Origin of the sequence: Planktothrix serta PCC 8927 (assembly GCF_900010725.2) — a bacterium.
Lineage (GTDB): Bacteria > Cyanobacteriota > Cyanobacteriia > Cyanobacteriales > Microcoleaceae > Planktothrix > Planktothrix serta.
This window is the reverse complement of the sequence record NZ_LR734850.1, coordinates 1-57,671: the sequence shown is the minus strand read 5'-3', so window position 1 is coordinate 57,671 and position 57,671 is coordinate 1. Positions and strand designations below refer to the sequence as shown.

The 57,671-nt window shown below is 38.5% G+C and carries 48 protein-coding genes (1 of these 48 running past the window's edge); 32 read left to right on the top strand and 16 right to left on the bottom strand.

The window, feature by feature from the left end; genetic code table 11:
- The 5 genes from PL8927_RS07110 to PL8927_RS07090 all read left to right on the top strand — a co-directional run.
- Positions 1-956, top strand: partial view of a glycosyltransferase gene (locus tag PL8927_RS07110; RefSeq protein ID WP_083619038.1) — the 3' portion only. 214 nt of this gene lie to the left of the window's left edge; the window shows 956 of its 1,170 coding nt (coding positions 215-1,170); its start codon lies beyond the left edge, outside the window; it ends in the stop codon at positions 954-956.
- A 245-nt stretch (positions 957-1,201) separates the two neighbouring features.
- On the top strand, positions 1,202-1,432 hold the full coding sequence (locus PL8927_RS28410) for a transposase (protein ID WP_083619036.1): 231 nt from the start codon (positions 1,202-1,204) through the stop codon (positions 1,430-1,432).
- Positions 1,433-1,545: 113 nt separating this feature from the next.
- Positions 1,546-2,868 carry an nSTAND1 domain-containing NTPase gene (locus PL8927_RS07100; RefSeq protein ID WP_083619034.1) on the top strand — a complete coding sequence of 441 codons (1,323 nt, stop codon included), beginning with the start codon at positions 1,546-1,548 and terminating at the stop codon, positions 2,866-2,868.
- Between the two features lie 15 nt (positions 2,869-2,883).
- A complete protein-coding gene (locus tag PL8927_RS07095) occupies positions 2,884-4,596 on the top strand; it encodes a protein kinase domain-containing protein (protein WP_083619031.1) in 1,713 nt (570 codons plus the stop codon).
- Positions 4,593-5,099 (top strand): hypothetical protein, encoded by a 507-nt coding sequence (locus PL8927_RS07090; RefSeq protein ID WP_083619029.1) that lies wholly within the window; start codon positions 4,593-4,595, stop codon positions 5,097-5,099. The genes PL8927_RS07095 and PL8927_RS07090 overlap by 4 nt, the downstream gene beginning before the upstream one ends.
- 473 nt (positions 5,100-5,572) lie before the next feature.
- Here PL8927_RS07090 and PL8927_RS07085 read toward each other — a convergent pair whose 3' ends face one another.
- From PL8927_RS07085 to PL8927_RS07075, 3 genes are all read right to left on the bottom strand, one after another.
- Positions 5,573-7,477, bottom strand: a complete 1,905-nt coding sequence (locus tag PL8927_RS07085) for a GUN4 domain-containing protein (protein WP_083619028.1) — start codon at positions 7,475-7,477, stop codon at positions 5,573-5,575.
- A gap of 296 nt (positions 7,478-7,773) precedes the next feature.
- Positions 7,774-9,651 carry a calcium-binding protein gene (locus PL8927_RS07080; RefSeq protein ID WP_083619026.1) on the bottom strand — a complete coding sequence of 626 codons (1,878 nt, stop codon included), beginning with the start codon at positions 9,649-9,651 and terminating at the stop codon, positions 7,774-7,776.
- 260 nt (positions 9,652-9,911) lie between these two features.
- Complete coding sequence (locus tag PL8927_RS07075) at positions 9,912-10,568, bottom strand: calcium-binding protein (protein ID WP_083619025.1); 657 nt, start codon at positions 10,566-10,568, stop codon at positions 9,912-9,914.
- A 109-nt stretch (positions 10,569-10,677) separates the two neighbouring features.
- On the opposite strand from PL8927_RS07075, the gene PL8927_RS07070 reads away from it, so the two are divergent.
- Positions 10,678-11,196 (top strand): GNAT family N-acetyltransferase, encoded by a 519-nt coding sequence (locus PL8927_RS07070; RefSeq protein ID WP_083619023.1) that lies wholly within the window; start codon positions 10,678-10,680, stop codon positions 11,194-11,196.
- Between the two features lie 329 nt (positions 11,197-11,525).
- Here the strand turns inward: PL8927_RS07070 and PL8927_RS07065 are convergent, their stop codons facing one another.
- Positions 11,526-11,972 (bottom strand): hypothetical protein, encoded by a 447-nt coding sequence (locus PL8927_RS07065; protein ID WP_083619021.1) that lies wholly within the window; start codon positions 11,970-11,972, stop codon positions 11,526-11,528.
- A gap of 202 nt (positions 11,973-12,174) precedes the next feature.
- On the opposite strand from PL8927_RS07065, the gene PL8927_RS07060 reads away from it, so the two are divergent.
- Together PL8927_RS07060 and PL8927_RS07055 are read left to right on the top strand one after the other, a co-directional pair.
- On the top strand, positions 12,175-12,648 hold the full coding sequence (locus tag PL8927_RS07060; RefSeq protein WP_083619020.1) for a photosystem I reaction center protein subunit XI: 474 nt from the start codon (positions 12,175-12,177) through the stop codon (positions 12,646-12,648).
- 80 nt (positions 12,649-12,728) lie between these two features.
- Positions 12,729-12,845, top strand: coding sequence for a photosystem I reaction center subunit VIII (locus tag PL8927_RS07055; protein ID WP_083619018.1), 117 nt, complete (start codon positions 12,729-12,731; stop codon positions 12,843-12,845).
- Between the two features lie 151 nt (positions 12,846-12,996).
- On the opposite strand, the gene PL8927_RS07050 is transcribed toward PL8927_RS07055, so the two are convergent.
- Positions 12,997-14,340, bottom strand: coding sequence for a peptidylprolyl isomerase (locus PL8927_RS07050; RefSeq protein WP_083619016.1), 1,344 nt, complete (start codon positions 14,338-14,340; stop codon positions 12,997-12,999).
- 201 nt (positions 14,341-14,541) lie between these two features.
- On the opposite strand from PL8927_RS07050, the gene PL8927_RS07045 reads away from it, so the two are divergent.
- Complete coding sequence (locus tag PL8927_RS07045; RefSeq protein ID WP_083619014.1) at positions 14,542-15,090, top strand: peroxiredoxin; 549 nt, start codon at positions 14,542-14,544, stop codon at positions 15,088-15,090.
- A gap of 128 nt (positions 15,091-15,218) precedes the next feature.
- On the opposite strand, the gene cysK is transcribed toward PL8927_RS07045, so the two are convergent.
- Entirely contained in the window at positions 15,219-16,154 is a 936-nt protein-coding gene (gene cysK, locus PL8927_RS07040) for a cysteine synthase A (RefSeq protein WP_083619012.1), read from the bottom strand.
- Between the two features lie 60 nt (positions 16,155-16,214).
- A complete protein-coding gene (locus tag PL8927_RS07035; RefSeq protein ID WP_083619009.1) occupies positions 16,215-16,652 on the bottom strand; it encodes an RrF2 family transcriptional regulator in 438 nt (145 codons plus the stop codon).
- Between the two features lie 313 nt (positions 16,653-16,965).
- On the opposite strand from PL8927_RS07035, the gene PL8927_RS07030 reads away from it, so the two are divergent.
- The 7 genes from PL8927_RS07030 (at position 16,966) to PL8927_RS07000 (ending at position 24,637) form a co-directional block, all read left to right on the top strand.
- Positions 16,966-17,718, top strand: coding sequence for a TIGR04255 family protein (locus PL8927_RS07030; RefSeq protein WP_083619008.1), 753 nt, complete (start codon positions 16,966-16,968; stop codon positions 17,716-17,718).
- Complete coding sequence (locus tag PL8927_RS07025) at positions 17,715-18,449, top strand: hypothetical protein (protein ID WP_083619006.1); 735 nt, start codon at positions 17,715-17,717, stop codon at positions 18,447-18,449. Before PL8927_RS07030 ends, PL8927_RS07025 begins: the two co-directional genes overlap by 4 nt.
- Positions 18,450-18,470: 21 nt before the next feature.
- Positions 18,471-19,001 carry a hypothetical protein gene (locus tag PL8927_RS07020; protein WP_083619005.1) on the top strand — a complete coding sequence of 177 codons (531 nt, stop codon included), beginning with the start codon at positions 18,471-18,473 and terminating at the stop codon, positions 18,999-19,001.
- 67 nt (positions 19,002-19,068) lie between these two features.
- Complete coding sequence (locus PL8927_RS07015) at positions 19,069-21,204, top strand: SpoIIE family protein phosphatase (RefSeq protein ID WP_083619003.1); 2,136 nt, start codon at positions 19,069-19,071, stop codon at positions 21,202-21,204.
- 157 nt (positions 21,205-21,361) lie between these two features.
- The gene (locus PL8927_RS07010) at positions 21,362-23,476 is read left to right on the top strand and encodes a SpoIIE family protein phosphatase (RefSeq protein WP_083619001.1); all 2,115 of its coding nucleotides are present in this window, start codon (positions 21,362-21,364) and stop codon (positions 23,474-23,476) included.
- Between the two features lie 174 nt (positions 23,477-23,650).
- Positions 23,651-24,244, top strand: coding sequence for a DUF6272 family protein (locus PL8927_RS07005; RefSeq protein WP_083618999.1), 594 nt, complete (start codon positions 23,651-23,653; stop codon positions 24,242-24,244).
- Positions 24,245-24,283: 39 nt separating this feature from the next.
- On the top strand, positions 24,284-24,637 hold the full coding sequence (locus PL8927_RS07000) for a slr1659 superfamily regulator (protein ID WP_083618997.1): 354 nt from the start codon (positions 24,284-24,286) through the stop codon (positions 24,635-24,637).
- A gap of 102 nt (positions 24,638-24,739) precedes the next feature.
- On the opposite strand, the gene PL8927_RS06995 is transcribed toward PL8927_RS07000, so the two are convergent.
- Positions 24,740-25,357, bottom strand: a complete 618-nt coding sequence (locus tag PL8927_RS06995) for a LysE family translocator (protein WP_083618995.1) — start codon at positions 25,355-25,357, stop codon at positions 24,740-24,742.
- 207 nt (positions 25,358-25,564) lie between these two features.
- Here PL8927_RS06995 and PL8927_RS06990 point away from each other — a divergent pair, with 207 nt between their 5' ends.
- Both PL8927_RS06990 and PL8927_RS06985 read left to right on the top strand, forming a co-directional pair.
- Positions 25,565-26,302: an HAD-IIB family hydrolase gene (locus PL8927_RS06990; RefSeq protein ID WP_083618993.1), complete on the top strand. Its 738-nt coding sequence runs from the start codon at positions 25,565-25,567 to the stop codon at positions 26,300-26,302.
- Between the two features lie 36 nt (positions 26,303-26,338).
- Positions 26,339-27,289 carry an NAD(P)H-dependent glycerol-3-phosphate dehydrogenase gene (locus PL8927_RS06985; protein ID WP_083619085.1) on the top strand — a complete coding sequence of 317 codons (951 nt, stop codon included), beginning with the start codon at positions 26,339-26,341 and terminating at the stop codon, positions 27,287-27,289.
- A 29-nt stretch (positions 27,290-27,318) separates the two neighbouring features.
- Here PL8927_RS06985 and PL8927_RS06980 read toward each other — a convergent pair whose 3' ends face one another.
- Together PL8927_RS06980 and PL8927_RS06975 are read right to left on the bottom strand one after the other, a co-directional pair.
- Positions 27,319-28,596 (bottom strand): response regulator, encoded by a 1,278-nt coding sequence (locus tag PL8927_RS06980; RefSeq protein ID WP_083618990.1) that lies wholly within the window; start codon positions 28,594-28,596, stop codon positions 27,319-27,321.
- A 99-nt stretch (positions 28,597-28,695) separates the two neighbouring features.
- Positions 28,696-32,625 (bottom strand): PAS domain S-box protein, encoded by a 3,930-nt coding sequence (locus tag PL8927_RS06975; RefSeq protein WP_197047340.1) that lies wholly within the window; start codon positions 32,623-32,625, stop codon positions 28,696-28,698.
- A gap of 894 nt (positions 32,626-33,519) precedes the next feature.
- On the opposite strand from PL8927_RS06975, the gene PL8927_RS06970 reads away from it, so the two are divergent.
- Both PL8927_RS06970 and PL8927_RS06965 read left to right on the top strand, forming a co-directional pair.
- Positions 33,520-34,629 carry an EcsC family protein gene (locus PL8927_RS06970; protein ID WP_083618986.1) on the top strand — a complete coding sequence of 370 codons (1,110 nt, stop codon included), beginning with the start codon at positions 33,520-33,522 and terminating at the stop codon, positions 34,627-34,629.
- Between the two features lie 137 nt (positions 34,630-34,766).
- Positions 34,767-35,684, top strand: coding sequence for a fasciclin domain-containing protein (locus PL8927_RS06965; RefSeq protein WP_083618984.1), 918 nt, complete (start codon positions 34,767-34,769; stop codon positions 35,682-35,684).
- Between the two features lie 127 nt (positions 35,685-35,811).
- On the opposite strand, the gene PL8927_RS06960 is transcribed toward PL8927_RS06965, so the two are convergent.
- Positions 35,812-36,888 carry a DUF3616 domain-containing protein gene (locus tag PL8927_RS06960; RefSeq protein WP_083618982.1) on the bottom strand — a complete coding sequence of 359 codons (1,077 nt, stop codon included), beginning with the start codon at positions 36,886-36,888 and terminating at the stop codon, positions 35,812-35,814.
- Positions 36,889-37,081: 193 nt separating this feature from the next.
- Here PL8927_RS06960 and PL8927_RS06955 point away from each other — a divergent pair, with 193 nt between their 5' ends.
- On the top strand, positions 37,082-37,360 hold the full coding sequence (locus tag PL8927_RS06955) for a GlsB/YeaQ/YmgE family stress response membrane protein (protein ID WP_083618980.1): 279 nt from the start codon (positions 37,082-37,084) through the stop codon (positions 37,358-37,360).
- Positions 37,361-37,498: 138 nt separating this feature from the next.
- Here PL8927_RS06955 and PL8927_RS06950 read toward each other — a convergent pair whose 3' ends face one another.
- Entirely contained in the window at positions 37,499-38,818 is a 1,320-nt protein-coding gene (locus PL8927_RS06950) for a hypothetical protein (protein WP_083618978.1), read from the bottom strand.
- Between the two features lie 433 nt (positions 38,819-39,251).
- On the opposite strand from PL8927_RS06950, the gene PL8927_RS06945 reads away from it, so the two are divergent.
- The 3 genes from PL8927_RS06945 (at position 39,252) to PL8927_RS06935 (ending at position 45,182) form a co-directional block, all read left to right on the top strand.
- Positions 39,252-42,347, top strand: a complete 3,096-nt coding sequence (locus PL8927_RS06945; RefSeq protein ID WP_083618977.1) for a hypothetical protein — start codon at positions 39,252-39,254, stop codon at positions 42,345-42,347.
- Positions 42,348-42,480: 133 nt separating this feature from the next.
- Complete coding sequence (locus PL8927_RS06940) at positions 42,481-44,136, top strand: alpha-amylase family glycosyl hydrolase (protein ID WP_083618975.1); 1,656 nt, start codon at positions 42,481-42,483, stop codon at positions 44,134-44,136.
- A 173-nt stretch (positions 44,137-44,309) separates the two neighbouring features.
- A complete protein-coding gene (locus tag PL8927_RS06935; RefSeq protein ID WP_083618973.1) occupies positions 44,310-45,182 on the top strand; it encodes an SDR family oxidoreductase in 873 nt (290 codons plus the stop codon).
- A gap of 112 nt (positions 45,183-45,294) precedes the next feature.
- On the opposite strand, the gene PL8927_RS06930 is transcribed toward PL8927_RS06935, so the two are convergent.
- Positions 45,295-46,776 (bottom strand): peptidoglycan-binding protein, encoded by a 1,482-nt coding sequence (locus tag PL8927_RS06930; protein WP_083618971.1) that lies wholly within the window; start codon positions 46,774-46,776, stop codon positions 45,295-45,297.
- Between the two features lie 294 nt (positions 46,777-47,070).
- Here PL8927_RS06930 and PL8927_RS06925 point away from each other — a divergent pair, with 294 nt between their 5' ends.
- From PL8927_RS06925 to PL8927_RS06915, 3 genes are all read left to right on the top strand, one after another.
- Positions 47,071-47,361 (top strand): nucleotidyltransferase family protein, encoded by a 291-nt coding sequence (locus PL8927_RS06925; protein WP_083618969.1) that lies wholly within the window; start codon positions 47,071-47,073, stop codon positions 47,359-47,361.
- Positions 47,351-47,701, top strand: coding sequence for a HepT-like ribonuclease domain-containing protein (locus tag PL8927_RS06920; protein ID WP_083618967.1), 351 nt, complete (start codon positions 47,351-47,353; stop codon positions 47,699-47,701). The genes PL8927_RS06925 and PL8927_RS06920 overlap by 11 nt, the downstream gene beginning before the upstream one ends.
- Before the next feature lie 217 nt (positions 47,702-47,918).
- Positions 47,919-49,382, top strand: a complete 1,464-nt coding sequence (locus PL8927_RS06915) for an AMIN domain-containing protein (RefSeq protein ID WP_197047339.1) — start codon at positions 47,919-47,921, stop codon at positions 49,380-49,382.
- Positions 49,383-49,621: 239 nt separating this feature from the next.
- On the opposite strand, the gene PL8927_RS06910 is transcribed toward PL8927_RS06915, so the two are convergent.
- Positions 49,622-50,140 carry a DUF3172 domain-containing protein gene (locus tag PL8927_RS06910; RefSeq protein ID WP_083618964.1) on the bottom strand — a complete coding sequence of 173 codons (519 nt, stop codon included), beginning with the start codon at positions 50,138-50,140 and terminating at the stop codon, positions 49,622-49,624.
- Between the two features lie 211 nt (positions 50,141-50,351).
- On the opposite strand from PL8927_RS06910, the gene clpS reads away from it, so the two are divergent.
- The 3 genes from clpS (at position 50,352) to PL8927_RS06895 (ending at position 51,916) form a co-directional block, all read left to right on the top strand.
- Entirely contained in the window at positions 50,352-50,633 is a 282-nt protein-coding gene (gene clpS, locus PL8927_RS06905) for an ATP-dependent Clp protease adapter ClpS (protein ID WP_083618962.1), read from the top strand.
- A gap of 26 nt (positions 50,634-50,659) precedes the next feature.
- Positions 50,660-51,550 carry a CPBP family intramembrane glutamic endopeptidase gene (locus tag PL8927_RS06900; RefSeq protein WP_083618961.1) on the top strand — a complete coding sequence of 297 codons (891 nt, stop codon included), beginning with the start codon at positions 50,660-50,662 and terminating at the stop codon, positions 51,548-51,550.
- Positions 51,551-51,619: 69 nt separating this feature from the next.
- Positions 51,620-51,916, top strand: a complete 297-nt coding sequence (locus PL8927_RS06895; protein ID WP_231505942.1) for an S-layer protein — start codon at positions 51,620-51,622, stop codon at positions 51,914-51,916.
- A 107-nt stretch (positions 51,917-52,023) separates the two neighbouring features.
- Here PL8927_RS06895 and dnaX read toward each other — a convergent pair whose 3' ends face one another.
- On the bottom strand, positions 52,024-54,495 hold the full coding sequence (gene dnaX, locus PL8927_RS06890; RefSeq protein ID WP_083618957.1) for a DNA polymerase III subunit gamma/tau: 2,472 nt from the start codon (positions 54,493-54,495) through the stop codon (positions 52,024-52,026).
- A 463-nt stretch (positions 54,496-54,958) separates the two neighbouring features.
- Here dnaX and PL8927_RS06885 point away from each other — a divergent pair, with 463 nt between their 5' ends.
- Positions 54,959-55,840: a hypothetical protein gene (locus PL8927_RS06885; protein WP_083618955.1), complete on the top strand. Its 882-nt coding sequence runs from the start codon at positions 54,959-54,961 to the stop codon at positions 55,838-55,840.
- 60 nt (positions 55,841-55,900) lie between these two features.
- On the opposite strand, the gene PL8927_RS06880 is transcribed toward PL8927_RS06885, so the two are convergent.
- A complete protein-coding gene (locus PL8927_RS06880; RefSeq protein WP_083618954.1) occupies positions 55,901-56,650 on the bottom strand; it encodes a phycocyanobilin:ferredoxin oxidoreductase in 750 nt (249 codons plus the stop codon).
- Between the two features lie 94 nt (positions 56,651-56,744).
- Here PL8927_RS06880 and tatA point away from each other — a divergent pair, with 94 nt between their 5' ends.
- Entirely contained in the window at positions 56,745-56,939 is a 195-nt protein-coding gene (gene tatA / locus PL8927_RS06875; protein WP_083618952.1) for a twin-arginine translocase TatA/TatE family subunit, read from the top strand.
- Positions 56,940-57,671 lie beyond the last annotated feature (732 nt).

Here is a 57,671-nt window from a genome sequence, read left to right as displayed (position 1 = left end):
GGTGGCTTCAAAGCTGTTTTATGACATTGAAAATGCTGCATTTAGCCCTTCAAAATCCTTCCTTAATTTTTATTTGTTCCCATGTTAACTATAGTGGAATTTGCTATTATCTCAAACGTTTATTTAAAGTTCGTTATTGGGTAATTGCTCACGGGTTAGAAGTTTGGGATTTAAAATCTATTCAATTGCAAAAAGCTCTCTATGATGCTGATAAAATTATAGCCGTTAGTAACTATACACGCGATCGCTTAATTCAAGAACAAAACCTTAATTCTAAACAAGTTATTGTTCTACCCAATACCTTTGAACCTACTCAGTTTAAAATTGCTTCTAAACCGGAATATTTACTAGAGCGTTATCACTTAACTGCTCAACAACCGATTATTTTAAGTGTGACTCGTTTAGGAAAATCAGCCCGTTATAAAGGATATGATCAAATTTTACAAGCCTTAGTCTTAATTCGTCAATTCTTCCCTAACATCCATTATATTTTAGTCGGAAAAGGAGATGATACACCTCGAATTAAAGCTTTAATTCGACAACTCGGTTTAGAAGATAATGTTACCTTAACAGGTTTTGTTTCCGATCAAGAATTGTGCGATCACTACAATTTATGTGATCTATTTGCTTTACCCAGTCAGGGAGAGGGGTTTGGAATTGTTTATTTAGAAGCATTAGCCTGTGGTAAGCCTGTTTTAGCAGGAAATCAAGATGGCGCAGTTGATCCCTTGTTAGGGGGAGAATTGGGATGTTTAGTTGAGCCAACAGATATTGAAGCGATCGCTTTAAACTTATTACAAATTTTGCAAGGAATTTACCCAAACCCTATTCTATATAAACCCCAACAATTAAGAAAAAACACAATTAAACAATTTGGAATTGAGCAATTTCAATCCAAGTTAAGAAAGCTTATTGATATTTATCCTGCTTGTGGAGTAAAGCCGATAAGTAAGTAAACAAAATTAATTATATGAAATCCTGAAATATATGCTACAGTTGGGAAAGGGAATATGTTGGTGTGAAGAATGCGATCGCCAACTAGAAAGAAAATTCAGCAGCAGTAGAAGAAAAGTTGAAACAGGAATTACAAGAAGAGGAAGGATTTTCATCCTATAAAGAAGTGCAGATATGGCTAAAAGCAGTAGCAGGAATAGAGATGAGTTAAGATAATGGTTGATTACATACAGGGTTAAGCTTAGAAATCCCGGAGAATGTTATCCTATTATTTCAACCCCCCTATAGTCCACAAGTCAACCCGATAGAAAGATTATGGAAAGAGATTAAAAAGGAATTGAAATGGGAACTCATTGAAAACCTTGACAGTTTAAGAAATCGACTGGATAAAGTTTTACAGGAGTTAACACCCCAAGCTATTAAATCCGTGACCGGATGGGATTTTATTTTAGATGCCTTATCTGTAGCATACATTTAAGGATTTCATATTACATGAATCAACTTTTAGGGGTTCAAAAACCTGAGTAACGGGTCAGAAATATTATAATAATCATAAAAGTAAAGGCTAAAAGTTAGAGTGAGAGAGAAAAAATGCTCGAAAAACCTGATTCTAAATTGGAAGCGTTCTTACAGAAAGAAGCAAAAGAGCGCAAGATTTCTCGATCTGAGTGGGAAGTCTTGGCTTTAGTTACCCAGGGCTACGATATTCCGGTGATCGCTCAACACATTGAAATTCAAGCTTCAGCAGTACGCCAGCGACTGAGCCAAGTCTATGATAAGTTTGGAATCGAAGGAAAAGGCCCGGTGAAACTGGCGAAACTGCAAAAATTACTGATGTCTGGTTACCAGCAATATCAGACTGCTTTACCTGAGACAACTTTAGATCCCAATGGTTTTAAGAATGACTGGGGTGAAGCACCTAAACTCTCTGGGTTTCATGGACGCCAACAACAATTAACTTTGCTGAAGAACTGGATATTACAACAACAATGTAGACTTTTAGCCATACAAGGTATGGGTGGGATCGGTAAAACTAGCTTAATAGTTAAACTCGGTCAAATTCTGCAAAATCAGTCTCATGGTTTATTTTGGCAATCGCTCAGAAACACGCCTTCCCTATCCGATCTACTAACAGAACTGCTAGAATTTTTTAACAAGGAAATTAATATTCCTGAGTCTATTGAAGGCAAAATATCCCTAATTATAGAACAGCTTAATTCCTTCCCCTGTCTAATTATTCTTGATGATGCTGAACAGATTCTGCAAAGTGGGTATTCAGGAAAATATATTCCTGGATATGACGACTACGGGCTATTTTTTGAAGTCGTTGGAGAAAGTCAACATCAAAGTTGTTTAGTGGTAATTAGCCAGGAAAAAATTAGAGAAATTAGTTTATCTGCTCAATTATCCTCTCAAGTTCATCAGTTAGTTCTCGAAGGTCTCAATGCTGAAGAAGTAGAGGAACTTTTACAAGAACAAGGTTTAAAAGGAACAGCAACTCACTGGCAAGAACTGGTGCAGGATTATGGCGGAAATCCCTTGGCTTTAAAGCTCTTATCTCTAATGATTATTGATGTTTTCCAGGGGGAGATTGGAGATTTTTTAAAACACCGGACTATTGTAATCAAAGAAGGGTTTAGAGAAATTTTAGATCATCAATTTAATCGCCTTTCTGATACCCAAAAACAAATTTTATTTTGTTTGGCTGAAGCGGGTAAACCCTTATCCCTAAAAGATTTACAAGAAAAATTATCTAATTTTTTAAGTTTATCTAAAATTTTGGAACCTTTGGAATCTTTATTAGGGCGATCGCTCGTTGAAAAAATACAACATCAACAGAGTAACGAAGTCCTATTTAGCTTACAACCCCTGATTCAAAAGTATATCAAACAGCATCAATTATCTTGTTTATAAATATTAAATAAATGTGTGAACTACTGTATTAACCCTGAATGTAAATCGCGTGAAAACCCTCATTCCTTGCAGTTTTGTCAATCCTGCAAAACTCCTCTATTATTGCAAGGACGTTATCGCTTGTTGAAACCCTTACGAGCCCTTGATCCTCGATATTCAACGGATATCTTTGAAATAGATGATCAAGGAAATTCAAAAGTCATGAAAGTCTTAAAATATGATGATCCCGAACTGCTTGATCTATTTTTTCGAGAAGCTTCGATTTTAAAAGATCTGGATCATCCAGGTATTCCTAGAGTTGAGAGAGGCGGATTTTTTAAGATCAAACCGACCGGAAGTTCTCGCCGAATTTACTGTTTGGTAATGGAAAAAATAGCCGGAGAAAATTTAGAAACCTGGCTGACTAACCATGCTCGCATTTCAGAAGATTTAGCTTTGAAATGGTTAAGACAAATCTGCGAAATTTTAGATATTTTACACCAAAAGAGATTTTTTCATCGAGATATTAAACCCGCTAATATTATTTGTAAACCTGATAATAGTTTGGCTTTAATTGACTTTGGAACTGCCAGAGAAATGACAGTCACTCATTTAGCAAAAGTCAATTTAAGCAATGTTACCACCGTTATTTCTGGGGGTTATTCTCCTCCAGAACAGATGAATGGACAAGCGGTGCTGCAATCAGATTTTTTTGCTTTGGGGCGTACATTTGTTCATTTACTAACCGGAATATCTCCCCTAGAACTTCCTAAAGATTCAAAAACGGGTAAACTTATTTGGCGAAACCAAGCCCCTAAAATTTCTAGTGCTTTTGCTAATTATATTGATGGGTTAATGGAACCAGAATCTTATAATAGACCCCATAATGCTAGAGAAATTTTAAAAGATTTAACCCCCTCTAACTTACGCCGTAAGCAAATTGAACGTTTTACAAATCAAGTTATTCAGTCTCCTAAATTTAAAGTGTTATTTGCAGTTTCTATCACTTTGAGCATAACGGGAAGTATCATCTTTCATTTAGCTAAACCTGCTATTGCTAATTATTATTATCAGAAAGGCGCAGAACTTCTGGAAAAAGGAAACCATGCCCAAGCCAAACCTTATTTTGATAAAGCCTTGATTTTTAATAAAAATGCTGATAAAATTTATAACAACCTGGGATTAATTTGTCGTGAAAACAACGATTTTGAATGCACTCACAAAAATTATCAAAAAGCACTAACAATTAATCCAGAAAATTATGTTTCTCGTTATAACCTAGGGGGAGTCTATGATGATTTAGGGAATTTTCAACAGGCAGAAATTCAATATAAGTTAGCAATGCAGTCGGATCAATCTGTTGGGGTTTATGCTCAGAGTGATTTAGCTCGGTTACAAATTTTAAAGGGTGATCCAGTAACAGGAATTGAATTAAGTTTAGAGGGGTTAAAGAAAACCGATAAAACCTCTGTTCAAGCTGCTTTACATAAAAATTTAGGCTGGGCTTATTGGATGAAAACTGAATATAATTCGGCTGAATTCCATTTACAACAAGCGATTAAGCTCAATGAAAAACGTGGAGATAGCCATTGTTTACTAGCTCAGGTGCTAGAAGCTAAAAATCAGAAAATGGAATCTTTACAGGAATGGAAGGCTTGTTTAAAAGCTGACTCTCAGAATAAAATAGAGGTTAAGATTTGGCAAACGATCGCCATTCAACGTTTAAGGGAGGCTAGACAAATTCTATGAAACTCAACATAGCAATAACTTTTTTAAGTTTAATTTTTATTGGATTGACAAGAAGTGAATTGATTCAAGCCACCCCAGAAAATCATTTATCTTATCCTTTAACCCAGCAGACTACTGCTCAAGAAACATCACCCATTAACTGTGGAAATCCCCAGGGTTGTATAGAAGATTCTCCCCGCAATCCAGAGGATAAAAATACTCCAACAATTGTTAATCCTGAAAATTATTCTACTTTAGAAGGTGATAGACCTGAATTTTCTTGGTATACGGTTGAAGGCGCAACAACTTATATTGTTCGTCTGGTTTATAGTGGAAGTTCAGAAGGGATAGGAGAAAGAACAATAACAGCAAAAACAGTTACACCGGATGCAAAAGGAGTGATTACAATTCCTTATCCATTTAATACAGCTTTACAGCCGGGAAGAGAATATAAACTAACTGTTGAAACCGATGTTCCTAACTCCAAAGTCGGGTTAACTGTTTTTAAAGTTAGATCCCCCTAAATCCCCCTTAAAAATGCAGGGGGTTTTCATTTTCAAAAATGCGATCGCTATCTTTAAAAAAAAATCATAAAATTTTTAGGTCAAATTCTCTATAATTTTCATCAGATAAGTGGGAAATATTAAGAATGAACAATTTTGATATTTATTAACAGCAAGTGTTATTTAATTGAGGGTTGAGCGACATTATTCCAGGTTTTTCTGGTGCGGATTCCAGATTGCTGTTGAAGTTAACCCGGCGTTAAGTAAGTAAACAAAATTAATTACATAACTAGAAAATAATTTCTCAACCCCACTCACACATCCAAGAAACCGGGTTTCTGTCTTAACCTTTGCTATTAACAAAAAGCTCAATTAAGAAACCCGGTTTCTGAACCCCCTAACAGGTAACGAAATGCGGAAATAACGAAAATTGGGTGAAACAAAACCCCAAAAACTCGACTTAATAAAGGGCTGAAATTGTTATAGGTTAAAGCTTACAGTTCTTGACGCGAGAGAAGAACCCACCACTCCAAATCCAGATCCCAACACAGAGGGAGGTGCCCCAAGGGAGCTTGCAACGAAAAGGTCAGGTCATGATATCTCATCCAAGCACCGTTCTTTCTCCATCCGACTCGATCGCCTAACAACTTTTCTGTATTATAATCTACCTTACCCCCAACTTCTAGCCAAATCTTCTTCTGGACACTGAAGCCAAAACGACCATTACTGTATTTTACCCATAACTGATCAATGGTGCGTAAATCCTTACAAGGAAAATTATTAATTGAGTTTCTATCTAACCATCCTTCCTTTGTTTTTCCTGCTACTTCTAATATTTTCTTAGCGGTTTCTCGGTCAGCTTCTTTCCACTTTCCGGCTTTCAAAAGTTGTTCTAATTGATAATAATTAACCCCTCTAGCTGACTTTAATTCAATATCAGGTTGGGGTGTTTGTTGGGTTGTCGGTAACGGTGTAAGCTTACAGTCCTTGACGCGAGATAAGAACAAACTAGCCCAGCGCTGATCATTGATAAACATCGACACACGACCCACACGCGGGAGGTGGCCAACAGGAGCTTGTAACGAAAAGGTGAGGTCATCGTAGTTCATCCAAACACCGTTTTTTCTCCATCCGATGTGATCGCCTAATTTACATTCTGTCTCCCTGTCTACTTTACTTCCGACTTCCTGCCAAATGTTCTTCTGGACACTGAAGCCAAAGCGGGACATACTATATTTTACCCATAACTGATCAATGGTGCGTAAATCTTCACAGGGGAAATTATTAATATCTTCAACCCTGAAGCATCCATCCTGTGTTCTTCCTGCTACTGCTAACATTTTTAGAGCCGTTTCTCTGTCAGCTTCTTTCCACTTTCCGGCTTTTAAAAGTTGTTCTAATTGACGATAATTAACCCCTCTAGCTGACTTTAATTCGATATTAGGTTGGGGTGTTGGTTGAGTTGTTGGTAGCGGTGGTGGTGAAAGTTTCCAGAACTGGGGTGTTGGTTGCGATGTTGGTTTAACTGTTAATTGTAAAGCGTCTAATACTTCTTGAGGCGTTTGAAAGCGTTTTTTTGTTCCCTGTTGCAGCAGTTTATCTAATACTTGACCTAAGCGATCGCTTACTTTAACCTTTAAATAATCTCGCCATACCCAGTCACTTTCACTGACATCAAATAAATCAAAGGGTTCAATATTGGTTAATAAATGAATACAAGTCACTCCTAAACTATATAAATCACTGCCAAAAGTCGGTTTTCCCATTGCTTGTTCAGGTGCCGTATATTGGGCTGAACCAATAACTGTTCCTGTCACCGCTAACGCTGTTATAGTCGCTGCTTTAGCTGCTCCAAAATCAACTAAAACTAATTTATTATCGCTCTTTCTTCTAATAATATTTTCTGGCTTTATATCTCGATGAATTACCTGTTTTTGATGAATAAACGCTAAAACAGGTAATAAATCTCCTAACAAATTAACAATTTTAGTTTCTGAAAAAGCCCCAGTTTCGGCTAATTCTTGAGCTAAATTTTGTCCTTCAATATATTCTTGAACTAAATATTGACGATGATCTTGGATAAAATGGGCGAATAATTCAGGAATTTGTTGATGTTTGCCTAATTGTTCTAATTGTATCGCTTCTTGTTTAAAAAGCTCCTCGGCTTTTTGTTGATTATTTGTGCCTTGAGCTTGGGGTAAAAATTGTTTAATCACACAATAGGGTTGAGACGGTTTATCCTCATCCACTGCTAGAAATGTTCGACCAAACCCCCCTTGACCTAATATTTTTAACGCTCGATATCGTTCTTTTAATAGTAATTTAGAGCCACATTTTTGACAAAAGTTTGTCGTTTTTGGGTTGGGTTGAAGACAATCTGGGTTAAGACATTGACTCATGGTTAAGTCTAGGGATAGATGAGGATGCTGATTTGATTATAGCAGTAAATTATATGAAATCTANAGGGAATAGGGAATAGGAGGGAATAGAAAAAAGTTATTACCCACCCGATCAAGTATTTGTAGCAAACATTAAAGGATGGAATATAATTATAAACGCTACAGATGATCCCCCTAATTCCTAGAGACGTTGGATGCAACGTCTCTATAGGGGGAATGTGTAGAAAAGATTTACAGATTTCATATTAGGCGGTGCGTGCGCTTCGCTTACGCACCCTACTATAGTGACCTAATATCTATCCTAAAATGGTAATATTGGGATCGTCTGCAATAAAGTTAGTTTCGGTGAGTTGAACTGGGGTTATTCCTTGTACTAACCCATAAAATGTTGTTCCTGATTGAATTGATGTAGATGCTATTGCTGTACTTCCATCAACTTGTACGGTGACAGCCGTTAATGTTAGTTGAGCAAAGGTTATCCCAGAAGGTAACATAATTTTATCGGTTCCGATCAGAAAATCGGTGAGTAGATCCGCTTGATTTAAGCTAGTTGCGGCGACGGACGCTCCGGGTAACACAAAGATATCAGCATCAGCCCCACCCGTGAGTTTATCTTGATCCGCATCGCCAATCAAGTAATCTGCACCTGCACCGCCATCTAAGACGTCTGCACCTTTACCCCCCCGGATAATATCATTTCCCACACCTCCTAATACGGTGTCATTGTCTAAGTTACCATTGAGTAAGTCATCTCCCTCTTGACCATCGAGGTTATCTGACCCTTTCCCGCCGCGAATGGCTGTGCGAATGGTATTGGCGGCAAGGGTTACGGTGCGATCGCCATCATTTCCGCCACCCGCTAAAATAACATCAGCCCCTAAATTGCCATTAATATTATCGACTGATGCGGTTCCCACAACGAAATCATTCCCATTCAAAGCTTGAATATACAGGTTAGCGGCCGTTGCGGGGACAAAGGCATTATCGGCGGCGTTGGTAAACAGATAGGAGGTAATTCCTTGGTCAACAAACACAGTATTCCCACCCCCAGGCGCCGGAACATCTAACCCCGGATCACTCACCGAGGCGGTTGGTGTTGTCCAGATAACATTAGAAGTTGGAGGAGGTGCGGTATTGGGAATATTGGAATTGAGAATATCTTCCCCTTTAAGATTAACAACATTTTCAATTAACCCAATTCCGGCGGTTTTTGCTGTTGTATCAGCATAAAAATCAACAATTAATAAATCTTGAGTCGCATCAATTTTGCCATCAATATCTAAGTCAATAGCCAGGTTTTTTCCTTGTCGCTCTAAACCATAACCTGTTGTACTTGGCCCCGAAAGTAACAGCGTTACACCCGGAATAGAAAGACTATCTGCTCCTCCTCCAGTATCTTGAATTTGCGTGCCGTTACCCGCCGTAAGAACAGTGTAGAAATCATCGCCGAAACCCCCTTGAAGGGTATCTTTTCCCCCGGCTCCAACTAAATTATCACTCGCACCCCCCCCAATTAAAATATTATCGCCTGCGGCTCCTGTCAGATCATTGGGAATACCCGGAGCGCCAATTATATTTTCAATCGGCCCCGTAATATTATCAGTAGCGATCGCAACAAAAGCATTATTTAAAACTTCTCCTTTTGTTGTTAAATTAGCGGTAATTCGACTAGCTCCCGCCGGAGAAATAGGGGTAACGTTTAAATAGGAAAGGGTATCATTTCCATCTCCTCCATCGAGATTATTAATTCCTAAACCGCCAACAAAAATATCATTTCCGTCTCCACCAATGGCGTTATCATCTCCCTCTCCTAAATCGATATAATCGTTTCCTGTTCCACCATCACCAATATCGTTACCTTTACCACCGAGGATAGTGTCATCTCCTAAACCCCCAATGGCGTTATCATTGCCATCTCCTAGGGTAATACTATCATTCCCATCTCCACCATTAATCAGATTATCATCTCCGGCTCCGGCATCGATGGTATCATTTCCGGCTCCACCATCGGCTTGATCAGCCCCTCCCAATAAAAGGATAGTATCGTTTCCTGCTAAATCAGATTCTTGAATTAGAATCAGGGGATTCAGAGTTTGACCATCTTTGGTAATATTTAGTGGAAATGTACCGATTTGAAGAATATCACCAAAATCTGTTCCTTGAAAAGTAGCCATATTATTGTTCCTCTCTTTTCTTGTAAAAAATGTAAAATCTAACTCAAACCTGATTACAAGATTCTCACCTGTCAAGATTATTCAGGAATAAATTTATAAAATTAATCTTGCCTATTTCAAGATGAGAAAAAAGCGAAAAAGGCAGTGTTATTGCATAGTCTGTCAATAGCAAAATCAGCATGATTTAGATTTTAAAAATTGCCGAATTTGGCATCTGAAGTTGATGCTGTCAATCGGAAAATTTAAAATGATTAGGACGTTTAATTTATGGGAATCAATTGATTGACCAAACCTCCTGGATTAACATGGGCAATAAATCCCAGCAATTGATTAGACTGGACAACAGTAATTAAAGTTCCAGGGGTTCCACCGACAACACTAGAAGTAAGAAAAATATTAGTTTGACTAAACCCATCAGTTAAACCAATTTTATCTTCGCCAACAATAAAATCTGTAATGATATCGACAGTATTAATATTACTGACCGCAGCACTAACCGGAAGAACAAAAATATCATTTCCCGAATTTCCGGTTAGCAAATCTTGTCCTACGTCACCACTTAAGACATCATTTCCCTCGCCTCCATTCAGGGTATCATTCCCCTGTCCAGCGAATAAAGTATCATTCCCGCCTTGACCATTCAGAACATCATGACCTTGTAATCCTTGCAAAGTATCATTCCCATCCATTCCCGTTAACCCATCATTACCCGATGTTCCTAATAAAAACTCGCCACTGGGTATGATTAAAGGAGAATTGATCTCCGTTATTGAGTCAAAATAGGCATCTCCCAAAATCGGATTAACGATAATAGGGGGTACAATAATCCCTTGGGTGACAGTTTCCAGACTCGGCGGGTTTAATCCCCCAATGTTAATAATCGCAGCGCCACCGTCATTAACAAAAAATGTAGACATTTTTGTGCTAAAGCAATCTTGAGAACTTTATTATCACTCTACTACACTATATTTTTTAATCGGATGGGTTGTGGTGGAAGTTATGAGCCAAACAGTGGTTAGGATGAGTATGCAGATTCGGGATGCAGTTGAGACGGACTTACCAACGATAGTAGATATTTATAATGCTGCGGTTCCGGGACGGATGGCGACAGCAGACTTGGAACCGATATCGGTAGAAAGTCGAATTTCTTGGTATCAGGAACATCAAGATCAAACTCGTCCGGTGTGGGTGATCGAGTTAGATCAGCAAATTGTAGGATGGTTGAGTTTTCAGATATTTTATAATCGTCCGGCTTATAATAGCACCGCAGAACTGAGCGTTTATATTCATCCTGACTATCAGGGTCAGGGAATTGGAAAAAAACTATTAACCGAAGCCCTGCGTCGAAGTCCTCAATTAGGATTAAAAGCTTTAGTGGCGTTAATTTTCGCCCACAATCAACCCAGTTTAAAATTATTTGAAAGCTTTGATTTTGAACACTGGGGTTATTTACCTAGAGTTGCTGATTTAGATGGCATTGAACGAGATTTAGTGATTATGGGACGTCATTTGATTCCCTCTAAAATCAGTAAATCCGAAACTTGATCCTCGACACGGGAGCAAAAAAAATATTTTTGAGTCTATAGATTTGGGATTCTACATTAATAAAGGAGCTTATCCAAGACACTGCTGATTGAAAAGATCGGCAGTTTTTTTGTTGTTTACAGGAAATCAAGATAGAAGTTGATTGAGGGAAAAGGCAATTTGGGATTCCCATTTCCCTCTATTAGCCTGACCTGACCCTGAAACTATAGCGCTACCAATTAAGGTGTTTGATAATACTAAACCTTGTAATAAGGGTTATAACCTACAGTTAAGCTGTTCCCTGTTCCCTGTTCCCTGTTCCCTAGCGCTATAGACACTCAGAGACCCTGTTAGCGACCTTGTGCAGGTAACGCGGGTGGAGTCTGAAGATTAAGATCGGTATAGGACGGTTGGGTCAGAATTGAGGTGTTATAGGGATTGATCATATCGGGAGTGCGAATAATCGGATCACTACTCACTTGGCGCAGCATGGCTTCCCGATACACTTGATTAACGAGCTTGGCATCATTGGTGAGCAAGGTTTCAGGAAAACCATTAATTCCATTGGGCCAAGGGAAACTAATCCCTAAATAAGTGGACATTTGACCCAGTAAGGATTTGTTTTTAAAGACATCTCCAGAGGTTCTGGAGGCGGCTCGCATAAAATCTTCTGCAAAGGGCTGATAGGTGGTGGGATAATCATTAAACATCGGCTCTGCTTTGACGCCAGAGGCGAACACTGTTGAGGCGATCGCCCCAAAAACAGCATAGCTGAGGTATTTCAATCGTTTACTCATGATCCTAGTTCCTTGATAACTCGGTTAAATCTTAACTTGTTTTCGCGGTCATAGCCGACGCTGGACAAGGACACATCGGGCTGAGATGTGAACTTTTTTGAAGCTTATGCTGATTTCTGTAACGAGATTGCCTATCCCTGCGTAAAATATGAGCTTAACAACTGCTACAAGTTCTTCAATTATTAGAGGAGAAAGAAACCCCATGGCAGAATTGATTAAACCCTATAACGGCGATCCCTTTGTAGGCCATTTGTCTACTCCCGTTAGCGATTCTGATTTTACCCGTGCATTTATCGGGAATTTACCCGCTTACCGTAAAGGCTTATCTCCTTTACTGCGGGGCTTGGAAGTCGGCATGGCTCATGGTTACTTTTTGGCTGGGCCTTGGATCAAGTTTGGGCCATTACGCGATCATGCTACCGCCGCTAACTTAGGGGGATTAATCAGTGCGATCGCCTTAATTCTAATTGCCACGATTTGTTTATCTGCCTACGGATTGGTTACTTTCCAAAACAGCGGTTCAGACGCAGGTGATTCTCTGCAAACTTCTGAAGGTTGGAGTCAATTTGCTGGCGGTTTCTTCGTCGGTGCAATGGGTGGGGCTTTTGTTGCCTTTTTCCTACTGGAAAACTTCACCTTAGTTGATTCGATTTTCCGAGGCTTGGTTAATAACTAAGTACGCTTTGAATTAGGCAATAACATTGTATTTCTTTGCCAACGGTAACAACTTTCTAACATCCAATAGGAGAATTTGATATGACCGGAGCATACGCAGCTTCTTTTTTACCTTGGATTTTAATTCCTGTGGTTTGCTGGTTAATGCCAATTGTAGCAATGGGTTTATTATTCATCCACATTGAAAGCGACGCCTAAATTTCCCGCTTGAGTCGCCAAAAATCTCCATCAAATAAATGGTGGAGATTTTTTTTGTTAATTTAAGAAGGATAATAACGAATAACAATTTCTGCGTAGGGTGCGTAAGCACGGCGCACGCACCAACCAACTCACCCTAACTGAGAAAACTTTAACCAATTGTTAATGCTAAATCCGTCGGGGGTGTAATCACTATTCCCGTTTGCACAACACTCGGTTGCACATTTTTAACAACACCTAAAATTCCTGAATTTGCCACTTGAATTACAGTATCATTCCCAGAGGAAGTAAAACTTAAATTAGCCAGAGGAATTGTGTCAATGATATGAATTTTATCTCCTTCTGCGACACTAAAATCCGTAATGATATCGGCTAAATTTACATCAAAAACGGTTGCAGCTTCATCCCCTCGCAACATGAAAATATCAGCCCCACCTTCTCCCGTTAAACTATCTGTTCCTAAATCCCCGATTAGAAAATCATTGCCTTCATTACCATTTAAACTATCATTACCCTGTCCACCTCGAATAAAGTCTGAACCAGCCCCTCCAAAGATGATATCATTCCCTTTATTTCCATCTAAAATATCATTCCCTTGTCCGCCAGTAATACTATCATTATCTTGTCCGCCCAGAATATAATCATTACCAGCATCTCCATTCAGAGAATCATTGCCTTGATTGCCATTAATAACATCATTTCCTGTGGAACCTGTAATCTGATCATTTCCCCCTCCCGCTAACAATCCGCGAGGATTATTTTGAGTAATATCTGGGGTCAGGGTTAACACATTATCTGCATCAAAATCACGAGGATAGGCATAGCTTAAAGGCAGTGTAGAAAGATTGATAGTATTAATAAATCCATTCAGGATATTGGCATCAGAAATGATTCCAGACACTCGACTAGGAATAATCCCATCAACAACTTCTGCATCCCAAAGTCTATCGCCTTGTTGAACTTGATTAACAACATCAAACCCTTGAGAAACCGTTCCAAAAACGGCATAATTCCCATCTAAAGAAGTAGAATTTGCTAAGTTAAAATAGAATTGTGATGAAGCGGTATCTGTTCCGGCATTAGACCGTGCCATGGCAATAGAACCGACAACATTACTTAACACCGGAGGAACGGTAATTCCTGCTTGTTGAAAGGTTTGACTATAGAGGGGTTCTGTCGCACCTTGGGGTTTAATTTCTAAGGGAATATTTCGGACTTGACCTGTGGCTGGGTCAATAAAACCGCCACTTCCTAAAGTATTGGGATCAACATTAGGATCTTGACTTTGGGGGTCGCCCCCTTGAACAACAAACGGCTGTGGTTCAAGAACAACACGGTGAAACGTGGTGTTATCATAAACATCTCGTTCGACTAAATCGACAAAATTTCCGGCCGTTATGGGCGCATTAGCACCATCAACTTGAATTGTAATCGGTAAACCATCAACTACCATAATAACGGTAGCAGAACTGTTTAATTCGGGGAGATCAGCCATAATAAAATAATGAGTTAGAGTTTCTCAAATGATCGGAAAATCAGGCGGAATTAACCTAATTTTCTCTTAATATTTTACAACAAAGAGGGTAATTAGAGTTAAAGACTGCCAAGATGCAGACCCCAAATCTCGAATTAAAGTTCCTGTTACTCCTAAGATTCTGTAAACTTATATAAAGAGTTGTGATTATCCTAAGTAATAATGTCCCGTCGTTTATTTTTGAGTTTCTTCTTGTCTCTGGGTTTAGCCGTTTTCAGCTTGACCCTAACTTCACCCGCTTGGGCGTTAGGCGGGAAACTTCCCACATTAAACCAACCCGCTCCTAATTTTACCTTACCTACCAATTCTGGGGAGGGAAAAATTTCTTTATCCGATTATCAAGGTCAATGGGTGGTTCTCTATTTTTATCCTCAAGATTTTACTTCTGGCTGTACCTTAGAAGCCCGTCGTTTTCAACAGGATTTACCCAAATATAGAGCCAAAAATACACGAATTTTAGGGGTTAGTGCCGATAATATTCAATCTCATGCTGAGTTTTGTGATTCCGAAGGGTTAAAATTTCCCCTACTTGCTGATGTCGATGGAAAGGTGAGTAAAGCTTATGGTTCTTGGCTCAATTTTATTTCGATGCGTCATACTTTTATTATTGATCCTGATGGAATTTTAAGGGAAATTTTTCTAGGGGTTAATCCTGCCCTTCATAGTCAAGAAGTATTGGCCCGTTTGGATGAATTGCAACAAACAATTTAATTAAAATCGAGAAGAATTAATTGGGGGGTTCCAGGAGGTTTTGTCTGAGTGTAAATGGGCTTGACTACTTCCCCCCAAACCCGTATTTTATCCCCCAAAAAAGAGAACAGTATTACTTTTTTCCCCTTTTAAACCTCTTGAAATAAAGGTGTACTCAAGTAACGTTCACCAAAACTCGGTTGAATCATCACAATCAGTTTGCCTTGATTTTCAGGACGTTTACCCACTTGAATTGCCGCATATAACGCCGCCCCTGTGGAAATTCCCGATAAAATTCCTTCTTCGCGAGCAATTCGACGGCCAAAAATCATCGCATCTTCATCCCGAACTTGAATCACTTCATCAATCATATCTACGTTTAATACTGGAGGAATAAACCCCGCCCCAATGCCTTGAATTTTATGGGGGCCAGGTTTACCCCCAGATAAAATCGGACTATTCGCAGGTTCAACGGCGATGGCTTGAAAATCGGGTTTACGTTGTTTGAGAACTTCCGCCACCCCGGTTAAGGTGCCTCCAGTTCCCACCCCAGAAATTAAAATATCGACACAACCATCGGTATCAGTCCAAATCTCCTCGGCGGTTGTTTTGCGGTGAATTTGGGGGTTGGCGAGATTCTGAAATTGTTGCAACATATAGGCATCCGGTAGAGAATCCACAATCTCCTGTGCCCTTCTAATACAGCCACTCATCCCTTCAATACCCGGAGTCAGTTCCAGTTCTGCCCCATAAGCCTTTAACATGGCTCGACGTTCAGAACTCATCGTCTCCGGCATGGTTAAAATTAAACGATAGCCTTTGGCGGCGGCCACCATTGCTAAGGCAATTCCGGTATTACCCGATGTCGGTTCGACTAATACGGTTTTACCCGGGGTGATCAGTCCCTCTTTTTCCGCTACATTAATCATATTCACCCCAATTCGATCTTTAACCGAGGAGGCGGGGTTCATGCCTTCTAATTTCACCACAATTTGAGCCACACACCCTTCAGACTTGGGAATTCGGTTGAGTTGGACTAAGGGAGTTTGACCGACTAATTCAGTAATGTTATGAGCGATACGCATAATTAACTCGAAGATAAAGAACAATGATACAAGGGATCTTAGGAAGTTATACCTAACTGTTCAGATGTAATACATAATATCCTTCTGTTGTCGGGCATCTCTTTGTTCACACAAGTCTTTTAAGGTGTATTTTTGTAGTACAGCATTTGCCTTATGTTCTGCTTCTTGCCAAACTTCCCAAATGATCGCACTTTCAACGGTATTCAGGCAAGAATTCTGAGTGGATGCTTCGGGTTCTAGGCCCTCTAAGCTGTTGACCACATCAAACAAAGTAATTTTTCCGGGTTCCTTGGCTAGATAATATCCGCCTTTGGAACCCCGTTGACTGCGAACAATACCACAACGCCGCAAGGTCGCCAGCAATTGTTCCAGATAGCGATCGGGAATGTTATGCTGGGCTGAAATTTGGCGCACTTGTTTCGGTTCAGGATCATGATAGTGAGTTGCCAATTCTATTAGGGCTAGAAGGGCATATTGACTTTTACAGGAGAGTTCCACGCAGAAATGATTTACAACTGTTTCACTGTTCTAGTATACCCCAGTTTTCCTATAGGGTTATAGAAGATTCTGGGCGACAGGTTTTCATCTTGTAAAAATTGGGGTTTTGCGGTGAGAATCTGTTGATTAGCTAGATATTAAGTGACTATTCCTGTAGTCGTAAGAAAGGGAATAGCCGATCTTGATCAATAGGTTTTGAGGTCATATAATATAATCAAGGGAAGATAGTCTTTACCTAAAATAAACTATTGAGTTAAATTTTAACTTGATTTATATGACAGTTTCGGCATTCAAATTATAAATAGAAATTACAATGACTGTAGTTAAATTTACTAAACCACCACTTATAGAAGTTGCTTTTGCCATTGAGCTTGAGGAAGAACAATTATCCTCAGTTCATGTAGGGCTTTACTGGCAAGAAATTAGAGATAGATTTCCCGATGCAACTGATCAAGAACCCTTTTTAGAAAATAGCAATTTTTCAGGAAAGATGCTTCCCTTGCGACGGACAGTTTTTATTTCTTCTAATAGTACCAAAATCATCCAGATACAGGAAAACTTTTTTTGCTATAACTGGAGGTATAAAAGCGAAGATGAATATCCTCATTTTGAAAAAATATTTGATGATTTTTTGTACGAATGGAATTATTTTAATAACTGGTGGTTAGACACTCAAAAAGAAAATTTAAAACTAGCAAAATATGAACTTACCTATGTCAACTTGATCAATGAAGAATTAGGATGGAAGCATCCCAATGATCATGCTAAAATCTTTACCTTTATTGGTTCTCATGCCAATTCAGTTCTAGGTTCACCGGATCTTCATGATGTTCAGCTAGTTTTTACCTTGCCTAATGATAATGGTGAATTAATAGTCCAGGTAGACCAGCGAATATCAGAGTCGGATGAAGATATCTCAAACATTCTATTTTTTAGGTTAACTACAAAAAGCTTCGATGCCAATAAAGATTATGTTAACTGGTTTAACTTAGCCCATGAATATACAATCCAAACATTTTTAAATTTAACAACTGAAACTATTCAGAAAGAATGGGGACTCCAATGACAACTACAATCATATCAAGACATTTTAATGAGATAGAAACTGGATCTCAAAATCCTAAAAAATTAAAATCATTAAAGGATTCACATTGCTCTTTTAAGTTGAATAGTGATCATCCTTTGAAAAAAAGTAATTTCCGAAACTACCATTCAGAAAAATTTTTGCATCCACAGAAAAGCATATTCAATAAAAATTTGCCTAAAATTTCATCTGAAGATAATCCAAATTTGCTAATTAGAGAATACTTCATTACCCAACCCAGTTTAAGACCTAAATTGCGAAAGTTTACTGCTAAATACATCAACTCTATTGAAACCGTTTTAGAAATTTTAAAATGGAGTAGAAAAAAAGGAGTTCAGGAAGCTTATGATAGTGCCATAGATTTATTATCTGAATGTGGTAGCATCCTGATCAAATTAGCTAATAGTGAGGCAATAGAAAAGTCTAATCAAAATCACGATCATATTGCTATACAAGAAGAATGGGAGGTTTTGATTAAAGGAATTGCTTGCGCTTGTAATATTAGTGCAGAGGAGAGATTTAACACGATTACTAAGTTAATTTTAAAACAAAAAAGTCGCCTGGTTAAAGCATCAATTATAGATGCGCTATTGATTATGCAAGATGAAATTAAGCCTGATGCTATAAAAAAACATTTAGCTTACTTTTTATCTGACAATGAAGCAGATGAGTATATTCGAGATTATGCTCAGGAAGCTTATCAAGAAATTTAATTTGGTTTAATCATCTTAGAAATGCTTCCTAATCTTGAAGAATTTGGTATTAACGCTCCTGTTTATATTCGGAAAATAGACAGTCGTAGTCGCTGGAATCCTGAAGGGTGTAGTAATGATGAAGAACGTGCTCAAAAAATTGCTGACAGTCTTTTTAAAGAAGAAGTGTATAGTCTATGGAGGGTGACTTCAAAATTGGAATTTTACGGAGTAATTGCATCTTTGAGTTCAAGAAGAAATCCCAAACATCAAGATATTGATTTTATTTGGATAATGGAAGAAGAGTTAGAAGAAGTGGGTATACAACCTGAAGCTATACCCGAAGGTGACTGTTTATTGGTTCAAAACTTGCATTTTAATGCTCAAATTGATAATATAAAAGTGCAGCAACTTTGTTTAAATCTGCTTAGAAAGGGAAGACAAGCTCAACGTTGTAAAAAGAAAACTACAAAACTGATTCTGGACTATCAAGCAAGTCAGCAGTGTAAAGCCGCAAATAGTAACTTTTTAAAATGCAGGTGCGAAGACTTACTAGAAATCAGTGTAACATAGAAGAACAGTCCTTTAAAACAAAAATAATTTTCCAGATTAATGTTGCTAATAAATTTAATGCTTTCTTATGATTTTTACTTTAAAAACTCATTCTTGGTTTCAACCTTTACGCAGAATTCGATTAAAAACAGCTTTGGTTGTTCCGTTTGTTCTACAAATTACAGCCGCCGTAGGATTAGTCGGTTATTTTTCCTTTAGGAATGGTCAACAAGCGGTTGAAAATTTAGCTCAACAGTTAATTCAAAGTGTCAGTGTTCAAATTGAAAATCATGTTTTAGAATATTTTAATAAATCCTTTCAGGTTTTGCGATTGACAGAAGATAGCGTCAAAGCTGGAACGTTAGATTTGAATGATTTTGAAGCCTTAAAACGGTATTTTTGGAATGTGGTTTTAGAAGGGGATTTAGAAAGTTATATTTTCTACGGAAACGAACAGGGAGAATTTATTGGGGTTGAACATTTAGAAACGGGTGAAATCCAACTTAAAATTCGCACCCTTGAGACTGAACCCATGCGTGAGATTTACCGTTTAGATGACCAAGGAAACCGGGCTGAATTTTTAAAACAAGCTGAATATGAACCTCGTCAACGTCCTTGGTATCAAGTGGCAAAACAAGCTCAAAAACCCACTTGGAGTTCAATTTATCCCTTCTTTTCGCGTAAAAATACAGATACAGCATTAGGAATATCAGCCGTTTTACCTGTGTTTGAACCGGACAAAAACCTACAAGGGGTTTTATGTGTTAATATCACCTTATTAAGAATTACAGAATTTTTAAAAAATCTCTATATTAGTCCCCATGGACAAAGTTTTATTATTGAACGTTCGGGTGATTTAGTTGTTAGTTCTAAAATTGAAAAACCTTTTAAAATTCACTGGGAATCAGAAGACACGGAAGTTGAACGCTTTCCAGCTAATAAAAGTGAAGATATCACAATTCGCAATACGGCTAAAGCCTTTCTGCAACGGTTTGGTAGTTTTCTGGCGATTCAAAATAGTGAACAAGTCAAATTTCAACAAAATGGCGAATGGTATTACGCTCAAATTTTACCCATTCAAGATAAACAGGGAATCAATTGGTTAGTTGTGGTTGTTGTTCCTGAATCAGATTTTATGACAGAAATTCAACGCAATACTCAACTTACCATTGTCTTCTGTTTAATCGCCTTGGGAGTAGCGACAGGAATGGGACTTTTAACCGCTCGTTGGATTACAAAACCGATTTTTAAACTGAATAAAGCTTTTGATCAAATAGCAGAAGGAGACTTAACCCAAAAAGTGAAAGTAGAGGGAATTCAAGAATTAGAAACCTTAGCCAATTCTTTTAATTGGATGGCGGGACAATTGAAAGAGTCTTTTGATACCTTAGAAGAAAAAGTAAAACAACGCACCGGACAACTGGCTGAAGCAAATCAAGAAATTAGTTCCTTAAATGTGCGACTCCAAACCGAAAATTTACGCATGAGTGCAGAACTCGATATCCTGCGAGAAATGCAGCAATTAATTCTTCCCAAACCCCAGGAATTAGCGGAAATCCCAGACTTAGATATTGTCGGCTATATGAAACCCGCCGATGAAGTCGGGGGGGATTATTATGATATTTTAACCATGAATGGAGTTGTTACGATTGGGATTGGAGATGTTACGGGTCACGGATTAGAAAGTGGAATTTTAATGGTGATGATTCAAGCCGCAGTTCGCACATTACAAGAAGTAGAAGAACATGATCCAGTCAAATTTTTAAATACTTTAAATCGGATGATTTATTATAATGTTCAACGCATGAACTCCGATAAAAACTTAACCTTAGCAATTTTAACTTATTCCCAAGGTTTATTAAGTATTAGTGGGCAACATGAGGAAATTTTGGTAGTTCGTCAAGGCGGAAATGTTGAACGAATTGATACAATTGATTTAGGTTTACCCATAGGCTTAGATGAAGATATTACTGAGTTTATTAACCATACTTTAATCTCATTAAATTATGGTGATGGAGTTGTGTTGTATACCGATGGCATTACCGAAGCCGAAAATAGCCAGAAAAAATTCTATGGAGTGGAAAAATTGTGTAACATTATTAGTCAAAACTGGCATCAGGAAGCAGAATTAATTAAAAACGCTGTGATTGAGGATGTGAACACATTTATGGGTCAACAAAAGCAATATGATGATATTACTTTATTAGTGATAAAAAAGAAATAACACCGGATTGCAACGTTGTCGCGCTTGAGTGTTCTTAATCGGGTGCTTTAGCACAACAACGGATAATTGATGAATTGTTGTTGCGCTTGAGTATTCTTAATCGGGTGCTCAAGCACAACAACGTATTATTGAGGAGTTCTCGAAGCGGGTAAAGCCTATGTCAAATCGATTTCTCCAGCAGTCAGTTAATTCCTTTTTTAGAAAGATTTCTCTCAGAAATCTTTTGATTTTTCCGTTTGTCTTGCAAATTTTTATGGCTGTTGCCTTAGTGGGGTGGCTATCGTTTGAAAATGGACAACAGGCGGTGAATGATTTAGCCCAAAAACTTCAGAATGAGGTCAGCGATCGCATTAGCCAACAGTTAGATCATTATTTAGAAGTGCCAATTCAGGTCAATGAAGTGAATCTGAATCTGATGGAATTAGGACTGCTAAATTCGCAGGATTTAGATAATATTCGGCGTCATTTTTGGAAGCAAATGAAAGTCTATCCCAATCTCAGTTATTTTAACTGGGGTACTGTTGATGGGGTGTTTTTAGGAGTGGGTCGAGAAGATGATGGCACACTGTATTTAGAATTAATGAAAGCAACAGATCAAGGTCGTTATCAACGTTATGCTTTAGATAATCACGGTAATCCGACAACAGTTATTGCCACGGAAGAATATCCTTTTCAACAAGATGAATGGTATAGTAACGCCGTCACAGCCGGTCAACCGATTTGGAGTCAAATTTATCAATGGGATGATCGCCCTGAAGTGATTTCCATTGCCTCTAGTTATCCTGTTTATAATCAACAGAAACAATTAGTAGGAGTCATGGGAATTGATTTAATTTTAACCCAAATTAGTTATTTTCTCAAACAGTTAAAAGTTAGCCCTTCTAGTAAAATTTTTATTTTGGAACGAAATGGGTTGATTGTGGCAAGTTCAAGTGATGAAAAACCCTATTTAGAAGTCAATGGAGAATCCCAACGTCTGAGTGCTTTTCAAAGTCGTGATCCGTTAATTCAAGCCTCAAGTCAATATCTGTTAAAACGGTTTAATGACCTAAGTGAAATTCGCAAAGAACAAGCTTTAAATTTTAAATGGGATGGGGAAAATATTTTTGTCCGGGTGAGTCCTTGGCAAGATCAATACGGCTTAAATTGGTTGATTGTGGTTGCCATTCCCGAATCAGATTTTATGCAAGAAATTAATGCGAATACCCAAAAAACTATTCTGTTATGTTTAGTAGCATTAGCGATCGCAACGGGGATGGGAATTTTAATTGCGCGTTGGATTACTGAGCCTATTCTTAGATTAAATCGGGCTTCTCAAAAAATCACAAGAGGGGATTTGAATCAAACGGTTAAAATTAAACAAATTATTGAACTAACCGAACTAGCTGACTCTTTTAATAAAATGGCGAATCAACTTCAGGATTCCTTTGAGACATTAGAACAAAAAGTCATGGAAAGGACAGCCGAATTAGCGGCGGCTCATGCTCAAATTTTAGCTTTAAATCAACGATTAAAAATTGATAATCGTCGGATGAGCAGTGAATTAGAATTACTCAAAAGAATGCAGCAACTCATCCTACCCAAAGCGGAAGAATTAGCTTTAATTGAAGGGTTAGAAATTGCGGTTTATATGGAACCTGCCTATGAAGTCGGAGGAGATTATTATGATGTTTTATATATGAATGAAGTTGTGACAATCGGAATTGGAGATGTCACAGGTCATGGACTAGAAAGTGGAATTTTAATGGTGATGACCCAGGCTGCTGTTCGAGTTCTCAAGGAAATTCAAGAACGTGATCCGGTTCGATTTTTAAATGTTTTGAACCGGGCTATTTATCGGAATGTTCAACGAATGAATTCGGATAAAAATCTGACCTTAGCGATTTTAAATTATAAAAAGGGTCATCTCAGCATCAGTGGTCAGCATGAGGAAATCTTAATTGTTCGTCAAGGAGGAAAAGTTGAACGAATTAATACAATGGATTTGGGATTACCCATTGGTTTAGATGAAGATATTTCTGAATTTATTAGTCAAACGTTAATTGAGTTAAATATTGGAGATATTATTGTTCTTTATACGGATGGGATTACCGAAGCTAAAAATATTCAAAAAGCCCAATATGGTTTAGAAAGACTGTGTAAAGTTGTGAGTAAAAATTGGCAACATCCGGCTGAGGATATTAAGAAAGCTGTGATTTTAGATGTTAGGACATTTATGGGAGAGCAAAAACAGTTTGATGATATTACCCTATTAATTTTAAAACAACGCTAGGAGGAGTGAGTTCAAAGGGAAGTATAGAGCAAACGGCATCTGTGCTCAATCATTTGATTATTTTGTACTGTTGGGTTAAAATTAGGTAAATTCTGTTTTTATAGGGCAGAATTTGACTAAAATCTAAAGGCTCTTATTTGATAACCCATTTGTTTTTACCCCGATAAAGTTATTATGGTGCAAATTTTTGGAGAGTTTTTACACCAATTCCCTCCCGATCATGATTCCTTAGAATTGACGTTCACTCCCACATCTCGGCCCATTAAACAACGCTGGCGCAATAATCTGTTATCGGCTCATTTTGTAGCTGATTATTTTTCAACATTTTTACCCTTAGATGCCGATAACCCTAGCCGAGAAAAACGGATTAAACAGGGGAAAGGTGGCGTTAGTTATGTCGCGAATGAATTGTTAGAAAATGCCATGAAATTCAATAATGAAAGGGTGAAGTCTAAGATTAGATTTGGCATTCACTTCATCGAAAATCCCCAAACGGTAACGGCTGCTATTTTTGCCACAAATTCAATTACCTCAGAAGGATCTGAAAAGTTTCAATTCTTCATTCAAAAATTATTAACGGAAGATCCGAATGAGTTATATATTCATCAGGTTGAACAGAGTGCAGAAGATGAAAGTAATAATTCTTCGGGTTTAGGCTTACTGACGATGATCAATGATTATCAAGCCAAACTCGGCTGGAAATTTGAATATATATCAGAGCAACCAAAAATTATTTTAGTTACAACAATGGCTCAAGTGACCGTGTAGAATTGAGTTATTTTCACAATTGGTATAGAGGTACAAAAAATGGCAATACAAGAAATTAAAGGTGAAGACCATATCGTTCAATATGATCCTGAATCGGTCACAATTTGTTTCCAAGGTGAACTAAGTTTAGGGGGGCCTGTTGAATATGAACCGATTAAAAGCTTACTAGAAAAAGTCACCGCAACGGAACCCGAAATCATGACGCTGGATTTAAGAAGTTTATCTTTTCTTAATAGCTCTGGAATTAGTTTACTGTCAAAATTTGTCATGGGATTACGAAAAAAAACACATATTAAATTAATCATTTTAGGCTCTAAAGAAGTGGCTTGGCAAGATAAATCTTTACAAAACTTAAAAAAATTCTTACCTGGTTTAGAGTTGAATGTTGAATAATTTTTATGGTTTCTAATTCTAATATTTTTGGATTTTTGGTATTTATTCTGTTAAATTAGTTGTTAAAAGAGGGAACAGGGATAAGAATTGCAAAAATAGAATTTAACCCTTTGTTGTCAGGCTGAATAATGCAGCCAAACCAAATCCCAGGATCAGAATTCCTGAAATACGGTTAATCCATTGTAGGGTATCAGCACTAATTTTATCCCGAAATAAACTGACTCCACTGACTAAGATCAGCCACCAGAATGCTGACCCTAAAAACACCCCTAAAACCAGGATTCCCGCATCCCAATAATTATTCGTACTCCCTAACCCTAATCCTGCAAAAATAGCAACAAAAGATAAAATAGTCATGGGATTAGTAACCGTTAGAAAAAAAGTTGACGCATAGGCACTCACAACTTTTCCTGATGGAGTTGCCGCTGATTCTGCGGGTTTTGCCAAGGCTGTTTTTAAGCCTAAATAACACAAAAATAATCCTCCAATTAACTTTAATCCCATTTGTTGACTCACTAAAAAATTAGAAATTAAAGTTAATCCAAATCCAGCAATAAACCCATATAAAGCATCAGCACTTGCCGCCCCTAATCCCGTAAAAAATCCCACCCAATATCCCTCAGATAAGGAACGGCGAATACATAAAATCCCAATCGGCCCCACAGGAGCCGCAATGGAAAAACCAATGATTAAACCCTTAACTAAAAAACGAATATCCATAATTAATTAATGTACTGAGGTGTTGACGTCGCTGATTCAGATAGCCCAGATAGCCCTAAAGGGCTTACTACAGTAGTGAGTCCTTCAGGACTCTTAGCTTACTACAGTAGTGAGTCCTTCAGGACTCTTAGCCCTAAAGGGCTTACTACGGTCTCCTTGTTTTATCATGATGAAATAGGTAAGCTAAAAGGAACTCCAAACAAAACCATGATTAAGAATAACACTTTAGTTTTAGCAACGGATTTAGACGGGACATTTTTAGGAGGTTCTCCACAGGAACGACAAGAATTTTATGACTATTTGGAGAGCCATCGAGATCGCTTATTACTAATTTTTGTCACGGGTCGAAGTTTAGAATTCACCCTGCGTTTATATGACGACAAAAACTTCAGAATTCCGCGACCGGATTATATCATTGGAGATGTAGGAACAACCGTTTATGAGGGAAAAACCTTAAAACCTGTGGCAGAAGTCCAAAATTGGATTGCCAACATTTGGGGAAATTCTAGCGAATTCGCTCAACAACTCTTAGTCGATGAACCGGGATTAACCTTACAACCTTTATCCCCAGAATATCGTGTTTCCTATTATTATCAACCCGATCAAAACCAGCAAAGAATTATCCAAAAAATTCAAGATGCGGGATTTCAGTGTATTACTTCGGCGGATAAATATTTAGATATTTTACCCAAAGGTGTGGCTAAAGGTTCAACGTTGCTCAAACTAATTGACTTCTTAAATTTGTCTCCCCAACAAGTGATTACATCGGGGGATTCCTTAAACGATTTACCCTTATTTGAAACCGGACTTAATAGTATTGCTGTGGGGAACTCAGAATTAAAATTAGTCGAAAAAATTCAAACCTTAAAGAATGTTTATTACAGTGATTTACCCGGAGTCTCTGGAATTTTGGACGGACTTCAATATTATGGTAAAACCTTCTAAACTTTTATTCCTTTTATGACCCAAGATTTCACCCTCATGTCTCACCCTCCTCTGTCTGATCAACCCTTAACCTTAGCAATTTTAGGTGCAGGAGCTTGGGGTTCAGCCTTAGCTCAATTAGCTTGTTATAATGGTCATACTGTTCGCTTGTGGTCACGGCATTTAGGAAATTCCTTAGAAGAAACTGTTAATTCAGTTGATGTCTTAATCTCTGCCATTTCCATGAGAGGAGTAGCCACAACAGCCCAACAGCTTCAAACCCTAAAATTACCCGATCAAATTCCGATTGTCACAGCAACAAAAGGCTTAGATCCTGATAGCACCCGCACCCCATCTCAACTCTGGGGAACATTGTTTCCTCAACATCCGATTGTGGTCTTATCGGGGCCGAATTTATCCGCCGAAATTCAACAAGGTTTACCCGCCGCTACGGTGGTAGCCAGTGAAAATTTAGAGGCGGCAAAAATAGTACAACGGGTGTTTGCTTCTAATCGATTTCGAGTCTATACCAGTTCTGATCCGATGGGAACAGAATTAGGAGGAACCTTAAAAAATGTGATTGCGATCGCGGCTGGAGTTTGTGATGGATTACACTTAGGAACAAATGCTAAATCGGCCTTACTTACCCGTGCGTTAACCGAAATTATTAGAATTGGAACCCATTTAGGAGGACAAACAGAAACCTTTTTTGGGTTATCGGGTTTAGGAGATATGTTAACCACCTGTAACAGTTCCTTAAGCCGGAATTATCGGGTCGGTTATGGATTAGCAGAAGGTAAAACCTTAGAACAAGTATTAACAGAATTAGGAAGCACCGCCGAAGGAGTTAATACCACCAATGTTTTAATTGAAATTGCCCATCGAGAACGGATTCCTGTGCCGATTTCTGGACAAGTTTATCAACTTTTAAATCAGCAAATTACTCCCCAAAAGGCAGTAGAAGCTTTAATGGAACGGGATTTAAAACCCGAATTTTATGCGGAGTAGGAAATCTGGGGTAGGAATGGAGTCAAATTTCAACATTCAAGGGCAGGAATTTCAATAATAAACTCCGTTCCTTTGCCTAATTCTGAATGAAATCTGAAGGTTCCCCCGTGTTTTTCCACAACAATTTGATAAGCAATACTTAGACCTAATCCCGTTCCTGAACCCACAGGTTTTGTCGTAAAAAAGGGTTCAAAAATTTTACGACCGATCTCTTTAGGAATTCCGATACCATTATCTTGAATCATAATTCTAACCGACGGGTTTAAGCTTTGATGGGGATTAGATGAAATACAGGTTTCAGTTTTAATCCAAATTTTAGGCTCTAGCAGAGGAGATTTTTTTTGGTGTTCGGCGATCGCATCAATGGCATTATTTAACAAACTTATAAACACTTGATTTAAGTGGCTAGGATAACAAATAATCGGCGAAATTTCCCCATACAATTTAATCACTTGAATCGGATGATCTGGATTTTGATTAATCCGACTTTGCAACATTAATAATGTATTATCAATTCCTTGATGAATATCGGCTAATTTTTTCTCCGATTCATCCAAGCGAGAAAAATTCTTTAAAGATTGAATAATATTACTAATTCGTTCTGTTCCCTGCTGCATTGATTTGAGAACTTGAGGCAGATCCTGAATAATATACTCAACCTCAAGCTCTTGCAATTTAGCCTGAATTTCGGGTTGAGACTGAGGATAAATATGTTGATATAAATGCACCACCTCTAACAAATTTTGAGTATATTCTAAAACATAATCAATATTCCCGCGAATAAACGTTACTGGATTATTAATTTCATGAGCAATTCCCGCTACAAACTGCACTAAAGTTAACATTTTTTCATGTTGAACTAATTGAACTTGAGCCTGTTTTAAATTAGATAAGGCGTGAATTAGTTGTTGATTGGTTTGTAAAATCTGTTGATTCAAATTATGAATTCTTAATCCCGACCGAACTCTCGCTAAAATTTCCTCAATTTCAATCGGTTTAGAAATAAAATCATCGGCTCCCGAATCTAACCCTTTAATTCGATCCGTACTCTGTTCTTTCGCGGTCAATAAAATAAAAAAAGCCGAAGCTAGATGGGGATCAGCTTTAATGGTTTTGCACACTTCTAAACCATCAACTTTGGGCATCATCCAATCACAAATCACCAAATTAGGATGGTGTTTCTGTGCCAAACTCAGGGCGATTTCTCCATCCTCAGCCGTATACACTTCATGTCCTTGCTCTTCCAGGGCGTGTTGCAGAATTAATTGTGTAGTAATATCATCATCTGCGACCAAAATCTGTGCCATAAATTAGAAGTAAAAATGGGATAGAGGGTTTCAATCGATTCAGGTTAGGAAGAAAGGCAAACCTCAATCTTTTTAAAGGCAATCTTGGATTTTCAACCGTTAGGAAGTTGGAGATAAATCGGTATTAATAAAGGCGATCGCCTCAGTTAATTGTTCTTCCATAACATCAACTAATTCCTGACAACCTTCTAGAGTTTGTTGACGGGCTTTTTCTTCTAAATGGAAAGCAAAACCTGGAAAATGTCGCATTCCCACATTACCACTCGAACCTTTTAAACGATGGGCGCAAGTCACCAACGTCTCATAATCTTCTGTTTGGATCGCTTCTCGAATCCTGATTAAATCCGTTTGGGCATTGTCAACAAATAGTTTTAAAAGTTTCCGTTGAAACTCAATTTTACCGCGTGAAATTGTCTGTAATCGTTTTAAATCAAAAGGCATTAGATTTTGACCCTGACTGGTATTTTCCTCTGCACTTAACTGTTGATCCTCAGAGGATGAAATCAAATCAACAGCAGATTGAGGAGATTGGGATTTCGCCCCCTCCGTCAATCCCCTTTGTTGAGTTGTCCAATGGCGCAATACGGCTTCTAATTCCTCCTGTTCAACGGGTTTGCTAATATAGTCATCCATGCCCACCGCTAAACACTTCTGGCGATCAACGGGTAAGGCATGGGCCGTTAAAGCAATCACAATCCTATGGGAGTTGGGTGTTTCACGTTCCCGACGCCGGAGTTCTTGAGTTGTGGCATACCCATCTAAAATTGGCATTTGGCAATCCATAAATACGACATCATAATCAGTCGATTCTAAGCGTTTTAAAGCCTGTTCGCCATTTTCTGCAATATCCGCTTCACAACCTAACAAACTTAACTGATTCAAAATCACTTGTTGGTTAATCGGATGATCTTCAACTAATAAAATTTTGAGGTTAAATTGGGGGGTTGTGGATAAAGATGAATTTTCGGGTAAAGATAGAGATCGATCTTTCTCTAATAGACTAGAAATTTCAGTGGCGATCGCTGTTAATAAAGCATCAAATAATCGAGACGCTCGTAACGGTTTAATCACATAGCTAGAGAAACCATTTTCTAATAATTCTTCCGCCTGAGTGAGTTGATTCATGGAAGTCATTAAAATTAACTTAGTCGCCAACAATCGGGGGTCATTTTTAATCACTTCTACAAACCGTTCACCCCGACTCAGGAGTAACTGTTGATCAAACACCGCAAAATCATAGGGTTGGCGACATCGAGCCGCAGACCGTAACCGCACCAAGGCTTGATCAGGATGGGCGGCTTCATCCGGCTGCATTCCCCAGGAACGCGCAAAGGAACGCACCGACTGGCGCACCGTGGCACTAGAATCTACAACTAACAGTTTTAAATGGGAAAGCGTTTTAGGTAAATCCGATTTTTGGGGAAGGTTAGGAAGTTCAAATTGGGCGGTAAACCAGAAGGTTGAACCTTGTCCCCATTGACTTTCAACTCCGATTTCACCCCCCATTAATTGCACCAATTGTTTACAAATAACTAACCCTAAACCGGTGCCGCCAAATTGTCGGGTTGTTGAAGCATCGAGTTGAGAAAACGCCTCAAATATTTTAGCCTGACCCTCTTGGGGAATTCCAATTCCGGTGTCTTTAACGCTAAAGTAGAGTTTAATAGTTGAACCTGAACTAGAGATTTTTTTGACCTGTAAAACAACTTCTCCATCTACTGTAAATTTGATCGAATTTCCGATTAAATTCAGAAGAATTTGTCTTAATCGACTGGGATCGCCGCGTAAATGTCGGCAGACATCCGGTTCAATTAAAACGGCTAACTCTAGTGCTTTTTCTTCGGCTTGAGTGGCTAATAAATCTAAAATAGTTTCTATACATTCATCTAAATTAAAGTCTAATTTCTCTAAAACCATTTCCTTCGCTTCTAATTTAGAAAAATCTAAAATATCATTAATAATCGTTAACAGATGATTCGCACTGGTACGAATTGCCCGCACAAAATCCAATTGTTTTGGGGTAAGATCGGTTTTAAGTAATAATCCTGCCATTCCCAGTACCCCGTTCATTGGGGTGCGAATTTCATGGCTCATATTGGCAATAAATTGAGATTTGAGGCGAACACTTTCAAGGGCGGATTCTCTGCCTTTTACTAACTCATCAATGGGATAAGTGGCAATAATAATCCCGCCTATTTCTGTTGGATCAATATGCCAAGGATGAATCGCCCAACGTATATAACCTTGGGTACCATCGGGATAGTCCATATTATCTTCTGCACAAGATAAAACTTCTCCAGCTAAAGCTTGATGATAAATATTTAGCCAATATTCTCTTAAGTTGGGAAAGATATCGAGATGGCTTAACCCAATTAAAGATTCTTCGGATAAATGATAATCTTCTAACCATTTTTGGCTATGGGCAATATACCTAAATTCTTGATCTAACATGGCAACCGCAAAGGGCGCATCGGTAATAATTTGCTGCATTTGTTTTCGTTCTCGAAGTAACGTATTTGCATATAAACGTTTGTGGGTAACATCTCGTTGCACGGAAACAAAATGAGTAATTTGTCCCTCTTGATTGGTCACGGGAGAAATACTCATTTCCACCCAATATTTTGACCCATCTTTTTGATAATTAATTAGTTCAACTTGGACGGGATTAAATTTGCTTAAACTGACTTTAATTTGAGCCAATTGATCTTGATCGGTTTCTGGCCCTTGTAAATAGCATAGACTCTGACCCATGATTTCATCGGCACTATATCCGGTTAAACGGGTAAAGGCTTGATTTACATAAATAATTTTAGGCTCTGGAACACTCAAGGGGTCAGCTTCTGTGATTACAATGGCATCATTTGCCCGACTCACAGCAGACTCAAATAATCTGAGTTTTTCTTCAATCCGTTTGCGGTCGGTAATATCAGTAGAAATGCTGCATAATCCATCGGGAATTCCTTCGCTTCCTACTAACGGAAATTTAATCGATAAAAAGGTACGATATTGATGGAGACAGATAATTTTTTCTTCTAATTTAATCGCTCTATTTTCGGCTAAAACTTGTTCTTCAATCGCATTTAACTGTTGTGCCGCTTCTGGGGTAAACAGATCAAAGTTAGTTTGACCTAAAACTTGACCACTACAACAGTTAAACACCGTTTCAAATTTGCGGTTAACGAGGGTAAAATTTCCTTGATTATCTTTGGCATAAATCACCGTTGGGGTATTTTCTAAAATAGATTGTAACTGTATTTGGCTTTGACGGAGGGCGATTTCTACTTGAGAACATTCCCGGACTGCTAATTCTAATTGCTCAATAGTATTTTGTAACTCAGCCGTGCGTTCTTGGACTCGTTTTTCCAGTTTTAATTTTGCCTGTTCTAAGGCGATTTGTGTTTGTTTTTGTTCTGTAATATCATACATGGCAACAACAGCCCCTAATTTTTCCCCCAGGAGATTAAAAAATGCCTGTCCATTGGCTAAAATAATTCGAGGTTGTCTATTTTCAGGATGAATTATCATTTCTACATTCTGAACAGTTTCTCCTTGTAAGGCTCGAAATAAAGGAATTTCATCCAAGGGCATTAAGGTTTGTCCATCGGGTCGATATAAACTATAGTATTCTGCCCAATTTTCTGTATTGATATCCGCTTCTGAGAGTCCATGAAATTCTCGACTGGCTTGGTTAAAAAAGATCAGTTTGCCTGAGCGATCACAAACTACAATTCCTTCACATAATTGATCGACTAAAGCGCTGAGAAAATCTTTTTCTTGTTGTAATTTGTCTTTGGCTTGTTGACGTTCTAAAAGCCGATCTTTTAATTGTTGATTAATATCTTGTAATTCCAGAAAATCGGGGATTTTTAAGGCAATGGGAACAATTTTAAACAACAACAATAAACCATAGGTCGATATTCCTAAGATAAAGGCTTTTATCCCCAATAAAAATAGAATTAAATGCTCGCTGATTCCTTGATTTTCAATTAAATTTACCCCTGGGTTTAAGATCAGGAATGTACTCCACAAAAAAAATGATCCTCGAAAGGGTAAATTTTTTCGATTTCTGATTAAATATACAACAGCAACAGCAAAAACTACTTGTGATATATTGCTTAGATTATCGGCTAATTTTAACAAATATATTAGCTCCGAATAACTCAACTGAAAAGTATCCATAAGTCAATTTTAAAAGGGTTTTTTTATTAAAATTATTGGGCTTAAAAACTAGAAGGTAATGAAAATTTAATCAAAAAATCAATAAGCTTACAGGTCTAGCTTCCGTAACCTTGCAGGGGATCATATCTGTTTACAATCAAAAAATATATTGATGAATAAAGCATCTATCCTAAGAATGAATTTAATCAGGTCAAACTCATCACCCTCCTAAATTTTTTCTTCCCTATTCTCTGGCAAAATCCACTTAATTTATATTGTTTGATCACCATGATCTGAAATCCTTAAATATTTGCTACTGATCATTAATCGGGATGCGGTGGCTAATAACTTTATTCTATTCCGGGTTTCCCGTTAACCTGCTCCCCGTTAACCTGCTCCCGGCTCAACTGATCCTGACCACCCGCCCGATATCCGTGTGTTTAAAGCCAAGTTTGACGGAAACAGTACATTTTGGGCCTTGCTGTTGACCAAATGCTACGGACTATTTGCTCTTTGAAGATTTTTCTGGTAATCTCTATCTATAGATAGAGGCACGATGAGAGGACAGTACCCTATATTGGTAAGCGTACTGGGTGCAATCCTTTATTCCCTCTGGTTAGTCTGGTGGAAACGGAGAGTCAAATCAATCGATTTATCGGTTGTGACTCTCTATTATTTTTTGGGGGGTATTTTTGATTATACAATACCCATAGAGGTCAATAATCAATTCAATTTTCACCGTTAATAGGCTCAATAGGCTCAACAATGGGAAACGATCATCAGGCGCAAGAACAACACCACAAGTTAGAAACAGAAGCAAACCCAGCCCAAAAAACTAACCCGTCAACAGCAAATTCAACGGAACAATGGTTAGTCGAACTGGTTGCTGTGATCACAGAATTATTTGAAAAAACGACTCTACAAACCCAACAATACTTAGTGAATGCAACAGCAACTACAGGCACAATTGTAGATGCGATCGCTAAAAATCCGATTGTAAAAACGCTCAACAAAAGTTTAGGAAAAGGGGGGTTAGAAATTCTCCTCGGTGGCGTTAATATTGAACAGGCACAACAAACCGTCCGAGAACTTCAACAACAGTATCCTCAAGAAAAACCTAACCAAATTGCTCACCGTTTAATGGTGCAAAAATCCATCCAAGCTGCCGGAATTGGGTTGGCTACAAATTTTTTGCCTCCCCTGGCGGTGGCTTTATTTGCAGTGGATTTAGTCGCCACAACTCGACTACAAGCTGAAATGACCTATGAAATTGCGGCAGCTTATGGTTTAGACCTCAATGATCCCATTCGTCGAGGGGAAGTTTTAGCTATTTTTGGCTTATCCTTTGGCAGTTCTATCGCCTTGCAAATGAGTTTAGAATGGGTAGAAATTATTCCCGGTTTAGGGCCTGTAATTGGTGCTTCTTCTAATGCGATTTTGCTCTATGGTTTAGGTTATATAGCCTGTCGATTTTATCAGACCAAACTTCATCCCTCTACAACGGCTCCCGTTACTGCTGAGATGTTTCAACAAAAAAGTCAGGAGTATTGGCAATTTGCCCAGGAACAGCAACAGGTGATGGATCAAATTTTAGCCCAAATGATTTTAGCTTCTGATCCGGAAAAATCCGGGTCTGATTTGATTCCTGAATTAGAACAATCTCATCTAAGTTCTGAGGCGGTAAAAGCGATCGCCACCTATTTAGAAACACCTATTCCTTTAGAGAATTTATTAGAAAAACTCCATCCTGATTTTGCTGCTCCTGTATTCGCTCAATGTCAGCGAATTGCTCAAATTAAGGGTGAAATTACCCCCGCAGCGCAGGTAATTCTGGATGCGATCGCCCCTAAAATTAATCGGGATAAAAACCCCTAAGATTATTCTTCCTAAAACGGCTCTATATTTAACATCAAAAAGCATATTTCAAGAGTAATATGTCCTGCGTTGGATGACAGTTTTAACTTCCGTTTATACAGTAAGGAGAGTAACAAATTTTGACGGAGTTTAAGATCATGTCATTTAATCGCTTTTATACCCATACTATAGCAATCTTAGGTGTTGCCAGCTTAGGCTTTTTAGCACAGGTTCCTGCTAAAGCCCAGATGCAATCTCCAGACTCAGGAATGCAAAATAGTCCGCAAATGCAGCAGAATATGGGTTCATCCCAGAATATTCTTTCTGTCGCTAATTCTAACGGTCAATATAACACTTTTGTTCAAGCCGTTAGATCAGCCGGATTAGAAAATATCTTGACCGGAGACGGTTCTTATACTGTTTTTGCACCGACGGATACAGCCTTTGCAGAACTCCCCACAGGCACCTTAGAAATGTTGATGCAGCCTGAAAATAAAGAGATGTTAAAACAGGTTTTATCCTATCATGTGATTCAGGGTCAAATTCCTTCTAATCAAATAGCTGATGGCAATATTGATAGTTTGACGGGTGGAATTGCAGTTCGGGTAACTACTGATCGGATTATTGTTAATAATGCCAGTGTTGTTCAACCGGATATGGAAGCAACAAATGGTGTTATTCATGGCATTAATCGGGTTTTATTACCGAACAATGTTCAGAATAATTTAAGCCAAAATTCTCAAAATTCTGAAGGAATTAGTCAATTTGATAATAGTCAACCCTCGAATCCACAAAACTTAGATTCTCCTTCGGATCGGATGAATACTAATACTAATCCGATGAATAATCCTTATCCTGTAAATCGGACAAATCAACAACAGCTTGATGTTGATTCTCAATCTGAACGAATTAATCCCCAACAACAACCCCGGAATAATTCTACAACTACCAGTCCGATGAATTCTAATCCCTCTTCTAATCCGATGAATCAAGGGGACTCTAACAACAATTCCCAACCCCCTTTAATTCAACCCAAGTCCCCCACAGATTCACAGCCCGGTTTCCCCAACCAATAAATTAATCATTGAAGATAGATTGATTCTCTTCAATGCTCTCTAAAATTGCTCACAGAAAATAAAGAATTAACCCAGTTTAAAACATAAAAACTGGGTTTTTTCCTGTCTGTTCTCTGCTATAAAAATTTTAGGGAGACAAGCGGAAAATATCGCTAAACACTTCCTGTTGAGATAAAATTCGGTTAGGATTTGGTGAATCATAAACGACTAATAAACCCGGTTGTCCTAAACTATTAAATAGTTCTAATCCTTCGGCGTGATCACTATCGAGACAAAACGGAAGATCGAATAACATCTCTAACCGATCAGAATTAAAATAAGAGAGAGTATTACTCGATTGAGTTAAAGCATTTTTCCAGCGATAGACTTTCATAATTCCATCTAAATCCATCGTTGGCCCTGCTAAAATAATTAAATCTTCCCCTTGTAAACATAACTCTCGAATTCCTAACCCCTTTAATTCAAAAAAATGTTTGCGATATTGTTTGCCATTTTCTCCAATTTTTTTCAGGGTTAAAACTCCCGGTTCTTTCTCTTCAACTTCTAATTCTAAAATAATAGCAAATCCGCGTAAAACAGGCCCCCGGAATCCTAAGAAAATTTTATTTTCATGCACCGCCAACCCTTCAATATCTAACCCATTTTCCTTAGAAGCCAGAGGTGTTGATATAAATACACCTAAATGTTCATCTGTTTTTAACGCCTCCATCAGTTGATTTCCCCCTTCAGAGGTTTGAAGCACAGCGGCTCTGAACTCTTGATTTCCTGATTCAGGAGTAGAAAAAGACTGAAATAATTGTCCATTTTTAACCGGAATTCGAGCTAAAAGATAACGATTCTGTTCCGCCTTTATTTCTGTTAAACGCTGTATATCCGAACTCACCTCTTTTCCCTTGGGTTTTTTACGTTTCAAACTATGGGAACCAACTAACCAAAGATAATGATCATAATAATCCAAACCTTCAATATCAATTTCTTCTTCTTGATTCTTTAAAGGAATAAAATTACCTAAGTCAAAATGTTGATGCTGACCAAAAACATAAGGTTCAATGGGAGAAAGTCGCTCAATACCTGTACCTTCATCAGACCCTAACCATAAACTTCCATCAGGGGTTAATGCGATCGCAGATAAATTTGTTAATAGCACATCATCGGGAGCATCAAAGCGTAAAAGAAGACGACTGAGTAAAAAACTTTGTGACATCGATTTATCCTTGAAATAAGCTGATTATCTTTAGTTTACTCAATCGGGTGAATTATTGCGAGAGTTTAGCTTGCGTCTGAAGAAAGATAGAAGTTATTCCTTTGGCTAGATGAGTTGTTTAAAAGACAATTGTTAAGATTAAAGTGTTAAATCAAAGTCTTAATAAACAGGGCTTACTTACAGGAGGAAAATCATGGGTATTCTTGCTTGGATACTTTTAGGATTAATTGCAGGTGCTATTGCTAAAGCCATTTATCCCGGCAATCAAGGCGGTGGTATTTTTGCTACCATTGGTTTAGGAATTTTAGGCGCTTTACTGGGTGGTTATTTAGGTCAACTTTTCTTTGGGAGTAGTGGAGCCGCCGCCGCTTCAGCAGGATCTTTAACTATTCCGGGTGTTTTCTTTGCTGTGTTAGGTGCAATCCTCTTAATTTTCCTGTGGGGATTAATTACTCGCAGAAGTGTTGCTTAGTGGAATAGGTATGCTTCCTAGTGTGGTATGTCATTAGTATTCTCAAAGTTAACAGGATCAAAGTTCAAAAGAGTAGGATTATCCTACTCTATTTTTTTAGGAGGGAACAGGGAACAGAAATAAAAATACTTGACCGATTTATTGAAAACCTTTAGTTTTTTTAGAGGCGGTTTTACTTTTAGGTTTAGATTTCTGAATTTGAGCTAAGGCATCCTTAAATAAATCATCTAAATGGTGGGGAACACTGGCAATTTCAGGTAAATCGGGTTCAGAGGGTTTATTAAATTCTAATAAAATTTTATCTAAATCCCGTTCTAAGGAAAAATCCGGTTGATTTAAAACTTGTTTTAATACTTCTTCTAACCCTAGAGGCACTTCCTGTTTTAACTGTTGCCAAACATAATAATTAAATTGGGGATCTTTTAAATATTTTCGTACCCCAGTTTCTAACTTAGAATAAGTTTCTGGAGTAGGAATCTTTAAAAGCTCAATGAAAGCTGCATAGTTGGGTAAAAATATTTGTCCCCAACGGGGATGGGAAAACACCGTTACTTCTTCCGCCTTTTTTATCTCATCGGGTAATTCAACTTTAGGCGTTACCATTAACGTTTTAGAATCCAAAATTTTATTAACTTCTTGTTCAGTTGCACCGGATTCTAAGGCTCCCCTTTTCATCTCTTCAGCGTCGCTTCCGGCTTCCTCTGTCAATTCGCGTAGAGATTTAGATTGATCAATTCCGGCGGCTACTAACCGTTTTTGATTAAAGTTTTCATAGAGTTCAATCAGTTGTTTATTGAGTTGATAACCGGATAAGCTGATTCGATCTTGTCCAAAAAAATTAACAAACTCCTGATGATATTCAGCCACAGAATTCCAAGATTCTTCTAATAATTCGGGTGCATCACTATATAAAAATTCTTTGTAAGTCTTCTTAAACTCACCAATAGCAACAGCTAATTTAGGTTTACCCAATTTTCCCTTAAGAATTCCCGACCCTAAAAACATCCACTGATTTTCAGTAAAGGGTGCAATTCGAGCTAATATAATTTCACCCGGTTTTAAACGACTGAGTTCAGAATCACCTCCGGCTTCATCCCAAATAACAGAATAAGCTTTTGCTGTTAACCAATTCATCAACTTAAATTGTTCGGGAAAACAATCTAATACTTCAAATAAGCCCAAAAAACTTTGATGCCAACGACTTAATAATACTCGATCTTCTGATGTTAAATCGGGAGTTTCTGCTAAAAAAATTTCTAAGGGGGTTTGCTCACCCACTTTACCATGCAGAATAAACGTATCAATCATCAAATTTTGATCTCTAATATCATGACGTTCTCGACTGGAGTGTTGAGCCGCATAAGTTTCTAAAGCAACGGCTAATTCTCCTTCCTGAGCATAGACAAAATCAACGATTTCTGCTTTCAATTTTTGAGCGTGTTTTAAGGAAAGATTCATATCAAATTCAGGGGGATAGGAAGAATAAGGGTGTGGGGTGTGGGGCTTCCGAAAGCAGAGGAGGAAATCGGGGAATTAATTATTAATCACTAACTCCTGATTTCTGACTCCTTTCCGCCATCCGATCTCAACAGTTTAATGGTCAGATCATGATTCTCATCTTAAATCAAAAGAATGGGATTGAGATTAAAATCAGAGTGATATTTCTATTAAATTCATATATTTGATTAAACTCTTTCTTAAGATAGAGGAAATTTTTATTTTTTTTAGTAGAATTACGATTTTCTAGGGTTTCATCCTTGAGGTAGATGATTTATTCACTGCTTTACCGACACAATCAAGATTGTAGCTGAAGAGATTAATAATCAGGAGGTGCTAAACATTTTTTTAGCCAATTTTTCGATAAAAACTTTGACTCAAAAAGGAATCAATTATGATTAAAACCTTAGACCTAATAAGTATCACTCCTAAAATCGTTGCTCAATTTTCCCCAGAAGGTGCTAATATCGATACAGTTGAGAAAGCTGCCTTTCTATTTAGCGGCCCTCAATTCTTTACCGCTTTAATCTCTGGGGTTGTATTGGCATTTGCTATACAACTTTTGTTAACAAACTTAGGGGTTGCTGCCGGAATTTCAAATCTAGGAAATTCTTCTGATCACGACGATCATCGATCTTCCTCCCTTGGAGGAACCCTAAAAAAAGTTGGAACCACCCTAGGAATTGCTACGGTTATTACTGTTACTTTGGCTTTATTTATTGCTGCTTTATTAGCAGTTAAATTGAGCCTTTTAACCTCACCAACCTTGGGGGCTATTGTCGGTTTAGTAATTTGGGCTACCTATTTTTCCCTCTTAGTTTGGATGAGTTCAAGTACCGTTGGTTCGATGATTGGTTCTGTTTTCAATACCACTTCATCGGGAATTCAAAGCTTATTGGGAATGGCAACCGCAGCCCTAGGAGGAGCCGCCGCCAGTAAACAAGTAGTCGCCACCGCAGAAGCCGCCGCCAGTGCGGTACGCCGAGAACTCACAGGGGGAATTGATCCGATTACCATGCGAGAACAAGTAGAAGAATATTTAGAAAAATTACGTCCCCCGCAATTAAATCTTCAAGAAATTCGTGGAGAGTTTGAAAAAATTCTCAATGATCCAAATTTAAAAGAAATTGGCGGTCATGGTTCTTTACCTAACTTCAATCGTCAAACTTTTATTGATTTAGCCAAGAGTCGCACCGATTTATCTCGTCGGGATGTTGAACGAATTGCAGAACAATTAGAAAGTGTCTGGAGTCAAACCGTTCGTCAAATTCCTGAACCTCAAGATATGATGGGGGAGTTTGTTAATTATCTCAAATCGGCAACTTCTCAACAATTATTAGGGAAAGATTTAAACCAAAAAATAGATGCCTTAATTGCTCAACAAAAACCCAATAATTCTAGCCAACCTGCCAGTATTATGTCCCAAGGCTTAACGATGAGTCTCAATAGTTTAATTGGACTGGTACTCGGACGCAGTGATCTCTCGGATTTTGATGTCGAAAAAATTCTGAATCAGTTAAATCGTCTCAAAGGTCAGGTGGGAGAACAAACCCATAAAATTGCTAATCAATTGAGTGGTAAAGAGTCTTATAGTCCGATTAAAGCCGATGTTGAAAACTATCTCCTGAATACTTATTTTTGGGAAATGAAACCCGGACAAGTTGAACAGGATTTTCGAGATGTGATTTATGATCCCAATGCCGATCCTGAATTAACAGCAGAACAATTACACTCATTAAAACGCACTGATTTTGTAAATTTATTAAGACAAAGGGGCGTTTTTACTCAAGCTAGAATTAAAGAATTAGCGGATCAATTAGAAACCATTCGCTTAGAGGTATTACGAGTTACCGAAGAAGCAATTGAGCAGGAAATGCAACTGACGGTTTTAGGAGATGTAGAACATTATGTAATCACGACCCCAGCGAATGAATTAACTTCGGAAAAAATTCTCCTGAATTTGAAACCCCTTTTGGAAGATCATCATGCAAGTTTTGAGCAATTAACTCAACGTTTAGCCCCTTTAAATCAGCGTTGGTTTGAAATTGTACTCCAAAAACGAGGAGATTTACCCGCCGATGATATTTTAATTGTGGCGGCAAATTTAGACAAGGCTAAAGCGTCTGTTTTGGAAGAATCAGAAAATCGCCAAGCTCAAATTAAAGCTAACATTTCTGAACAATGGTTACAAGTCAAATCCTATTTACGCGATACCGGAAAATCGGAATTAAACCCTGATGGCATTGAAACGAATTTAAGAACTTTAGTTGAGCATCCCCAAGTCGGAATGGCGGCAATTCGTGAACGAGTTTCTCAATTTGATCGAGATACTTTGGTACAGTTATTAACCTCTCGAAATGATTTAAGTGAAGCGGAAGTCGAGCGAATTTTAGATCAGATTGAATCGACATGGATGCAAGTTCGTTATACCCCAGATCGGTTAATAGGAAAAGCTCAACAACAGTATGATCAGGCGATGAATTCGATCTCTGATTATTTACGAAATACGGGAAAAGACGAATTAAATCCCGAAGGAATTCAACGGGATCTCCATTTATTATTAGAAGATCCTCAACTGGGAGTTCAAGCCATCCGCCGACGGTTTTCTAAAGTAGATCGGGATACATTAGTTCAGTTATTAAATCAACGCCATGATTTAACTGAGGAGCAAATTAATCAGACGATTGATAGTACCTTATCGACGTTACATAGTATTGCTAGAACACCCCAACGGTTAGCTCGAAGAACTCAAAACAAAGTCCATGATTTCCAAAGTGCATTAACGAATTATTTGCGCTCAACAGATCGGGCGGAATTAAATCCGGCGGGAATTCAACGAGATTTAAAATTACTCCTTCATGATCCGCGTGTGGGTGTGGAAAGTTTGCGAGAACGGTTATCCCATTTTGATCGAGAAACCTTAGTAGCTTTACTGGTTCAACGGGAGGATATGACGGAAGCAGAAGCCCATCGAATTGCTGATCAAATCTTCCAAGTTCGGGAACAATTTCTGGAGCAATTGCGAAGTATTCAACAGCGAATTCAATCGGTTATGGATGGTATTTTAGATCGAATTCGTAACTATTTGAATAGTTTAGAACGACCGGAATTAAATTATGAGGGAATTCGAGATGATATTCGGACATTATTTGATGATCCCCAAGCGGGATTTGACGCTTTACGAAATCGTCTTGGTCAATTTGACCGCAATACTTTAGTCGCCCTTCTGAGTTCACGCGAGGATATTTCTGAGGAGGATGCTAATCGGATTATTGATCAAATTGAACGCAGTCGTAACCGGGTTTTACAACGGGCTGAACGTCTACAAATGGATACTCAAATGCGTCTGGAACAAGTCAAACGAGAAGCTCAACATCAACTTGAAGAAACCCGAAAAGCAGCAGCAGCAGCAGCCTGGTGGTTATTTTTTACCGCCACTCTTTCTGCGATCGCAGCCGCAGGCGCAGGAGCGTTAGCAGTTATCACTTAACCGATGAAACTCTAATATCATGTCTGGTGAATTGACCGGAATCAACCCCTAAATTAGTTTTTTTGATTCAGTGCATTTAACTAGACATGATCCCGATTATTCCCTTTTTTATGAATGACAAGGAATTAAAAAAATGCCTAATTCAATTGAATTTTCTCTGTTGGCTCCTTATAATAAAGAAGCAGCATTAATCGGAAGTTTTTCGGACTGGAAAGACATCCCCATGAAAAAAGGTAAAGATGGTTATTTTCGGACTAAAGTTGAGTTAAAAGATGGAACGTATCAATATAAATTTCGAGTGCGTTCGAGAAGTTGGTTTTTAGAACCCGATGAATGGGTAGAAATTGTTGATCCCTACGCCACTGATATTGATGATCCCACTCAAAATGGAATTATTCGGATTAAAGAAGGGGAAAAAATCATTGATACTTATGTTTGGAAACATGATGATAAACCCTTACCTCCCGATCATAAATTAGTGATTTATGAAATGCACGTCGGGGATTTTTCAGGAGGAGAAGATGACTCCTTTGCACGGGGCAAATATCAGCACGTTATGGAAAAGTTAGATTATTTGTGTGAATTAGGGGTGAATGCGATTGAATTAATGCCAGTCAAAGAACATCCGGGAGATCATAGTTGGGGATATAATCCTCGCTATTTCTTTGCTTCGGAGTCCAGTTATGGCACAACTGAACAATTAAAAAACCTGATTGATGAATGTCATGGACGCGGAATTCGAGTGTTAATTGATGGCGTTTATAACCATTCAGAAGCCTCCTGTCCTTTAACTCAAATTGATCATGATTATTGGTATCATCATAGCCAGCAAGATGCAGAATTTAACTGGGGGCCAGAATTTAATTATGAACACTATGACAAAAATTTAGACATCTATCCTGCCCGAAAATTTATTGGGGATACGGTGAAATTCTGGGTTCGAGAATATCATCTTGATGGCATTCGTTATGATGCTGCCAAACAAATTGGCAATTATGATTTTCTGCGGTGGGTGGTGCAGGAAGCCAAACATGAAGCCGGGGTAAAACCCTTTTATAATGTTGCTGAATATGTGCCAGAAAACCCCAGTATTACGAATAGTGATGGGCCGATGGATGCCTGTTGGCATGATAGTTTTTATCATATTCTAACGGATCATTTATGTGGCGATACCTTTGATTTAGAACAACTTAAAGATATTTTAGATGGCAAACGTCAAGGGTTTATGGGGCCTAACAATATTGTCAATTATTTGGGCAACCATGATCATAATCGCTTAATCGTAGAGTTAGGAAATCGCGGAATTTTTGACGATGAAGTGTTTAAACGGGTGAAATTAGGAGTGGCATTATTGATAACAGCCGTAGGAATTCCTCTGATTTGGATGGGGGAAGAATTTGGAGAATATAAAGCCAAAACAATTGAGTCGGCAAAACTGGATTGGAAATTGTTGGAAAATGAGAGTAATCAGAGTTTATTTCAATATTACAAAGGCTTGATTTTTTTACGCGAAACGAATCACGCTTTATATAGCGGAAATATTGATTTTTTCCATGAAGATCCTGATAATAAAGTTTTAGCTTATACCCGATGGAATGATCAAGGATCTCGGATCGTGGTTGTTGTTAATTTCTCTGACCAGTATTTAGCAGGTTATCAAGTTCCTCACTTCCCCGCTAATGGTACTTGGCATGAGTGGACAAGTAATTATGATATTGAATCAGGAGATGACAACATTCTCATCGATTTACCGGAATATGAAGCCAAAGTTTTTGTCTGGAAAGAATAAATAAAAGGGCAGAATTTTAAACTATCAAAACGAGTGTTTTACTCAATTGTTGAGCAGTTTTCTATGTCTTGAGAGATAAGTTTTCAGGTAAAATCGGAAATTTATCTCTGATGGAAGATCGCTGTTTTATTGGGGGGAATTATAGTGAGAAGTTAAAGGATTGAGGTGAAATCATGCAAACAGATAAACATCGTTTTACTCCGGCTGAAATTCCAGCGCAAAAACTCGACTATCCTGCGTCTCAAGAGGATATGATTCCTCAGCCTCAAACCGATTTATCTGAGTATAAACCCGCCGGGAAACTGCAAGGAAAAGTGGCTTTGATTACCGGAGGAGATTCGGGAATTGGTCGGGCGATTGCGATCGCTTATGCCATGGAAGGGGCTGATGTGGCAATTGTTTATCAACACAATGAACATGATGCAGAAGTTACCTGTCAAGAAGTGCAAAAACACGGTAAAAAATGTTTAGGCTTGAAAGGAGATGTGCGGGATTTTGCAGCTTGTGAACGAATGGTTCAACAAACAGTTAAACAGTTTGGAAAATTGAATATTTTAGTCAATAATGCGGCTTATCAAATGGCTCAGGTAAAAATTGAAGATCTGAGTTTAGAACAGTTTCGTCAAACGATGGAAACCAATGTTTTTGGATATTTTTATATGGTGAAAGCATCATTAAATCATCTCAAAGATACAGATACCATCATTAATACGGGCAGTATTACAGGTCAAATCGGTCGGGATATTCTCGTTGATTACGCGACGAGTAAGGGCGCAGTACACGCTTTTACTAAGTCTTTGGCGGCAAATTTAAGCACTCGTAATATTCGCGTAAATGCGGTTGTTCCGGGTGCAGTTTGGACACCGAGCATCCCGACAAGTTTACCCCTTAAAGAAATCGATCAATTTGATACTGAAAGTATTATGGGACGTGCGGCCCAACCGGAAGAAGTTGCTCCCGCTTATGTGTTTTTAGCATCTTCAGATAGTAGTTTTATGACGGGAACTTTATTAGAAGTGACAGGAGGAAAATTAACTCATCCATGATGATATCAAATCCCTAAATGATCCCTCCTAACCCTGCTTAAAAAGGAGGGATCATCTGTAGCATCTATAATTAGATTTAATAGGAAATCTATCCTGATAGGAAATCTTTAGCTTAAAATTTATCCTGTAAAACAATAAGACTTCCGGTATAACACGCCACCCAAATTTGATGAGTTTGCGGATCGAGAGTAATACCAATGGGGTTTAAATCTACGGTAACATTTTCGATCAATTCCATTGTTTCAGTGCGAACTTTACTAACAGTGTGAGAATAATAATTAACAACATATAAAAACTGGTTATCTGCCGATAAAACCATACTTCTAGGCGCACTTCCCGTAAAGATTTTGCTAATAATTTCTCCCGTTTTTCGATCAATTTTAGCAACATGATCATCGCCATTCAGGGTGACATATAAATATTTCCCCAAACTATCTAACACTAAATGCCGAGGATATAATCCCACATCATACATCCAATTGACCGTATAATCTTCTAAATTAACCACCGCAATATCTGAAGTTCCCATCACCGCAATATAAGCGAGTTTTGATTGCGGATCAATCGCAATTCCACGCGGAAATTGACCTAAAGGAATCCGTTTGATTTCCTGGTGAGATTGGCTATCAATAATACTTAAATCTCCCGAACACCAATTACTCACTAATACCCAACGATTGTTCGGAGAAACCGCTACAAATTTAGGAACAGAACCGACTTGAATTACATTTTTAATCTCTAAAGTTTGGGTATTAACTTGATAAATAAAACTGGGATCAAATTGATCAGAAGGTTCACAAGTATCATAGCCAGGATTCGTAAATTCTGAACCAAACATTTCATAATTGCTGATATAAGCTGATTGTCCATCGGGAGAAAATGCCACTTCTACCGGAGAACCTTGATATCGACTATCTTTAAAATCAGCATAACCATAATCGCTTAATTTGACTTCATCCTGAATTTTTTTAATTAAATTAAACTGACGATCATAAACATTAATCGAATGTTCATACATCATATTCTGCACAAAAAATAACCCATTTCCTGAATAAACAACGGATTTGGGCGCTAAATCTCCTTTAATTCTTTTTTGAAGTTTCAGTTGAGGATTGAGACGTTCATCCGTTGGATTTAAGTCTTCTACTTGATGATCTAAATAACGGGAGGCTAAACTTTTCTTTTCTGTCCTATTTATTAAGATAGAATTTGTTTTTTCATCTAGCTTTCCATTAACTACAATTCCTTGCTCTTTTTGAAAACTTTTAACTGCATTTTTCGTTAATTCGTCATAATTTCCGGTAATATTTCCTGACCAATATCCGGCTTCCTTTAAACGCTGTTGTAGGTGACTAACTTCCGTTCCTTGACTGCCTTTTTTTAATAAAAAATCCGTTGAACTGGCTTGGCTGAAAGTAATTACAGATAAAGTTAATAGCAGTAAAGAACCCGTTGCTAAACCGAACTGATGGCTTTTCTTCCACGTCCCTTTAAAAACTGTGTGATCTAGAAGTTTTTCCTGATTTGATAAAGTTTCTCCATCCCCAGGCTGTTTCTGAACAGTATCCTGTTCTGAGTTGATTCCTTTTGTCATCTTTCCTCACACATAATGATCGAGATTTCGAGAGGGAATTTCCCCTCTTAATCCTGTATCCCGTTTTTCCGGGTTAGTTCAACAGTCTAACATTCTAGGATATTATTGATCTTGATTCAATCCTATTCTTTGTGTCTTCATGTCTTTGTGGTTCCTTCTAAAGTTTCAAAAGATTTACTACAATCTTAGACGCGCCAAGGCACGTCTCTACTTGCCTTTTTGATAATAACTGAGGCGGGTTTATGAGTATATAATAGACAATAAGCTAAAATTGTTGTGACGATAGGGTGAATTATGAAGCGGGATGAGGTTCTCAGTATTCTGGCGCAGCATCGGATGGTATTAAAAGACTTGGGAGTCAAATTGTTAGCAATATTCGGTTCTGTCGCCAGGGATGAAGCTAGACCTGATAGTGATGTTGATATTTTAGTTGAGTTTGAGGGTTCAGTTACATTTGACCGCTATATGGATGTAAAATTTTACCTCGAAGATTTACTAGAAACGCGGGTAGACTTGGTAAGTCAGCGATCGCTTAAACCTCTGATTCGCTCTACTATAGAACACGAAGCTATTTATGTCGCGTAGTATTCGCCTTTATGTGGAAGATATCCTCACTTCTGGAGTCAAAGTCAGACGGTACACAGAAGGAATGAGCTTTGAGGATTTCCAAGGTGATGAGCGCACTTATGATGCGGTTGTGCGGAATTTGCAGATTATTGGAGAAGCCGTTAAAAATATTCCCCAGGAAATTCGCTTGAAGTATTCAGAGGTTGAATGGCGAAAAATTGCTGGACTGCGTGATATTTTGGCTCACGCTTATTTTAGTATTGAAGATGAGATTATCTGGGATATTGTGGAAACTAAAATTCCCCCATTAATAATAGTAGTGGAGCGAATTTTAGAGGCAGAGTTTGGGAATGAATAACATTATAAAAATAGGTTGTAATTTTTTTATTAATTGTAGGATATTATTGATCTTGATTCAATCCTATTCTTCGTGTCTTCGTGTCTTTGTGGTTCCTTCTACTAAAGTTTCAAAATATTTACTACAATCTTAGACGCACCAAGGCACGCCTCTACTTGCATTTTCCCCTCAAACGTGCTAATAAAACATCTAAACTAGAGTTTTCATGTCAAGAACCATGCAAACGCAAAACTTCAAGCCCAAATTTAAGCAAACTTTACAAACGTTAGTCGCCTCAGATGTACCCGCGTTGTATGGGAGTCTGCTGTTGAGAACTTCTAGTATTGTCGCTTGTCTGGCCCTAACAACTGCCTATCCCTTAGCAGTACAGGCGGTGGTGGTGGGAGACTGGAAAATTGATCCGAACACTGGAACCGTTGAGGTTGAATTACCATCGGGTAGTAAACCCCAATTATCGGTTTATAATATTCCCCCTCGTTTAGTCCTAGACCTACCCAATACCGAAGTTGAAATTAATATCACAGAACGCTATGAGACAGGCGTTGTGCGTCAAGTTACGTTAACCCAAGCTAAATCCAAACAAGCTCAATTAGTCGTTGAGTTTGCGCCGGGGATTAGTATTGATGCGGAAGCTTTAGATTTACGACAAATAGGAATAGATAACCTCTGGGTACTGCGTCCAACCCTGCAAACCTTACCCCCAGAAGCACCCCCCACTCCCGCTAATGTTGCGACAACTCAACCCCAAACCACCCCAACTCCTAGACAGGTGACCGCTTCGACAACACCCCAAACCTCCACAACCGTTAAACCGCCAGAACCTTCTAAACCGCCTCAATATTCTGTGCGTCAATACGACCCCAGACAAACGGCCTTACCCAACCCCCAACCGACAAGAGACTCCAGCTTAGAGGTGGTGAGAGTTCCGGTTAATCAACCGACTCAATTTCAGGTACTTCCCACGATGACACCGCCACCGCCACCTCCTCAGACGGTCGTATATATCCCTCAAACACCAGCTTATCGCCCTCCGGTTCCCGTCTCTGAAGCGGTGGTTTTGGTGGCTCCCAACCCCCAATTCAGTAGCACTGCATCCCTCCCCCAAGCGGTTCCCTTTGGTCAACCCTTACCCCCCGTTGGACAGCCAGGAACACAATCTTATATTTATCCTCCCCGTCCGTCAGCGATTTTGCTCCCGACGGGAACGAAGTTAACACTACTGTATCCGACAGAAGATCAAGTGCGTTTAACCCGTCGTTCAGAACGTCAGGATGTGTTGTTATTACAAGGGGGAATAGTTGATAGTTTAGGGAATTTTATTGTTCCACCGGATACGCCAATTGTGGGAGAATTTGAAACGACAACAAAAGGCAGTCGATTTATTGCTCAAGCGATTAATTTAGAGGGTCGCAGCATTGCAATTCGAGGTCAATCTAATTGGATTCCAGGGTCTTTAGAAGTTAGTCCTGAACGAGTAGGAATTGGGACAGGTGCGGGAAGTTTAGCCGGATTTCTGGTTAGTGGATTTACCGGAATTGGCGCGTTAGTGGGTGCGATCGCAGGTGCAGGAATTGGTCTAGGAACATCCCCTTCACCCACAACATTACAACCCGGTCAAATGATTTCAATTCAATTAACCCAAGATCTCACAACCCCGAATTTCTTTTTGGTCAATCAATAATTAGATTTCAGATTTGTGAGGGTATTTGTTCTGAAGATGATCTAAAAATTCAGGGTTGAGTCTATTATTCATTCCAAGCATTATCTTAACTCACGTTAATCTAATATTTGGCTATGGAAAAGAGGATAATAACATAAAGTAAAAACGCGCCTATATTTGCCGAAAAGCTATGGGCGCGTCTCTAAAATGGATTTGATCTCAAAACCGATTAGAAAACCAAAACCGGAAACCCGACACCGCTAAAATCGTTCTGATTCAGGTCGGGTTGGTGATTGAATCCCCCCAGGTTGATTAATAAACAGGTTCGCCGCACCATCATTTTGATAAATACAGTTAATAGCGGGACTATTTTCTAAATCCCCGGTAAATCCAAAAGTATTCATACGTTGTTTACAATCTCGCTCTTGTTGATTATTCAGGAGATTCCGTTGTTTTAAAATCGCCCAGTTACTCGTGCGGAGAACACATCCCGGTTGTAGTTTCGGTTGCGTCACATACACATTAAAGGGGTTGAGGGTGACAAAAACACGCAGATCCGTTACCATCGCACTTGCACCAAATTTAATACAGGTTTCGGCACTCGGCGCGCTTCGGTCAATAAATTGACTGGAGGCTACGTTTTCTGGCGTTAAGGTGGTTGTGGAACTAATTGCAATCCCAATCCCAATTCCCAGAATCAGTACCCCGCCAATCACTGCTAAAGCTGTGTAATTAAAGAGTGAAGGTTTAGCAGGTGCCATTTTGGTTCTACGTCTCATAAAAACTTAACAGGGTTGAAACACTCAAACTAGAGTAGGGGATTTCCCTTCTAATATGTTATCGTGTCCCGGTCTGAGATGTCGGGTCAACCGCCAACCCCTAACAACCTTGTCGCTCCTGCAAGGATTCATTAAACTGTATAAAGTCTAATAATTTATTGATTTTACTAATCCTAAACCCTTTCCATTTTTTCAAAAAGGAGAAAAAGCCGTGTCTGTTGAGACAGTACAAAAGAGTGCCACCGTTAGAAAAATTGCACCCCGTTATCGGGTTTTGCTGCATAACGATGAGTTCAATTCGATGGAGTATGTTGTCCAGGTGTTGATCAAAACTGTTCCCAGTTTGACTCAGCCCCAGGCGGTAAGTATTATGATGGAAGCCCATACAAATGGTCTGGCTTTGGTGATTACTTGCGCTCAAGAACACGCAGAATTTTACTGTGAAACGTTGAAAACTCATGGACTCATCAGCACTATTGAACCGGATGAATAAACCTCCTAAAATATAGGGAAATTGGTTTGAAATACAAGCTTGAATTGTTAAGAGAATATCCTGCTTTTCTGAGAATTGTGATTTTTCTCCTGGTTTTGGTGTTGCTTTGGCTTCCCTTGGCGGCACCTTTTTATTTATGGGTGAGCGATCGCAATTTTGTTAGTATTATTACCTTAATTTTTCTCTATGTCGAGTTTATCATATTAATTCACGTCTGGGGAAAAATAATTGATCAAGAATCTCACCCCCTAACTCGCTATGGGTTAGTATTTAATCCTAAAAATTATCAAAATTATCTCAAAGGATTATTATTAGGATTATTCAGTTTAATAGGATTATTCTTAATCGAATCTTTATTTGGTTGGGTGAAATGGCAATCTCTAAACCTTGATTTTTTCAGAATTAGTTTAGAAGGGTTTTTAGTAGCCCTTGGAATTGGGTTTGCGGAAGAATTATTTTTTAGAGGATGGTTACTCGATGAATTAAACCGAGATTATTCCCCAAAAATTGCGTTAGGAATTAATAGTTTAATCTTTGCAGGATTACATTTTATTAAACCTTTATCGGAAATTCAAAGAACTGCTTTACAATTTCCGGGGTTAGTTTTATTAGGCTCAATCTTAGTTATCTCTAAACTGGCGTGGTTTCCGGCTTCTTCCCATCGTTTACAGTTAAGTCCGTCCGGTTGGTTAGGTTTGCCGATGGGGTTGCATGGGGGGTTAGTTTGGGGTTATTATATGATTAATATCGGGCAATTGATTGATTATTCTGATACGGTTTCTGAAGCTATTACTGGAATTGATAAAAATCCGTTAGCCGGGGTGATGGGGTTGTTGTGTTTGGGTGCGATCGCAATTTTTATCTGGCAAAAATCGCTATTTCGGAAATTGTCTCAATCCTCGGAATTTAAACCTTAATTTATTAGGGATTTATTCACCATGAAATATTATTGTTTCCCCTTACTTTCGATAACAATATTAACGATAATGGGTTCATTCACTCCCCTCAAAGCTGAAGAACAACCTCTTAATTCATCGGAAAATTTTGAGCAAATTTCAACACCAACACGGGAAGAAATTATTAATGCTTGTATTCAAAATCAAGCCGATCGTTTACCAAACCCTTATATTGATGTTGAACCGACTCACTGGGCTTATAAAGCTGTTTTAAGTTTATATTATTGTGGCGCATTTCGTCAAGCTACACCGGAGCTTTTGCTACGACAAGAAACCGGAAATCGAGAGATTAATCAAATACCAAATCCTATTCCCACCTCGAATTAAACTGAGAGTGGAAAGTGGGCGGGTTTATCAAAGTTATCTGTAAGTATCATAATTTATTACAGAACCCGCCCCTACGGGTAAAAATCTAGTACCTGTTTCCTGCTAGATCAAAAATCATCATAATTTTCTTCATCCAGATCATCATTTTCAATAAAGCTATCATTTTGATCAATTTCAATAGAATCAGCTTTTTTGTCTAATAAAGTAGTTGTTTTAGATATTGGTTTTTCTTCTAATTCAATGATTTTTCCTTGAAAGAATTCTGCTAATTTTTGAGAAGCGATCGCAACAGATTCAGCATCGGATTCTTCAGGATTTAATTGAACTGTTTTTTTAACTATTTCTATTGTTTCAAGTGGAACAGGCATCTTGCCTGTCTCCATCAGTTTAAATGAATTATTTTTAGCATCTTCTGTTTTATTGAATGCTTCAATATCTTGAGATTGAGAATCAGAAATTTGTTGTTTTTCTTGATTATTAATAGCAGAAGATTGTGAAACTTCTGGAGAAGAAACCCTAGAATTCTCAACAGGAGTATAAGATGGAGATGGGGGAGTGAATTCTTGAACTCGATCAGAAGATGTTCCGCCTCTGGTATCAAAATTAATTTTGACAGCATGACCAAAAACCTGCTGAAATGCCTTTTCTAAATTCGATATTCTCTCTTTAGCCATTTTTAATACAGGTTCAGATTTCATTTTAATATATGCAACTTCCGAATTAAACTGGATTAAACGCCCGTTTTGTCGAAACATCTCTTTTGTTCCAAAGGGTTGAATACAATCTAATACCTGTTGCCAAATTTGATCTAAATTAGCATCAGTAACAATAGGTGGTTCTGGGGGAGTTGCGGGAACTTCGGCTTTAACTTGCGGTTGGGTTTGCGGTTGAGCTTCTGGGGTGTATGTAGGTTGAGAAACAGGAAGATTAACCGGGTTTTGTGGAGGATAAGAAGGTTCTGAACGTTGCACAAATGGCACGGTTTCCGGTTGAGTTTCAAAGGTTCTTTGAGACGTTTGGACAACAGAAACGGTTTGAGTAACAACAGGTTTTTGTAAAGCTGCTGGAAGTAACCCTAATAAGATAATTTCTAACCAAAGACGCGGTTGAGTTGAATTTTTGATTTGAACTTCACTTTCTCGTAAATGTTTCTGACCTGCTAGAATAATATTCTCATCCCAACGGTGAGAAAATTGACAAAGTTGTTCCCAAGTGGGTTGAGTTAAGGCAACTAAATCAGAACGCTTAGGTGCAGTTTTAGCAATTAATAAATCTCGATAAAATCCGGCTAAATTTTGCAGGACAATTAAAGGCTCCCGTCCTCGGTTAAGCAGATTACGAATACAGTCTAAAATAATAGCCGTATTTCCTGAATCAATGGCTTCTAATAAACTGATTAAATCTCGTTCAGGAACAGCCCCAACTAAATCCCAGACTTTCTCAACCGTAATTTCACCGGATAATAAACTGAGTTGATCGAGTAGACTTTCCGCATCTCTTAACCCCCCTTGGGCAATTTGAGCCACCATAAAAACAGCATCATCAGCAATATTAATATTTTCTTGTTGGGCAATATATTGTAAATGTTTGATCATTGAATCCAAGGGAATTCGCCGAAAATCAAACCGTTGACACCGTGAAATAATTGTCGGTAAAACCCGTTGGGGGTCAGTTGTTGCTAGTACAAATACAACCCGATCTGGAGGTTCTTCTAATGTTTTTAATAGGGCATTAAATGCAGCCGTACTTAACATATGACAGTTATGAACCAAAAGTCCATTCGCTACAAAGTTATGATGATCTTCTACTTCAATATCATAAACTTTAGCGATTTCTCCGACTTGAACAGATACGACTGTTTTTAAACTTGTATTCCATTGATTTGATGGAAATTCCACACCCACACCCACATTCACAGGGGATAAGATCTTCATTCCTTCTCTGACGTTTTTGGCTTCTATCCATCCTGTTTCTGTTCTCAACAAATGATTATCTGTGCATCTAATTTCGTAATTGTTTGTTTTAATAACAAGGGTAGAACGTTCTCCTTGATCTAACCAGCGCAAAACTTTTTTATATTCCCAAATTCCTTGATCTTCGTTATAACTTAAAACTTGTTTTCCTTTCAATCTGGGATTATCAATTCGGATGAGTCCTTCACGGGTTTGAACTAAACTATCTCCGGTTAAACATTCATCTATAACATATACTTTATACCGACATTGAACCGGGGCAAATTGCGATCGCTCAATTAATTCTCTAATATTATCAACCCCGGTATTACTAGCGGCGTCAATTTCAATCACATCTAAAGTTGATCCATTGGTAATGCCTTTACAAACCTCACAAATGCCGCAAGGTGTGGCTGTTGGGTTTTGATTGGCCAAACAATTCAGAGATTTGGCTAAAATTCTCGCACTGGAGGTTTTTCCCGTTCCTCTTGGCCCGGTAAATAGGTAAGCGGGAGCGATACGTCGAGACTCGATCGCATTCGTGAGGGTGGTGGCGATCGCCTCTTGTCCGACCAAATGGCCAAAAATTTGGGGACGGTACTTGTGGTGTAGGGGTTCGTAACTCACAACGCAACACCAAAATCAAGGGAACAGCAAACACTCTTAGCTAGAATAGCAGTAGAGTAGAAGAATAAACCGGGCTTGCAGTGTAGCATAAAACTTAAGGGTTACAGTAAGGTACACAGGGAACTCTCCAATCTCTTGTTTGGTGATTTTTTTCCAAATCCTAGGCAATGGCATGGAATCTTTGATAACTTAGAGTTAAATAGGCTGATCATGGCAATATCAGGGGTTAATTTTTGTTTCTCTTAATAGCCTTACTAGAAATTTATCAAACTGATAAGGTAGGGAATTACTGAATAATATTAAAGGAGAAAAAACGAGCATTTAAAATAAATTCAATTCGAGCATTATCAGACTAAAGATGAGCTATTCTCCTCCTGTTTTAATTTTAACATATTTTGGATTGGTTAAAACAGTTTCACCCTAAATTCTGGAAATTGAGTCTACAGTTTAGTGATTATAACTTATGTCTAATCAAATTATCCTAGTTCAGCCGTTGCTGGCAGCAACTCCTATAAAACCCCTGGCTAAAAATGCCAAATTAGGGAGTGATGTGATTTGGATGGGGGCTACAGGTTTTTTATTGGTTTTACTATTAGGAAGTATAATTTTCTTCAAACTAAAAACCCGCGCCCTTACCAAACAATTAAACACAGAAATTTTTAGAAATAAAGAGCTACAGAAAAAATATAAATTGGCAGTCGGTACTGTTGCCAAAATGGAGAAAAATCCCGATTTAATTCACTCGCGGGAATTTAACTTAGATTATTTGAGAATGCGGATGGCGGAAGATGTTTTCCACTATGCCATTATCGTTCAAATTAAGATGAAAGTTAAACAACAAATCTCCATCGCCTTACGTCCAACTCAAACCGCCGTTGGAGAACAAAGCACGGCGGGAACAGCCCGTCAAGTGGATTCTATCTTTGATGTGGAATATGAAACAGGTATTGCTGGGGACTCTAAAAAACGAGTGTTATTTCGGATTCAAGTTCGACTCATGAAGTTACCCACTCAATCAACATCAACTACAATTAATGAAATTATTGATTGTTTGGAAACCTATTTAAGTCCCACTGATGAACATGATAATTGGCAACCTACAATTCAAGGACGAATTGTTCATATTGAGTGGGATCAAAAAGCCAAACCCACTCCTCTTTTAGTATTAGAACAATCTAATGAAGGAGTTAATGTTACCTTCCGCACGACTCGACCCGGGGGGATTAAATCATCACCCCATGATACTCCCACCGAAGAAAGAACCCAAGGCAAAACTCAAGGCAAAACTCAAGGCAAAACTCAACGAAAAAAAAGCAGTAAATCAGAATCTACTAGATTTACTTAAGAAAAGTGATCCCTTATCTTAAAGATATCTAACTTGATCTAAATAACGGGCTTAATTTTTTTAGGCTGTTATTTTTTCGTTGCTATCAAATAAAACCGTTGTCATGTAATAATTAGCCCATTCTTCACCAAAGGCTTTTTCTAAAACACGGCGAGTTTTATCATTTTGTTGTTGTTGAGTACAATAACGTTGTTGACCTGCGATAATTTCCGATTGTTTTTCTTCAGAAAGCGGGTTTTGAGCGATCGCATATTCACAATGAACTTTCAAATATTGCGTCACCACTTGCAAAAATTGAGTTTCTTCTTCCGGTGTTGTCGGTCGAACAAATAAACAAAACTCTGAAAAAATATCCCCCCAAGTCGGAATTTCACGGGGATGAGAAAACTGTTTTTCTGGTTGCGGTTGTAATTGGTTTTGGTAGGGTAACGGTAAACTGCGGTCTAAATGCGTTGGGGATAAATCCACAATCGCCGCACTAATTTGGCCCCGTCCGCCGACTAAATCAGCCCCAAACATGGGGAGATCATATTCGACTCTGGGAAACATCACACAATGCAGAATATCCAGGTTTTGACCAACTTGGGCTAATTCCAAATGCAGTTTCCGAAAGTGTCGGGTTTGATAGCACTTATTTTCAATTATCAGTTTTTCGCCTTCTAGCCGCCCTTCCACATACCCTAAATCTTCTGGTAAATGGTAGGGTTCCAAATCGAGATATTGACTCCAACTGGCTTGAATTTGGTCAGCGAGTTGGCGGATTAGGGAGTGCTGTTGCTCCCGGATAGAGACAGGGGAGGTATTTACCATTGTAGGAATTTACTTATTTCGGGCTTGTATTCCAGAATATCAGTTTAGGATCAAGGTTGACTCAGTTAGCACTTTGGACAAGGAGCTTAATATTATGTTTGGTTTAGGTTGGCCGGAAATAGCCATTATTTTAGTAGTAGCCTTGTTAATTTTTGGCCCTAAAAAAATTCCTGAAATTGGCAAAAGTTTAGGTCAAAGCCTCCGAGGGTTTAAAGATGAACTCTCCACCCCCCCCGATGCTTCTGATTCAGTCTCGGAAGAGACAGAACAAAATTCCCACAAATCATAATAGTGGAACAGGCATCTTGCCTGTTATAGCAGTCGCTCCTGGCAGTTATAGCGGTGTGCGATCGCATTTGAGCAATAATCCACAATTAAACCGTAGGGGCGGGTTCCGAGACCAGCTTTAATGATCAGTAATTATCTGACTAAACCCGCCCTCTATTCTCAGGCGATCGCATTTGAGCAATAATCCACAATTAAACCGTAGGGGCGGGTTCCGAGACGAGCTTTAATGATCAGTAATTATCTCCCTAAACCCGCCCTTTCTTCTCAGGCGATCGCATTTGAGCAATAATCCACAACAAAATGTAGGGGCGGGTTCCGAGACGAGCTTTAATTATTAGTAATTATCTGACTAAACCCGCCCTTTCTTCTCAGGCGATCGCATTTGAGCAATAATCCACAATTAAACCGTAGGGGCGGGTTCCGAGACGAGCTTTAATGATCAGTAATTATCTCCCTAAACCCGCCCTTTCTTCTCAGGCGATCGCATTTGAGTAATAATCAACAATTAAACCGTAGGGGCGGGTTCCGAGACCAGCTTTAATGATCAGTAATTATCTCCCTAAACCCGCCCTTTCTTCTCAGGCGATCGCATTTAAGAAGGGGCGGGTTTAGTCAGATTATTGCTCAGAATTGAAGATAATTACAGAACCCGCCCCTACATTTTGTTGTGGAAAAAATGCGATCGCATTTGAGCAATAATCAACAATTAAACCGTAGGGGCGGGTTCCGAGAC

What these genes read in the sequence shown, in the direction of transcription:
- PL8927_RS07060 (WP_083619020.1), top strand. Translation starts at nt 12,175, where the DNA reads ATGGCAGAATTGATTAAACCCTATAACGGCGATCCCTTTGTAGGCCAT.
- PL8927_RS06950 (WP_083618978.1), bottom strand. Translation starts at nt 38,818, where the DNA reads ATGAATCTTTCCTTAAAACACGCTCAAAAATTGAAAGCAGAAATCGTT.
- PL8927_RS06955 (WP_083618980.1), top strand. Translation starts at nt 37,082, where the DNA reads ATGGGTATTCTTGCTTGGATACTTTTAGGATTAATTGCAGGTGCTATT.
- PL8927_RS06915 (WP_197047339.1), top strand. Translation starts at nt 47,919, where the DNA reads ATGCAAACGCAAAACTTCAAGCCCAAATTTAAGCAAACTTTACAAACG.
- PL8927_RS06965 (WP_083618984.1), top strand. Translation starts at nt 34,767, where the DNA reads ATGTCATTTAATCGCTTTTATACCCATACTATAGCAATCTTAGGTGTT.
- PL8927_RS07015 (WP_083619003.1), top strand. Translation starts at nt 19,069, where the DNA reads ATGATTTTTACTTTAAAAACTCATTCTTGGTTTCAACCTTTACGCAGA.
- PL8927_RS06940 (WP_083618975.1), top strand. Translation starts at nt 42,481, where the DNA reads ATGCCTAATTCAATTGAATTTTCTCTGTTGGCTCCTTATAATAAAGAA.
- PL8927_RS07080 (WP_083619026.1), bottom strand. Translation starts at nt 9,651, where the DNA reads ATGGCTACTTTTCAAGGAACAGATTTTGGTGATATTCTTCAAATCGGT.
- PL8927_RS07070 (WP_083619023.1), top strand. Translation starts at nt 10,678, where the DNA reads ATGCAGATTCGGGATGCAGTTGAGACGGACTTACCAACGATAGTAGAT.
- PL8927_RS07075 (WP_083619025.1), bottom strand. Translation starts at nt 10,568, where the DNA reads ATGTCTACATTTTTTGTTAATGACGGTGGCGCTGCGATTATTAACATT.
- PL8927_RS06925 (WP_083618969.1), top strand. Translation starts at nt 47,071, where the DNA reads ATGAAGCGGGATGAGGTTCTCAGTATTCTGGCGCAGCATCGGATGGTA.
- PL8927_RS06930 (WP_083618971.1), bottom strand. Translation starts at nt 46,776, where the DNA reads ATGACAAAAGGAATCAACTCAGAACAGGATACTGTTCAGAAACAGCCT.
- PL8927_RS07055 (WP_083619018.1), top strand. Translation starts at nt 12,729, where the DNA reads ATGACCGGAGCATACGCAGCTTCTTTTTTACCTTGGATTTTAATTCCT.
- PL8927_RS07030 (WP_083619008.1), top strand. Translation starts at nt 16,966, where the DNA reads ATGACTGTAGTTAAATTTACTAAACCACCACTTATAGAAGTTGCTTTT.
- PL8927_RS07065 (WP_083619021.1), bottom strand. Translation starts at nt 11,972, where the DNA reads ATGAGTAAACGATTGAAATACCTCAGCTATGCTGTTTTTGGGGCGATC.
- PL8927_RS06935 (WP_083618973.1), top strand. Translation starts at nt 44,310, where the DNA reads ATGCAAACAGATAAACATCGTTTTACTCCGGCTGAAATTCCAGCGCAA.
- PL8927_RS07090 (WP_083619029.1), top strand. Translation starts at nt 4,593, where the DNA reads ATGAAACTCAACATAGCAATAACTTTTTTAAGTTTAATTTTTATTGGA.
- PL8927_RS06945 (WP_083618977.1), top strand. Translation starts at nt 39,252, where the DNA reads ATGATTAAAACCTTAGACCTAATAAGTATCACTCCTAAAATCGTTGCT.
- PL8927_RS07005 (WP_083618999.1), top strand. Translation starts at nt 23,651, where the DNA reads ATGGTGCAAATTTTTGGAGAGTTTTTACACCAATTCCCTCCCGATCAT.
- PL8927_RS06980 (WP_083618990.1), bottom strand. Translation starts at nt 28,596, where the DNA reads ATGGCACAGATTTTGGTCGCAGATGATGATATTACTACACAATTAATT.
- PL8927_RS07100 (WP_083619034.1), top strand. Translation starts at nt 1,546, where the DNA reads ATGCTCGAAAAACCTGATTCTAAATTGGAAGCGTTCTTACAGAAAGAA.
- PL8927_RS06995 (WP_083618995.1), bottom strand. Translation starts at nt 25,357, where the DNA reads ATGGATATTCGTTTTTTAGTTAAGGGTTTAATCATTGGTTTTTCCATT.
- PL8927_RS07010 (WP_083619001.1), top strand. Translation starts at nt 21,362, where the DNA reads ATGTCAAATCGATTTCTCCAGCAGTCAGTTAATTCCTTTTTTAGAAAG.
- PL8927_RS07025 (WP_083619006.1), top strand. Translation starts at nt 17,715, where the DNA reads ATGACAACTACAATCATATCAAGACATTTTAATGAGATAGAAACTGGA.
- PL8927_RS07000 (WP_083618997.1), top strand. Translation starts at nt 24,284, where the DNA reads ATGGCAATACAAGAAATTAAAGGTGAAGACCATATCGTTCAATATGAT.
- tatA (WP_083618952.1), top strand. Translation starts at nt 56,745, where the DNA reads ATGTTTGGTTTAGGTTGGCCGGAAATAGCCATTATTTTAGTAGTAGCC.
- PL8927_RS06985 (WP_083619085.1), top strand. Translation starts at nt 26,339, where the DNA reads ATGTCTCACCCTCCTCTGTCTGATCAACCCTTAACCTTAGCAATTTTA.
- PL8927_RS06920 (WP_083618967.1), top strand. Translation starts at nt 47,351, where the DNA reads ATGTCGCGTAGTATTCGCCTTTATGTGGAAGATATCCTCACTTCTGGA.
- PL8927_RS07020 (WP_083619005.1), top strand. Translation starts at nt 18,471, where the DNA reads ATGCTTCCTAATCTTGAAGAATTTGGTATTAACGCTCCTGTTTATATT.
- cysK (WP_083619012.1), bottom strand. Translation starts at nt 16,154, where the DNA reads ATGCGTATCGCTCATAACATTACTGAATTAGTCGGTCAAACTCCCTTA.
- PL8927_RS07050 (WP_083619016.1), bottom strand. Translation starts at nt 14,340, where the DNA reads ATGGCTGATCTCCCCGAATTAAACAGTTCTGCTACCGTTATTATGGTA.
- PL8927_RS06895 (WP_231505942.1), top strand. Translation starts at nt 51,620, where the DNA reads ATGGGTTCATTCACTCCCCTCAAAGCTGAAGAACAACCTCTTAATTCA.
- PL8927_RS06990 (WP_083618993.1), top strand. Translation starts at nt 25,565, where the DNA reads ATGATTAAGAATAACACTTTAGTTTTAGCAACGGATTTAGACGGGACA.
- PL8927_RS06960 (WP_083618982.1), bottom strand. Translation starts at nt 36,888, where the DNA reads ATGTCACAAAGTTTTTTACTCAGTCGTCTTCTTTTACGCTTTGATGCT.
- PL8927_RS06885 (WP_083618955.1), top strand. Translation starts at nt 54,959, where the DNA reads ATGTCTAATCAAATTATCCTAGTTCAGCCGTTGCTGGCAGCAACTCCT.
- PL8927_RS06910 (WP_083618964.1), bottom strand. Translation starts at nt 50,140, where the DNA reads ATGAGACGTAGAACCAAAATGGCACCTGCTAAACCTTCACTCTTTAAT.
- PL8927_RS07085 (WP_083619028.1), bottom strand. Translation starts at nt 7,477, where the DNA reads ATGAGTCAATGTCTTAACCCAGATTGTCTTCAACCCAACCCAAAAACG.
- PL8927_RS07045 (WP_083619014.1), top strand. Translation starts at nt 14,542, where the DNA reads ATGTCCCGTCGTTTATTTTTGAGTTTCTTCTTGTCTCTGGGTTTAGCC.
- PL8927_RS06970 (WP_083618986.1), top strand. Translation starts at nt 33,520, where the DNA reads ATGGGAAACGATCATCAGGCGCAAGAACAACACCACAAGTTAGAAACA.
- PL8927_RS06880 (WP_083618954.1), bottom strand. Translation starts at nt 56,650, where the DNA reads ATGGTAAATACCTCCCCTGTCTCTATCCGGGAGCAACAGCACTCCCTA.